The 57,671-nt window shown below is 73.4% G+C and carries 41 protein-coding genes (1 of these 41 only partly in view); 19 read left to right on the top strand and 22 right to left on the bottom strand.

The features are described 5' to 3' along the window. Positions 1–43 precede the first annotated feature (43 nt). The 6 genes from VQH23_RS24720 (at position 44) to VQH23_RS24695 (ending at position 8,809) form a co-directional block, all read left to right on the top strand. Complete coding sequence (locus tag VQH23_RS24720) at positions 44–1,180, top strand: efflux RND transporter periplasmic adaptor subunit (protein WP_338663323.1); 1,137 nt, start codon at positions 44–46, stop codon at positions 1,178–1,180. A 13-nt stretch (positions 1,181–1,193) separates the two neighbouring features. After that, the gene (locus VQH23_RS24715; RefSeq protein ID WP_338663322.1) at positions 1,194–4,379 is read left to right on the top strand and encodes a multidrug efflux RND transporter permease subunit; all 3,186 of its coding nucleotides are present in this window, start codon (positions 1,194–1,196) and stop codon (positions 4,377–4,379) included. 143 nt (positions 4,380–4,522) lie between these two features. Beyond that, positions 4,523–5,521, top strand: a complete 999-nt coding sequence (locus VQH23_RS24710; RefSeq protein ID WP_338663321.1) for a phosphotransferase — start codon at positions 4,523–4,525, stop codon at positions 5,519–5,521. A gap of 3 nt (positions 5,522–5,524) precedes the next feature. Further along, positions 5,525–6,856, top strand: coding sequence for an aspartate aminotransferase family protein (locus tag VQH23_RS24705; protein WP_338663320.1), 1,332 nt, complete (start codon positions 5,525–5,527; stop codon positions 6,854–6,856). Between the two features lie 163 nt (positions 6,857–7,019). Next, positions 7,020–8,603: an FAD-dependent monooxygenase gene (locus tag VQH23_RS24700; protein WP_338663319.1), complete on the top strand. Its 1,584-nt coding sequence runs from the start codon at positions 7,020–7,022 to the stop codon at positions 8,601–8,603. An 11-nt stretch (positions 8,604–8,614) separates the two neighbouring features. Continuing rightward, entirely contained in the window at positions 8,615–8,809 is a 195-nt protein-coding gene (locus tag VQH23_RS24695; RefSeq protein WP_338663318.1) for a hypothetical protein, read from the top strand. Between the two features lie 14 nt (positions 8,810–8,823). On the opposite strand, the gene VQH23_RS24690 is transcribed toward VQH23_RS24695, so the two are convergent. From VQH23_RS24690 to VQH23_RS24630, 13 genes are all read right to left on the bottom strand, one after another. Next, a complete protein-coding gene (locus VQH23_RS24690) occupies positions 8,824–9,279 on the bottom strand; it encodes a MarR family transcriptional regulator (protein WP_338663317.1) in 456 nt (151 codons plus the stop codon). A 90-nt stretch (positions 9,280–9,369) separates the two neighbouring features. Continuing rightward, entirely contained in the window at positions 9,370–10,347 is a 978-nt protein-coding gene (locus VQH23_RS24685; protein ID WP_338663316.1) for a tripartite tricarboxylate transporter substrate binding protein, read from the bottom strand. A 35-nt stretch (positions 10,348–10,382) separates the two neighbouring features. Then, positions 10,383–11,171: an enoyl-CoA hydratase/isomerase family protein gene (locus VQH23_RS24680; RefSeq protein ID WP_338663315.1), complete on the bottom strand. Its 789-nt coding sequence runs from the start codon at positions 11,169–11,171 to the stop codon at positions 10,383–10,385. 11 nt (positions 11,172–11,182) lie between these two features. Continuing rightward, positions 11,183–11,791 carry a carboxymuconolactone decarboxylase family protein gene (locus VQH23_RS24675; protein ID WP_338663314.1) on the bottom strand — a complete coding sequence of 203 codons (609 nt, stop codon included), beginning with the start codon at positions 11,789–11,791 and terminating at the stop codon, positions 11,183–11,185. Positions 11,792–11,803: 12 nt separating this feature from the next. Further along, on the bottom strand, positions 11,804–13,036 hold the full coding sequence (locus VQH23_RS24670; RefSeq protein ID WP_338663313.1) for a CaiB/BaiF CoA-transferase family protein: 1,233 nt from the start codon (positions 13,034–13,036) through the stop codon (positions 11,804–11,806). Then, positions 13,029–13,637, bottom strand: coding sequence for a glutathione S-transferase family protein (locus VQH23_RS24665; protein WP_338663312.1), 609 nt, complete (start codon positions 13,635–13,637; stop codon positions 13,029–13,031). Before VQH23_RS24665 ends, VQH23_RS24670 begins: the two co-directional genes overlap by 8 nt. Positions 13,638–13,747: 110 nt before the next feature. Then, complete coding sequence (locus VQH23_RS24660) at positions 13,748–14,488, bottom strand: GntR family transcriptional regulator (RefSeq protein ID WP_338663311.1); 741 nt, start codon at positions 14,486–14,488, stop codon at positions 13,748–13,750. A 46-nt stretch (positions 14,489–14,534) separates the two neighbouring features. Beyond that, positions 14,535–15,449, bottom strand: coding sequence for an NAD(P)-dependent oxidoreductase (locus tag VQH23_RS24655; protein ID WP_338663310.1), 915 nt, complete (start codon positions 15,447–15,449; stop codon positions 14,535–14,537). Beyond that, positions 15,446–16,084 carry a fumarate hydratase C-terminal domain-containing protein gene (locus tag VQH23_RS24650; protein ID WP_338663309.1) on the bottom strand — a complete coding sequence of 213 codons (639 nt, stop codon included), beginning with the start codon at positions 16,082–16,084 and terminating at the stop codon, positions 15,446–15,448. Before VQH23_RS24650 ends, VQH23_RS24655 begins: the two co-directional genes overlap by 4 nt. Before the next feature lie 10 nt (positions 16,085–16,094). After that, entirely contained in the window at positions 16,095–16,964 is an 870-nt protein-coding gene (locus VQH23_RS24645) for a fumarate hydratase (protein WP_338663308.1), read from the bottom strand. Positions 16,965–16,972: 8 nt separating this feature from the next. Continuing rightward, on the bottom strand, positions 16,973–17,575 hold the full coding sequence (gene pcaG / locus VQH23_RS24640) for a protocatechuate 3,4-dioxygenase subunit alpha (RefSeq protein ID WP_338663307.1): 603 nt from the start codon (positions 17,573–17,575) through the stop codon (positions 16,973–16,975). A 4-nt stretch (positions 17,576–17,579) separates the two neighbouring features. Beyond that, complete coding sequence (locus VQH23_RS24635) at positions 17,580–18,305, bottom strand: protocatechuate 3,4-dioxygenase subunit beta (RefSeq protein ID WP_338663306.1); 726 nt, start codon at positions 18,303–18,305, stop codon at positions 17,580–17,582. A gap of 20 nt (positions 18,306–18,325) precedes the next feature. Next, complete coding sequence (locus tag VQH23_RS24630) at positions 18,326–19,303, bottom strand: tripartite tricarboxylate transporter substrate-binding protein (protein ID WP_338663305.1); 978 nt, start codon at positions 19,301–19,303, stop codon at positions 18,326–18,328. A 192-nt stretch (positions 19,304–19,495) separates the two neighbouring features. Between VQH23_RS24630 and VQH23_RS24625 the strand changes: the two genes are divergently transcribed. Then, the gene (locus VQH23_RS24625) at positions 19,496–20,344 is read left to right on the top strand and encodes an alpha/beta hydrolase (RefSeq protein WP_338663304.1); all 849 of its coding nucleotides are present in this window, start codon (positions 19,496–19,498) and stop codon (positions 20,342–20,344) included. 52 nt (positions 20,345–20,396) lie between these two features. Then, complete coding sequence (locus VQH23_RS24620) at positions 20,397–21,209, top strand: alpha/beta fold hydrolase (protein WP_338663303.1); 813 nt, start codon at positions 20,397–20,399, stop codon at positions 21,207–21,209. On the opposite strand, the gene VQH23_RS24615 is transcribed toward VQH23_RS24620, so the two are convergent. Further along, positions 21,206–22,102: a hypothetical protein gene (locus VQH23_RS24615; protein WP_338663302.1), complete on the bottom strand. Its 897-nt coding sequence runs from the start codon at positions 22,100–22,102 to the stop codon at positions 21,206–21,208. The two genes, VQH23_RS24620 and VQH23_RS24615, sit on opposite strands and share 4 nt — an antisense overlap. Further along, complete coding sequence (locus tag VQH23_RS24610) at positions 22,099–23,493, bottom strand: oligosaccharide flippase family protein (protein WP_338663301.1); 1,395 nt, start codon at positions 23,491–23,493, stop codon at positions 22,099–22,101. Before VQH23_RS24610 ends, VQH23_RS24615 begins: the two co-directional genes overlap by 4 nt. A gap of 282 nt (positions 23,494–23,775) precedes the next feature. On the opposite strand from VQH23_RS24610, the gene VQH23_RS24605 reads away from it, so the two are divergent. From VQH23_RS24605 to VQH23_RS24595, 3 genes are all read left to right on the top strand, one after another. Continuing rightward, entirely contained in the window at positions 23,776–24,936 is a 1,161-nt protein-coding gene (locus VQH23_RS24605) for a glycosyltransferase (protein WP_338663300.1), read from the top strand. Then, the gene (locus VQH23_RS24600; protein ID WP_338663299.1) at positions 24,933–26,222 is read left to right on the top strand and encodes a hypothetical protein; all 1,290 of its coding nucleotides are present in this window, start codon (positions 24,933–24,935) and stop codon (positions 26,220–26,222) included. Before VQH23_RS24605 ends, VQH23_RS24600 begins: the two co-directional genes overlap by 4 nt. 497 nt (positions 26,223–26,719) lie before the next feature. Beyond that, the gene (locus VQH23_RS24595; protein ID WP_338663298.1) at positions 26,720–27,937 is read left to right on the top strand and encodes an outer membrane beta-barrel protein; all 1,218 of its coding nucleotides are present in this window, start codon (positions 26,720–26,722) and stop codon (positions 27,935–27,937) included. 40 nt (positions 27,938–27,977) lie between these two features. On the opposite strand, the gene VQH23_RS24590 is transcribed toward VQH23_RS24595, so the two are convergent. Next, positions 27,978–29,117, bottom strand: coding sequence for an acyltransferase (locus tag VQH23_RS24590; protein WP_338663297.1), 1,140 nt, complete (start codon positions 29,115–29,117; stop codon positions 27,978–27,980). A gap of 681 nt (positions 29,118–29,798) precedes the next feature. Between VQH23_RS24590 and VQH23_RS24585 the strand changes: the two genes are divergently transcribed. Next, positions 29,799–31,247 carry a GumC family protein gene (locus VQH23_RS24585; RefSeq protein WP_338663296.1) on the top strand — a complete coding sequence of 483 codons (1,449 nt, stop codon included), beginning with the start codon at positions 29,799–29,801 and terminating at the stop codon, positions 31,245–31,247. 12 nt (positions 31,248–31,259) lie between these two features. Here the strand turns inward: VQH23_RS24585 and VQH23_RS24580 are convergent, their stop codons facing one another. The 3 genes from VQH23_RS24580 to VQH23_RS24570 form a co-directional block, all read right to left on the bottom strand. Continuing rightward, positions 31,260–32,408 (bottom strand): glycosyltransferase, encoded by a 1,149-nt coding sequence (locus VQH23_RS24580; protein ID WP_338663295.1) that lies wholly within the window; start codon positions 32,406–32,408, stop codon positions 31,260–31,262. A 106-nt stretch (positions 32,409–32,514) separates the two neighbouring features. Continuing rightward, entirely contained in the window at positions 32,515–34,551 is a 2,037-nt protein-coding gene (locus tag VQH23_RS24575) for a family 16 glycosylhydrolase (RefSeq protein ID WP_338663294.1), read from the bottom strand. 122 nt (positions 34,552–34,673) lie between these two features. Then, positions 34,674–35,366: a sugar transferase gene (locus tag VQH23_RS24570; protein ID WP_338663293.1), complete on the bottom strand. Its 693-nt coding sequence runs from the start codon at positions 35,364–35,366 to the stop codon at positions 34,674–34,676. A 338-nt stretch (positions 35,367–35,704) separates the two neighbouring features. Between VQH23_RS24570 and VQH23_RS24565 the strand changes: the two genes are divergently transcribed. Further along, positions 35,705–36,295, top strand: coding sequence for a polysaccharide biosynthesis/export family protein (locus VQH23_RS24565; protein ID WP_338663292.1), 591 nt, complete (start codon positions 35,705–35,707; stop codon positions 36,293–36,295). 160 nt (positions 36,296–36,455) lie between these two features. Here the strand turns inward: VQH23_RS24565 and VQH23_RS24560 are convergent, their stop codons facing one another. Then, positions 36,456–49,496: an SdrD B-like domain-containing protein gene (locus VQH23_RS24560; RefSeq protein ID WP_338663291.1), complete on the bottom strand. Its 13,041-nt coding sequence runs from the start codon at positions 49,494–49,496 to the stop codon at positions 36,456–36,458. Positions 49,497–50,001: 505 nt separating this feature from the next. Continuing rightward, a complete protein-coding gene (locus VQH23_RS24555; protein WP_338663290.1) occupies positions 50,002–51,243 on the bottom strand; it encodes a DUF2254 domain-containing protein in 1,242 nt (413 codons plus the stop codon). A gap of 69 nt (positions 51,244–51,312) precedes the next feature. Between VQH23_RS24555 and VQH23_RS24550 the strand changes: the two genes are divergently transcribed. The 5 genes from VQH23_RS24550 (at position 51,313) to VQH23_RS24530 (ending at position 54,686) form a co-directional block, all read left to right on the top strand. After that, a complete protein-coding gene (locus tag VQH23_RS24550; RefSeq protein ID WP_338663289.1) occupies positions 51,313–51,771 on the top strand; it encodes a GFA family protein in 459 nt (152 codons plus the stop codon). A gap of 99 nt (positions 51,772–51,870) precedes the next feature. Continuing rightward, a complete protein-coding gene (locus VQH23_RS24545; RefSeq protein WP_338663288.1) occupies positions 51,871–52,188 on the top strand; it encodes a DUF1244 domain-containing protein in 318 nt (105 codons plus the stop codon). A 10-nt stretch (positions 52,189–52,198) separates the two neighbouring features. Beyond that, entirely contained in the window at positions 52,199–52,870 is a 672-nt protein-coding gene (locus VQH23_RS24540; protein ID WP_338663287.1) for an EI24 domain-containing protein, read from the top strand. 225 nt (positions 52,871–53,095) lie between these two features. After that, positions 53,096–53,407 carry a DUF2312 domain-containing protein gene (locus VQH23_RS24535; protein WP_338663286.1) on the top strand — a complete coding sequence of 104 codons (312 nt, stop codon included), beginning with the start codon at positions 53,096–53,098 and terminating at the stop codon, positions 53,405–53,407. A 154-nt stretch (positions 53,408–53,561) separates the two neighbouring features. Next, positions 53,562–54,686, top strand: a complete 1,125-nt coding sequence (locus tag VQH23_RS24530; protein WP_338663285.1) for a sulfite oxidase — start codon at positions 53,562–53,564, stop codon at positions 54,684–54,686. 22 nt (positions 54,687–54,708) lie between these two features. Here VQH23_RS24530 and VQH23_RS24525 read toward each other — a convergent pair whose 3' ends face one another. Further along, the gene (locus VQH23_RS24525; protein WP_338663284.1) at positions 54,709–56,454 is read right to left on the bottom strand and encodes an AMP-dependent synthetase/ligase; all 1,746 of its coding nucleotides are present in this window, start codon (positions 56,452–56,454) and stop codon (positions 54,709–54,711) included. Between the two features lie 114 nt (positions 56,455–56,568). On the opposite strand from VQH23_RS24525, the gene VQH23_RS24520 reads away from it, so the two are divergent. Then, positions 56,569–57,671 carry the 5' portion of a M3 family oligoendopeptidase gene (locus tag VQH23_RS24520; RefSeq protein ID WP_338663283.1) on the top strand. It continues 748 nt past the right edge of the window, so 1,103 of the gene's 1,851 nt are visible here — the first part of the coding sequence; the start codon lies at positions 56,569–56,571; the stop codon falls past the right edge of the window.

Here is a 57,671-nt window from a genome sequence, read left to right as displayed (position 1 = left end):
AGGGACGAACCGGTCGGTATCATCCGACCCCCGGAGATTGGCCATGCCGACCCCTCACCGCAAGGGCACCCTTCTCAGCGGCCTGGCCCCGCTGGCCCTCGCCCTTGCCCTTCCCCTGATCCCTCTTCCCGCCCAGTCGCAGCCCGCACCCCCCACCGTCACCGTCTCCGAGCCCGTCCGCCGGAACGTGACGGAGTGGGAGGAGCACATCGCGCGCCTTGAGCCCTCCGCCCGCGTCGAGCTGCGCCCCCGCGTCTCCGGCCAGGTAGAGCGGGTCCACTTCCGCGACGGGCAGGTCGTCCGCGCCGGCGACCTTCTCTTCTCCGTGGATGCCCGCCCCTTCGAGATCGCGATCGAGAGCGCCCGGGCCGAGCTCGCCCGCGCCGAGGCCCGGCTGGAACTGGCGCGCCAGGAGAACGACCGCACCTCCTCCCTCGTGCGGGAGCGCTTCGCCCCCCAGGCCCAGCTCGACACCCGCCGCGCCGCCCAGCGCGACGCCGAGGCCGGCATCGCCGATGCCCGCGCCCGCCTGCGCCAGGCCGAGCTGGAGCGCAGCTGGACCGAGGTGCGCGCCCCGCAATCCGGCCGCGTCTCGGACCGCCGCGTGGATGCCGGCAACCTCGTCCAGGCCGGCACCACCCTGCTGACCACCATCGTCGCGCTGGACCCGGTCTACGCCACCTTCGACCTCAGCGAGGCCGACCTCCTCCGCGTCTCCCGCCGCGGCGGGGCGCAGGAAACCCCGGTGCAGCTGCGCCTCGCGGACGAGACGGAGTTCGCCCGCCAGGGGCGGATGGACTTCCTGGATTCCGCGCTGAACGACCGCTCCGGCACCATCAGGGCGCGCGCCACCCTCCCCAACCCCGACCTCTTCCTCACCCCCGGCACCTTCGCCCGCCTGCGCCTCCGCGCCGGGGAAGGGGAGGTGCTGATGGTGCCGGACGCCGCCATCGCGGCCGACCAAGCCGCGCGGGTGGTGATGACCGTGGCCGCGGACGGCACCGTGGTGGCCAAGCCCGTCACGCTGGGCCCGGTGATCGACGGGCTGCGCGTGGTGCGCGCCGGCCTCTCGCCCTCCGACCAGGTGATCACCGCCGGGCTGCACCTGGCGCGCCCCGGCGGGCGGGTGACGGCGGAGGTGAAGCCCCTCGCCCCCGCCCGCCTGGCCCAGGCGCGCTGAGGGAACCGCCGCCATGCGCTTCGCCCAGTTCTTCATATCCCGGCCGGTCTTCGCCTCCGTCATCTCCATCGCCATCGTCCTGATCGGCGCCATCGCCGGCCTCCGCCTGCCGATCAGCGAGTACCCGGAGATCGCGCCCCCCACCGTCACCATCGCCGCCACCTACCCCGGCGCCTCCGCCTCCGTGATCGCGGAGACGGTGGCCTCCCCCATCGAGCAGGAGATCAACGGCGTGGAGGGGATGCTCTACGTCACCTCCCAGGCCACCGGCGACGGCCGCCTCGCCGTCAACGTCGTCTTCCGCCAGGGCGTGGACGTGGACCAGGCTCAGGTGCTCGTCCAGAACCGCATGGCGGTGGCCGAGGCCCGGCTGCCGGAGGAGGTGCGCCGCCTCGGCATCACTGTCCGCAAGGCCTCGCCGGACATCATGATGGTGGTCCACTTCACCTCGCCGGACGGCTCGCGGGACGAGGGCTACATCTCCAACTACGTCATGCTGAACGTGCGCGACCGCGTGGCGCGGCTGGACGGCATCGGCGACGTGCAGGTCTTCGGTGCGCGCGACTACGCCATGCGGATCTGGCTGGATCCCGCCAAGGTCGCCGCCCGCGGCCTGACCCCCGGCGAGGTGCTGGAAGCGCTGCGCCGCGCCAACGTGCAGGTGGCCGCCGGCGGCCTGAACCACCCGCCCACCGGCGCCTCCAACGGCGCCTTTCAGCTCAATATCCAGGCCCTCGGCCGCCTGCGCGACGTGGAGGAGTTCTCCGACATCGTCGTGGCCACGAACGAGGCTGGCGCCCCGCTGCGCCTGCGCGACGTGGCCCGCGTGGAGCTGGGCGCCCAGGACTATACCCTCAGCGCCTATCTCGATGCCGACCGCGCCGTGGCGATGCCCGTCTTCCAGCGCCCGGGCTCCAACGCCCTGGCCACCGCCGCCGCCCTGCGCGCGACGCTGGAGGAGCTGAAGGGGAACTTTCCGCCCGGCCTCGCCTACCACACGGTCTACGACACAACCCGCTTCATCGAGCAGTCGATGGAGGCGGTGGTGATGACCTTCGTCGAGGCCATCATCCTCGTCGTGCTCGTGGTGATCCTCTTCCTGCAGTCCTGGCGCGCCTCCATCATCCCGCTGGCCGCCATCCCCGTCTCCATCATCGGCACGCTCGCCTTCATGGCGGCGCTCGGCATCTCGCTGAACAACCTCTCCATGTTCGGCCTCATCCTCGCCATCGGCATCGTGGTGGACGACGCCATCGTGGTGGTGGAGAACGTGGAGCGGCACATGGCGGAGGGGATGGACCCCGTCGCCGCCACCCGCCGCACGATGGACGAGGTGGGCTTCGCGCTCCTCGCCATCGCCCTCGTCCTCTGCGCCGTCTTCGTGCCCACCGCCTTCATCGAGGGGCTGTCCGGCGCCTTCTACCGCCAGTTCGCCGTGACCATCGCGGTGGCCACCCTTCTCTCGGCCCTCGTCTCCCTCACCCTCTCCCCCGCGCTGGCGGCCCTGCTGCTCCGCCCGCACGGGCACGGGCACGCCACGGGCTGGCGCGCCTGGATCGCCGCGCCCTTCGGCCTGTTCTTCCGCGGCTTCAACTGGATGTTTGACCGCCTCTCCATCGGCTACGGCGCGCTCACCCGGCGGCTGGTGCGGCTCACCGCCGTGCTGCTGATCCTCTTCGCCGGGCTGCTGGCCCTCACGGGGCAAATGGTGATGAGCACGCCCACCGGCCTGATCCCGCCGCTGGACCGCGGCTACCTCATCGCCGCCTTCCAGCTCCCGCCCGGCGCCTCCCAGGCGCGCACGGACGCGGTGATCCGCCAAGCCACGCGCGACGTGCTGGAGGTGCCCGGCGTCGCCAACTCCATCGCCTTCACCGGCTTCGACGGCGCCACCTTCACCAACGCCCCGAACTCCGGCGTGATCTTCGTCAACCTGAAGTCCTTCGAGGAGCGCGCGGCGCAGCACCTCACCTTCGCCGGGATCACCGGCGCGGTGCAGGCGCGGCTGATGCAGCAGCGCGACGCCCTCGCCCTGGTGATCCCGCCCCCCTCCGTGCCGGGCATCGGCACCGGCGGCGGCTTCAAGTTCTACATCCAGGACCGCGGCGACCGCGGCGCGCGGGCGCTGGAGGAGGTGACGAACCGCGTCGTCGCCGCCGCCAACGGGCGCCCCGAGATCGCCATGGCCTTCACCCTGTTCAACACCAAAACCCCGACGCTGCGGGCGGAGGTGGACCGCAGCAAGGCCGAGATGCTCGGCGTCCCGCTCTCCCGCGTCTCGGAGGCGCTCTCGATCTATCTCGGCTCCGCCTTCGTGAACGACTTCAACATCCTCGGCCGCACCTACCGCGTCACCGCCCAGGCGGAGGAGACGCAACGCCTGACGCCGCGCGACGTGGCCCTGCTGCGCACGCGCAACGCGGACGGCGCCATGGTCCCCATCGGCTCCCTCGCCACGCTGGAGCCGGACACCGCTGCCTACCGCGTGCCGCGCTACAACCTCTACCCCGCGGCCGAGGTCCAGGGCGCGCCGAAGCCCGGCATCTCCACCGGCCAGGCAATCGCGGCCATGGAGGAGCTGCTGCGCCAGGAGCTGCCCCCGGGCTTCGGCTTCGAGTGGACGGAGATCGCGCTGCAGGAGACCACGCAGGGCAACACCGCGCCGATCGCCTTCGGCCTGGCCGTCGTCTTCGTCATCCTCCTGCTCGCCGCTCTCTACGAGAGCTGGCTGCTGCCGCTCGCCGTGGTGCTCATCGCGCCCATGTCCGTGCTGGCGGCGCTTGCCGGCGTGGTCTGGCGCGGGCTGGACAACAACGTCCTCGTCCAGGTCGGGCTGGTGGTGCTGATCGGGCTGGCCGCGAAGAACGCGATCCTGATCGTGGAGTTCGCCCGCCAGGCCGAGACGGAGGGGATGACCCGCTGGCAGGCCGCCGAGGCCGCGGCCCGCACGCGGCTCCGCCCCATCCTGATGACGTCGCTGGCCTTCATCCTCGGTGTCCTCCCGCTCGCCATTGCCACCGGCGCCGGTGCGGAGATGCGGCAGAGCCTCGGCACCGCCGTCTTCGCGGGCATGCTCGGCGTCACCCTCTTCGGGCTCGTCTTCACGCCCGTCTTCTACGTCGTGGCGCGCGCCATGGCGCGAAAGGAGAGGGCGCATGAAGCGGCCCAGGAGGAGACGAAGGCAACCGCTGCGGCATAGGCCCGGCGGGCTGCCTGGATCGGAGGAGGGGCGGGGAGGGGGCGCGTGGCCCCGCACCCCGCCCCTTATCCGTTCGGGCAACTCCTCCCTGGCCCATCGGCGCGGGCTCGTCCGGCAGCGGGCCCGCCGCTAGACTGCCGGGGATGCCGCCGCACCCGATTCACGACCCGCTGATGCTGGCCGCGCCGCCGGTGATCGAGGCGGCGCCCCTGGCGGAGGCGCTGCGCCGGGACTGGGGGCTGGAGGGCGCGCTGCACCCGCTGGGCGGCGAGCGGGACCGGAATTTCCGCCTGGAACGGCACGGTTCCCCGCCGCTCCTGGTGAAGCTCGCCCACCCCGACGAGGATCCAGCGGTCACCGGCTTCCAGACCGCAGCCCTGCTGCACTTGGAGGGAACGGCGCCCGACCTGCCCCTGCCACGGATGCTGCGCGCGCGGGACGGCGCGACGGAGCGCGCCCACCCGGCTGCGGATGCCCGGCCCTGCCTGCTGCGCGTCCTCACCTATCTGCCGGGCCGGCCCATGGCGCCGCCGGAAGCGCCCGCGGAGGCACTGGGGCATCTAACGGCCCGCCTGGACGCGGCCCTCTCCGGCTTCGCCCATCCCGCCGATGGGCGCCGGCTGCTCTGGGACATCCGCGAGGCGCCCTCGTTGCGCGAGTTCCTGCCGGACGTGTCCGATCCCGGCCTGCGCGCCCTGGCCGAGGCCGCGCTGAACCGCTTCGAGAGCGGCCCCTCCGCCGCTCTCGTCGCGCTGCCGACACAGGTGATCCACAACGACCTGAACCCACACAACGTGCTGGCGGACGAGCACGGACGCCTGGCCGGTATCATCGACTTCGGCGACATGGTCCGAGCCCCGAGGCTGCAGGAGGTGGCGACGGCCTGCGCCTACCTCGTGCGGCCGGGCGATGCGCCCCTGGCGGGCCCGGCCGCCTTCCTCTCCGGCTATCGCGCCGTGCTGCCCCTGCCGGAGGAGCAGGCCGCCCTGCTGCCGGCCCTGATCGCGACCCGCATGGCGATGACCGTGCTCATCACCCACTGGCGCGCGCGGCGGCAGCCGGAGAACGCGCCCTACATCCTGCGCAACATGCCCGGCGCGCGGGCAGGGCTGGAAAGCCTGGCGCGGCACTCCGGAGGTTAGGCGATGCCCGACGACAGCCCGCGCAGCACGAGCATGATCAACGCCTTCGACCCCTCCCGCGCCGCAGGCCTGTCGGAGCGGGAGCGGGCGATGGTGGAGCGCCGACAGCGCCTCCTCGGCCCCGCCTACCGCCTCTTTTACGAGCACCCCGTGCACCTCGTGCGCGGGGAGGGAGCCTGGCTCTTCGACGCGGACGGGAACCGCTACCTGGACTGCTACAACAACGTCGCCTCCATGGGCCACGCGCATCCCCGCGTGGTGGAGGCGATCGCGCGTCAGGCCGCGCTGCTGAACACCCACACGCGCTACCTGCACGAGACGGTGCTGGACCTCGCGGAAGCCCTGCTGGTGACCTTTCCCGCCTCCCTCGGCCACGCGATGTTCACCTGCACGGGATCCGAGGCGAACGACCTCGCCCTCCGCATCGCCCGCGCCCACACGGGCGGCGAGGGGATCGTCGTCACCTCGCTCGCCTATCACGGCGTCACCGCCTCCCTCGCGGAGCTCTCCCCCTCGCTCGGTGAGGGCGCGCCGCTCGGCCGCCATGTCGCCACGGTGCCGCCGCCCGACGCCTATCGCGGCGGCCCCGACATGCCCGCGCGCTTCGCCGCCGACATTGCGGCCGCTTTCGCCGGCCTCGCGCGCCACGGCATCCGCCCCTGCGCCCTGCTGGTGGACACGATGTTCACTTCCGACGGCGTCTTCCCCGATCCCGCCGGCTTCCTGGCCGGCGCCGCAGGGGCCGCGCGCGCCGCCGGCGCCCTCCTCATCGCGGACGAGGTGCAGCCGGGCTTCGGGCGCACCGGCACCATGTGGGGCTTCGCGCGCCACGGGGTGGAGCCGGACATCGTGACCATGGGCAAGCCCATGGGGAACGGCCACCCGCTGGCCGGCCTCGTCATCCGGCCGGAGCTGCTGAAGCGCTTCGGGGGGCAGGTGCGCTACTTCAACACCTTCGGCGGCAACCCCGTCTCCGCCGCCGCCGGGCTCGCCGTGCTCCAGGTGCTGCGCGACGAAGGGCTGGCGGAGAACGCCGCCGCCGTGGGCGCCTACCTGGTGGACGGCCTGCGCGCGCTCGCCGCGCGCCACGCCCTCATCGGCGACGTGCGCGGCGCCGGCCTCTCCATCGGCTGCGAGCTGGTGCGGGACCGCGCGACGAAGGAGCCCGCCACCACCGAGACGACCCGCCTCGTGAACGCGCTGCGCGAGCGCCGCATCCTCATCAGCGCCTCCGGCCCCGGCGCCAACATCCTGAAGATCCGCCCGCCCCTCTGCCTGACGCGGGAGCAGGCCGACATCCTCCTCGGGACGATGGACGAACTCCTCGGCGCCTGATCCCCGGGCGCCTCTCGATGGCCGGGCACAGGGCAACCTCTTGCGCCGGGAGACGGGAACGGACTAGAAGGTTGCGCACGCAACCAGTTGGCCCGGATGATCCTGGCCGATGGCGAGACCGAGGGGAGCGAGGCAGGCCATGGACCCGGCAGCGCGACCCCCCTTGCCCGTCGCCATCATCGGCGGCGGTCCCGTCGGCCTGACCCTCGCCGCGCTGCTGGGCCGGCAGGGCGTGCCCGCCACGGTCATCGAGGCCGATGAGGGCTACTGCACCGGCAGCCGCGCCATCTGCATCTCCCGCCGCTCGCTGGAGATCCTCGGCTGGGCCGGGATCGACCGCCCCGTTCTCGAGAAGGGCCTGGGCTGGACCGAGGGGCGCAGTTTCTACGGCACGCGGGAGGTGCTGCGCTTCCGCATGCCGTCCGAACCCGGCGACCGCTTCCCGCCCATGGTCAACATCCAGCAGTACTACGTGGAGAGGCACGCCCACGAGGCGGCCCTGCGCGTCGGCGCGACGGTGGAGTGGTCCACCCGCCTCACCGGCCTGCACCGGCGGGAGGATCACGTCGAGCTGGAACTGCGGGGCGCGGACGGCGAGGGGCGCCGGCTCCGCGCCGCCTGGGTCGTCGCCTGCGACGGCGGCCGCAGCACCGTGCGCGACCTGCTCGGCCTCCGGCTCGAGGGCGTGCAGTACGAGGGCCGCTACGTCATCGTGGACATCGAGCAGGAGACGGAGCGCCCGGTGGAGCGCCTCGCCTGGTTCGATCCCCCGTCCAACCCCGGCTCCACCATCCTCATGCACCGCCAGCCCGACAAGGTCTGGCGCATCGACTACCAGCTGCGCGACGACGAGGACCCGGAGGAGGCGGTGAGGCCGGAGAACGTCCTTCCCCGCGTGCGCAGCCACCTCGAGATGATCGGCGAGACGGCGCCCTGGAAGCCGCTCTGGATCTCCATTTACAACGCCAAGTGCCTGACGCTCGGCGCCTACCGGCACGGCCGCGTGCTCTTCGCCGGGGATGCGGCGCACCTCGTCCCCATCTTCGGCGTGCGGGGCCTCAACTCCGGCCTCGACGATGCCGGCAACCTCGCCTGGAAGCTCGCCCGCGTGCTGCACGGCCATGGCGGGGACGGCCTGCTGGACGGCTACTCGGAGGAGAGGCTGGCCGCGGCGCGCGAGAACATCGCCTACGGCGCGAAGAGCACCGAGTTCATGGCGCCGCCGAGCTTCGCCTTCCGCCTGATGCGCGACGCCGCGCTGCGGCTCTCCCTGGAGGACGAGGCGGTGCGCTCCCTCATTAACCCCCGCCAGTCCGCCCCCGTCCGCTACCCGACCGCCCCGCTCGGCCAGCACGGGGACGGTGCGCTCCTCGGCGCCGCCGCCGCGCCCGGCCTGCCCGCGCCCGACGCGCCGATCCTTTCCAGCGAAGGCCCGCGACACCTCAGCCAGGCCTTCGGTCAGGGCTTTGTGCTGCTGCGCTTCGCCACCGGGGACGCGGCCCCGCTCTCACCCCTGCCCGAGGACGTCACGCCGATGACGCTGCTCCCCCCCGGCGCGTCGCCGCGCCCGGGATGCCCGGTGGACGCCGAAGGGCTGGCGCGGGCGCGCTACGGCGCCGCCGAGGGCGCGGCCTGGCTCATCCGCCCGGATGGCTACGTCCTCGCCCGATGGGCGGAACCCGACCCCGCCGCGATCGCGACCGCGCTGGAGCGCCACGCCCCGCGCCGCCTCCACGAGCCGGCCTGAGAGGCGACGTAATGCACGCCGAAGACCTGGATCGCAGCTACACCGCCCTCTGCAAGGCCCTGGAGCGGGTGGGGGAGGGGAACGCCCAGCTGCTTCTCGCCATGGTCAGCCTCGCGCTGATCGCCCGGCAGGGCTCGGCGGAGGAGGTGCTGACAATCATCCAGGGCGCCGCCGACAACATCGGGGCAGGTCTGGTGCCGAACTAGCCGGCCGGCCCGGATCAGCCCTCCTCGGCGCCGCCCAGCCGGGCCTCGGCCCGCGCGATGGCGCGGTCCAGCAGGCGCCCGAACACCTCCCGCTCCCCGTCGCTCAGCCCCCCGAAGAAGCGGTCGTTCAGCGCGCCGATGGTCGCCATGGTCCTGGCCCAGAGGTCGGTCCCGCCCGGCGTCAGCGTCAGCACCACGCTCCGGCCGTCCTCGGCCGAGGCCCGCTTGTCCACCAGCCCCCGTTCCACCAGCGACTGCGCCGCCCGGCTCGCCTGCGCCTTGTTCAGGTTGGCCCGCCGGGCGAGGTCCTGCACGGAGAGGGGCGCGAAGGCCCCGATGGCCGCGAGGCAACGCCCTTCGCCCAGCGGTATGCCCAGCCTACCCAGATACGCCGCTTCGCTCTCGCGATCCGTCAGCTTGTGCAGCCGGTGCAGCCGGTAGGTCAGGGCCTTCTCGAGCGGGGATGTCATCTCGCGCCTGGGATTCCGTCCGGCCGGCAACGGCGCCGCCCGGGCCCCTCTAGCCCGCGCGCTCCGCCGCTTCCACCCGGGCGATGGCCGTCAATCGACCCTGATGCCGGCCAGCCGGATGATCTCGCCCCACTTCGCGGTCTCGGCACGGACGAAGGCGCCCAGCTCCTCCGGCGTGCCGCCGACAACGAGCCCGCCCTGCTCCGCCAGGCTGCGCCGCGTGTCCTCGTCCCGCAGCGCCGCCGCGACGGCGCCGTGCAGGACGGCGACGCGTTCCGCCGGCGTCCCCGACGGCGCGAAAAGGGCGTACCAGGTCTCCGAAATCACGTCCCTCGCGCCCGCCTCCGCCATGGTGGGCAGGTCGGGCAGGGCGGGCAGCCGCCGCTCCGCTGTGACGGCCAGTCCCGGCAGCGCGCCGCCACGGACATGCGAGAGCACCACCGGCACATCGGCCAGCACCATGTCGATCGTGCCGCCCAGGAGATCCGTGATGGCGGGCGCCGCGCCCCGGTAGGGCGCGTGCACGATGTCGATCCCCATCCTCAATCGGAACAGTTCCCCGGCGAGGTGGAGGGAGCTGCCATTGCCCGCCGACCCGTAGGTGAGACGCCCCGGCCGCCGCTTCGCCAGCGCCACCAGCTCCTCCACCGATTTCAGGCCGAGCTTCGGGCTTACGACGAGGATCTGCGGAACGGAGAGGACGTGGATGACGGGCGCCAGGTCCTTCGCCACGTCATAGGCCATGCGCGGCATAATCTGCGGCAACACGACGATCGCACCGGTGGAGGCGAGCACGGTCGTCAGCCCGTCCGGCCTGCTCCGCGCCGCCGCCTCCACCCCCACCATGCCGCCGGCGCCGGAACGGCTGTCCACCACCACGGGCTGCCGCAGCGCCCGGGTCATGGCCGGGCCGATGATCCGGGCGATGATGTCCGCCGGCCCGCCCGCCGCGAAGGGCACGATCACCCGCACCGGTTGATCAGGAAACCCTCCCTGGGCGAGGGCGGGCGCGCCGCGCAGCGCTGGCGCGGCCGCGAACAGGCCGAGAGCCTGGCGACGTGTGGGCATGGCGCCTCCTCCTGCGGGCTCCGGCCCGCCCTTGTTCACCGCCCCTGGAAGACGGGCCTGCGCTTCTCCGCGAAGGCGCGCTGCGCCTCCCGCGTGTCCTCCGTGCGGGCCAGCGCCACGGTCTGGCTCTGCTCGTAGCGGTAGCCGTCCCGCAGCGGCATCTCCTCCGTCAGGTTGAAGGAGCGCTTGGCGGCCTGCACGGCAAGCGGCGCCTTGGAGGCGATCTGCCGCGCGATCGCCGTCGCCTCCTCCACCAGCCGCTCCTTCGGCACGCAGAGCGAGGCAGCGTTCATCCGGTACAGCTCCGGCCCCGTCATGCGCTTCGCCGTGTAGATCATCAGCCGCGCGTCGGACTGGCCGAAGAAGCGCAGCACGTGCCGCACGCCGCCCGCCAGCCCCACATCCACCTCCGTCATGGAGAGGAAGGCCTCCTCCGCCACGACCAGGATGTCGCAGCACAGCGCCAGCACGCAGCCCGCCCCGATCGCCGCGCCGTTCACGGCCGCCACGATCGGCTTGCCGCACTCCATCACCGCGTCGAAGGAGGCGCGCACCATCCGGTTGTGCCGGGGATAGCCGCCCGGCTCCTCCGCCAGGTTCGGCCGCTCCCGCAGGTCGGCCCCCGCGGAGAAGGCGCGGCCCTCACCCGTCAGCACCACCGCGCGCACATCCGCCGTGTCGTGGATCACGTCGAAGACGCGCACGATCTCCTCGCGAAAGCGCCGGTCCTGCGCGTTCACCGGCGGCGCGGCGATGGTAACGGTCGCCACGTGCTCCTCCAGCTCCACGCGGAAGCGCTCCAGCCCTTCGAGGCCCGGAATCATCGCCATCTCCTCTACTCCGCGGCGCGCGCGGGCTGCCCCGCGGGGGCGAGCGGCGCCAGCCCGGTCTCCGGTGGGGAAAGCACGGGCGCGACGCCGTCCGGCAGGGGGATCTCGTGCGCGTTCAGCGTCATCGAGACCATCGTGTAGTAGCCGACCACCGCCGTCAGCTCGACCACGCCGCGCGCACCCCAGCGCTCCCGCGCCGCATCGTAAGTCGCGGTCGGGACCTGGCCGTCCAGTTGCAGGGCGCGGGCGAACTCATAGACCAGCGCCTCGTCCGCGTCCTCGAAGGCGGGCGGCTCGCCGCGATGGATCGCGTCGATGGCGTGCTGCGCGATCCCGGCCTCCGCCGCCGCGCGCGCATGCACCCACCACTCCACCTGGCTGGACCAGCGCCGCCCCGTGACGACGATCGCCAGCTCGTTCAGCCGCTTCGGCAGGCACGTGCCGAAGCGCAGGAACTCACCCAGCGCCGACCAGCGCGCGGCAAGGTCCGGGCTGTGGATCACCGCGCGCAGCGGGCCGATCACCTGGCCGCGCGGGCCGGCGAGGACGGAATCATAGACCTTGCGCTGCTCCGGGGTCAGCTCCTCAGGGCCGGGGAGCGGGATACGGGCCATGCTCGGCTCCTCTCAGGTAACGCCGCGCGCGGCGAGGCCGGCGATCTCGTCCGCGCCCAGCCCCAGCTCCGCCAGCACCTCCTCGGTGTGCTGGCCCAGCGTGGGCGGGGCGCGGTCGAAGCGCAGGGGGCTCTCGGCGAAGCGCAGCGGGCTCACCACCTGCGGCACGGTGCCGGCCACGGGGTGCGGCAGGTGGCGCAGCATCTCGCGGTGGCCGATCTGCGGGTCCTCGAAGAGCTCGGGGATCGTGTTGATCGGCGCGCAGGGCACGCCGGCGGCGTCCAGCGCCGCCATCAGCTCCGCGCGCGGAAAGTCGCGGAAGCGCGCCGCCAGCAGCGGCGTCAGCTCGGGGTTATTGCGCACGCGCGCGGCGTTGGTGGCGAAGCGCTCGTCATCCGCCCATTCCGCACGCCCGATCGCCTCGCAGAGCTTCCGGAACTGCCCGTCATTGCCCACGGCCAGCACGAGCTGCGCGTCCGCGCAGGGGAACACGTCCTGCGGCTGGATGTTCGGGTGCCGGTTGCCGCCGCGCTTCGGCGCGCGGCCGGAGAGCAGCCAGTTCGTCGCCTGGTTCGCCAGGAACGCCGCCTGCACGTCGAGCATGGCGAGGTCGATCGTCTCGCCCACCCCTGTCTCGTTCCGACGCGCCAGCGCCGCCAGCACCGCGATGCCGGCATACATCCCGGTCATCAGGTCCACGATGGGCACGCCGACCTTCTGCGGGCCGCCGCCGGGCGCGTCGTCGCGCTCGCCCGTCACGCTCATCAGCCCGCCCATGGCCTGGATAGCGAAGTCGTAGGCCGCCTGGTCCGCCCGCGGCCCGTCCTGCCCGAAGCCCGTCACGGAACAGTAGATCAGCCGCGGGTTCACGGCGCGCAGCGATGCGGCGTCCAGCCCGTACTTCGCCAGCGCCCCGGCCTTGAAGTTCTCCAGCACGATGTCCGCGCCCTCGGCCAGCCGCCGGATCACCGCCTGCCCCTCGGGCCTGGCCATATCGATCGTCACGCTGCGCTTCCCGCGGTTCACCGCCAGGAAGTAGCCGGCATCCTTCGTCGGGTTCCCCTCCCGGTCCTTCAGGAAGGGCGGCCCCCAGCCGCGCGTGTCGTCGCCCGCGCCCGGCCGCTCCACCTTGATCACGTCCGCGCCGAGATCGGCGAGGATCTGCGTGGCCCAGGGCGCCGCCATGATCCGGCTGAGATCGAGCACCCGCACATGGGAGAGCGGGCCCTGCCGCGCCTCAGTCATCCACCGCCTCCGTCGCCTGCACGGAAGGCCGCTCAAGGAACGCCGCGTGCCACGCCGCGATGGCCGGGCGCCCCGCTCGCCAGTCCATGTCGCTGAAGCGGAAATCGAGGTAGGAGAGGGCGCAGCCGATCGCGATGTGCCCGACATCGAAGGGCTTCTCGGAAAGGGCAGGGGCCTCCCGCTCCAGCCGGTCCAGCGAGGCGTCGGTCTTCACCGCGAAGCTCTCCAGCCACTCCGCCGTCCTCCGCTCCGCCGGCTTGTCGCGCTCGTTGCGGAACAGGATGAGCAGATCTAGCAGCCCGGTGCCGAGCGCGTGCCGCGTCAGCGCCTCGAACCGCGCGGGCCTTGGCGGGAAGAGGCTGCCGCCCGCGAGATCGTCCAGGTACTCGACAATCGTCAGGCTATCGAACAGCACCTGACCATCATCCAGCACCAGCGTCGGGATCTTGCTCAGCGGATTGTCTGGCAGCAGCGCCTCGTTCGGCTTACCCATGCGGACCACGGTGCGAACCGTGCCGATCCGCTCCGCCAGCCCCAGCTCGTGCGCCGCGATCATCACCTTTCGCACGAAGGGCGAGCGCGGGGACCAGTGCAGCTTCATCGCAGGAAGACCGGACGGGTCATGACGTTCCTCAATGTTCGTTAGGTCAGTCCTATGTCTTTTATGGCCCGTCGCTCGCCGCGTCCAGCCTGATCCGCCAGCAGGGCCGCCTACTTCAGCTTGATGTCGATGCGCACCACGTCCCCGCGGTAGATGCCGTCCGCCACCAGCACCAGCGTGCCCTTCGCGTCCACGGCGGCGCGGTGCACGAAGGCCACCGGCGCGTTCAGCGGCAGCTGCAGCGCGCCCGCGCTCTCCACATCCGCCACGCCGATCGTCAGCGTCTGCCGCGCATCCACCACCTGCACCCCCTTCAGCCCGGAGACGAGGCGCAGCGCCGTCTTGGTCGAGAGGTCCTCCGCGCTGACGAGGGGAGAGAGGCGCGCGTCGAGATAGACATCGGCCAGCAGGAAGGGCTGCCCGTCCCGCCAGTGGCGACGCCGGATGTGCCGGTAGAGCGGCGCGGGCTCGCCGATGCTGTCGGGGATGGTTTCGCCGGGCAGGCCGTCGGCGTCGGACAGGATCTCGATCTCCGCGCCCTCGCGGGAGCGGAGGAGGCCGTTCCAGTCCGCCTCCACGTCGCACCACAGCCGGTTCGCCGGCGTCTTGCGCACGAAGGTCCCCTTGGCGCGGAACCGCTCGATCAGCCCGTCCGCCTCCAGCTCGTCCAGCGCCTGGCGGATGGTGGCGCGCGCCACGCTGCACTCGGCCGCCAGATCGTCCACCGTCGGGATCTGCTGCCCCAGCTTCCAGGTCCCGCCCTCTATCCTCCGGCGGAACAGCGTGGCCAGCTGGATGTAGCGCGGCACGGCGCTGCGGCTGAGGTCGAGCTTGCCGGAAGGGGCGTCCATCCCCCCTTGTCGCACATCTCCGCCCGCGCGCAGAAGCGCCGCGGCCTCAGGCCGCGGCATCGAAGAACGTCCCGCCCGCCCGGAACGCCGCGATGTCCCGCAGCATCCGCGCGATGATCGCCGCCCGTGTCTCATGCGTGAGAGAGGCGTAGTGCGGCGCCAGCGCCGCGTTCTCCAGCGCGAGGAAGCGCGGATCGAGCCCCGGCTCGCTCGCGAAGACATCCAGGCCGGCCGCCGCGATGCCGCCTCCCTCCAGCGCCTCCAGCAGCGCCGCCTCATCAACCACGGACCCGCGCGCGATGTTCACCAGCACGCCCCGCGGCCCGAGCGCGGCCAGGGCGCGGGCATCCACCATGTGCCGCGTCTCCGCCCCGCCCGGCGTCGCCAGGATCAGCACGTCTGCCCACTCGGCCAGGGCCGCGACGTCCGGGTGGTACGGCCAGGGCGCCTCCGGCTTCGGGCGCGGCCCGGTCCAGCCCACCTCCATCCCGATCCCCGCCGCGCGGCGGGCGATGGCCGCCCCGATCCGCCCCAGCCCGACCACCCCCGCGCGCTTGCGGTACAGGCTAGTGCCCGGGCTCATCCGCCCCCGCATCCAGCGCCCCGCGCGCACGAAACGGTCCGCCTCCGCGATGCGGCGGGTGGCGGCGTAGATCAGCCCGATCGCGAAATCCGCGACGTCCTCCGTCAGCTCGTCCGGCGTGTGGCTCACCGCGATGCCGCGCGCCCGGGCGGCACCCAGGTCGATCTTGTCCAGACCGACACCCATGGAGGCGATCAGCCGCAGCCCCGGCCGCGCCGCCATCGCCGCCGCATCGGCCCCCACCATGCCCGTGGTCACGGCGATGCGCGTATCGCTCGCCGCCGCGTCCTCCGCGCCCAGCACGTCGTACTCGGCCGCCAGCGCGTCGCGCAGGTCCTGCGGCAGGGCGGCCAGCGCCAGGATCGTCTCGCGGCTCATGCCGTTCCCCCCGCCGCCGCCCGCGCGCGGGCGAGCTCGGCCATGATCTCCGGCATCCGCGCCGCCGCCGTTTCGCTGAGGCTGCCGTAGAGGCTGTTGCCGTGCGCGTCGATGCCCACGGTCAGCGGCCCCAGTCCTTCCACCTCCAGCGTCACCAGCCGGTAGTGCGAGACCAGATCGTTCCAGTTCACCGCCACCACCGCCCGGATCGCGTCCGACAGCAGCGGCGCCCCGCCGCCGACGAAGGAGAGGTACACCCCGCCCACCTCGCGCAACGCCTCCACGCAGGCCGCGTCCAGCCCGCCCTTGCCGCCCACGGCGCGCAGGCCGAAGTGCCGGATCAGCCCGGGCATCAGCGGGTTGAAGCGCGTGCTCGTTGTGGGGTTCATGTAAAGCACCTCGAACCCGCCCCCATCCGTCTCGCGCGAGTAGCTGCCGAGGTGGAACAGGCTGCCTCTGTGCAGGTCGCGCGGCGCCTCGCGTTGGCCCTCCGCTACTTCCACGATGCGGTGATGCGTGGGCAGCCCGGCGGTGATGGTGATCTCCCCGTCGAGCAGCACCATGTCACCGGCGCGCAGCGACAGCGCGTCCTCCGCCGAGAGCGGCAGCCGCAGCCGCCGGATCTCCTCCTCCATGGCGGCCCCCTTACTCCACCCGCTCCAGCCGCCCGTCCTCGTAGAGGCGGGCGCGGGTGCGCCGGTTGATCCAGCAGTTGAACGCTACGGCCACGGGCGTGAAGCCGTGCCCCGCCGCGTACTCCACATGCACGCCCAGCGCCGTGGTGTCCCCGCCCGTGCCCATCGGCCCGAACCCCGTGGCGTTCACGGCGCGCAGCAGCCGCTCCTCCATTGCTGCCAGGATCGGCTCCGGGTTTACCGTGCCGTAGGGCCGCAGCGTCGCGCGGGCCGCCAGCTTCGCGCAGTAGTCGAAGGTGCCGCCGATCCCCACGCCGATGCTCACCGGCGGGCAGTGCTGGGAACCCGCCTTCAGCACGCACTCCATGACGTAGCGCTCGATCTGCTCCAGCGTCGGGAAGGTGAAAATCTCCATCGCCGCCCAGCGCCCGGAGCCGAGCGCCTTGGGCTGGCACACGATCTCCACATGGTCCGCCCCGTCCGCCAGGTCCCAGGTGACCAGCGGCATCTCCTTCCCGCGATAGCTGCGCTCGTTCGTCAGCGGGTTGGTCACGTGCTTCAGCAGCGGCGGGTTGGTCGTCGCCACCAGTTCGTCGAACCCGTCCGCGACGGCCCGTTTGATGTCCCCCTCCAGCCGCACCCCGGTCCCGATGGAGATGACGTAGTTCGGCACCCCGGAATCGGAGCAGACCAGCCGGTCCTGCGTCTCCGCCATCTCCGCGCTGCGCAGCAGGATGCCCAGCGTCTTCCGTGCCACCTGGTTCGTCTCGCTCTCCCGCGCGCGGCGCAGCGCGTCCAGCGTGTCGTCCGGCACCTTCCGCAACGACCACTCGTAGAGCTGGGCGGTCGCGCGCTTCATCATGTCGTAGGTGATCGGCATCTCGCCTCTCAGTCCTCGAAGAAGGGCGTTTCCTCCTCCACCCCGCCGCGCAGGTGGATGTCGAAACGGAACACGCGCGCTCCGTCCCGCTCACCCTCCGGCACGGCCACGATCTTCGCGCGCCGCGCCTCGGGCACGAGGACCAGCAGCGGATCGGCCGCATTGGCCTCGGTGAAGTCCGGGAAGAACAGCGTCGCCAGCACGCGCCGCATCAGCCCGGCTCCCATGACGGTCAGGTTGACATGCGGCGCCCGCCGCCCCGCCGGGTCGTCGTAGCCGCCGGGCATCAGGGTGCGGAACTCGTAATGCCCCTCCGCATCCGTCCAGGCCCGCCCCCAGCCCAGGAAGTCCGGATCGGCCAGGTGCTGCTCTGGGTCGGCTGGATGCTTGAACCGGCCCTCCGCATCCGCCTGCCAGGCTTCCAGGATCATGTTGATGCAGGGAAGGCCACCCTCCTTCGTCACCCGCCCGCGGATCAGGATCGCCTCTCCGCGCGCCGTGGGCTGCGCCCCCGCGTGCAGCCGCGTCAGGTCGTTGTCGCCCTCCGTGAAGAAGGTCCGCGGGAAGAACGGCCCGATCGTGTGCTGGGAGACTGGCGCAAAGGTGTCCATCGGCTCAGGCCTCCGGCGTCGCGTAGCGGCCGCGCAGGACGATGTCGTGGGTGAAGGCGATCCACCCGTCGCCCACCTCGGCCGGATGCGTCTGCCGCGCCACCAGCCGGTCCCGCGCCGCCGCGTCCGGAATGGATTGCAGGATCCGGTCCCACTCGTTCATCGGGTCGCCCGGGAAGTACATCTGCGTCACCAGCCGCGAGAGCGAGGAGGGCCCGAGCACGGAGAAATGGACGTGCGGCGGCCGCCACCACGTGTCCTTCACCGGCACGGGATAGGCACCGGGCTTGATCGTGAAGAAGGCGTAGCGCCCCTCCTCATCCGTCCGCACGCGGCCATTGCCCACGAAGTTCGGGTCCAGCGGTGCGTCGCGCTGGTCGATCGGGTGGTAGTAGCGCCCGGCCGCGTTCGCCTGCCAGAGCTCCACCACCGCCCCGCGCACCGGCCGCCCCGCCTCGTCCAGGATGCGGCCGGACATGTGCATCAGCTGCCCCTGCGCCATCCGCCCCGGCCCGAGCACGGCCAGGTTGCTCTCGTCGCAGGGCAGCTTGCGCCACAGCTCCAGCGGCCCCGTCGCCTCGGTGCGCGTCACCGGGCGGCGGATCAGGGGCTGGGCGGGGGTGTGCGTCCAGGTGTTGGGGTAGCCCTCGATCGGCACCGCCGGCTCGATCCCCTCCGGGAAGGGCTCGAAGCGATCGGGGAAGGGCGGCGGGGGGAAGTTGGTGTCCATGGCGGCCCGCTCCTCTTCCCTCACTCGTCCGGCCTGAAACCGGACGCGGCGACGATCGGGCCCCAGGCGGCCGTCTCGCGCGCGATGCGCTCGCGGAAGGCGCCGGGCTCCATCGTCGCCGGCGCGATGTCGATCCGCGTCAGCGCGTCCCGGATCTCCGCCGTGCCCGCCGCGGCCACGATCGCCTCGTGCAGGGCGGAGACCGTGGCGGGCGAAGCCCCGGCCGGCAGCATCGCGCCGTACCACTCCTCGTGCACCAGGTCGGGGAAGCCGGATTCCGCGAAGGTCGGCACTTCCTGCAGCCGCGGCAGGCGCTGCGGCGAGGAGATGGCGAGGAGCCGCACCTCACCCGCCCGATGGAAGGCCGTCAGCTCGCCCAGCGGCAGGATCACCGCCGCCAGCGTGCCGCCCAGCAGGTCCGCCGCCGCCGGGGCGGAGCCGCGATAGGGGATGTGACTCATCGTCAGCCCGGCCATGCGCGCCATCTCCGTGCCGATGAAGTGCGGCATGGAGCCCGGAACGGGCGAGGCCCAGTCCACGGAGGGGCGGCCCTTCCCCCAGGCCACGAACTCCTGCAGCGTCCGCGCCGGGTGCTTCGAGGAGACCGCGAGCCCGAAGGGAAACAGGCAGACCGGCGAGACCGGCGTGAAGTCCTTCAGCGGGTCGTAGCGCAGCGTCCGCGAGTAGAGATGCGGGTAGATCGTCATCATGGAGGCGGGCGTGATGACGAAGGCCGTGCCGTCCGGCGCCAACGGCTTCAGGGCCTCGAGCGCCAGGCGCCCGCCGGCGCCGGGCCGGTTGTCCACCACCATCCCCATCCCGCCGGCGCGCAGCCGCTCGACATAGAGACGGGTGACGCTGTCCGCCGTGCCGCCGGGCGGGAATCCGACGATGGCGCGGCCTGTGCGCGCGCCCTGGCCGAGGGCCGGGCCCGCCGCGGCCGCCGCCGCGCCCAGGGTTCCGAGAAGGGCCGCGCGGCGGCCAATCGGCATGCTCATTCCTGTTCCAACCTTCCGGACGTTCCGCGCGGGCCGTTCCGGCCCTGCGCTGCGGATCGAAGCTTGAGCCCGATCCCCTGGACGGGGGCAAGCCTGCCGGAAACGCCTCCCTTATGTCAATCGACTGACCTTTTGACATTCAGCACCGCCGCTGGCACCGTTCCCGGCCAGAGGGCAGGGGGAGGGAAGGGGATGCGGCGTCGCTCGGCGGCCACGGCCCTCGCGCTGCTGACGATCGGATTGCCGGGGATGCCTGCCGCGATGGTGGAACACGACACGCTGGACATCCCCGCCGGGCGGCTGACCCTGATGCGGGAGGGAAGCGGGCCCCTCATCCTCCTCCTGCCCTCCCTCGGAAGGGGACAGGAGGATTTCGACGACCTCGCCCCGCGTCTCGCCGCCGCCGGATTCCGCGTGCTGCGGCCGGAGCCGCGCGGCATCGGCGGCTCCACCCCGCTCCACCCCGGCGCCACGCTGCACGACATGGCGGCCGACGTGGCGCTCGCGATCGAGGCGGAGCGCGCCGGCCCCGCCATCGTCGCGGGCCATGCGGCGGGGAACTGGGTGGCGCGCGTGCTCTCGCACGACCGGCCGGACCTTGTGCGCGCTGTCGCGCTCCTTGCCGCCGTGACCGGCACGGAGGTGGACCCGGAGATCCGCCGCTCCATCACCGCCAGCTTCACCCTCACCCTGTCGGACGAGGAGCGCCTGTCGCACCTCCGCCGCGCCTACTTCGCGCCCGGCAACGACGCGACGGTGTGGTTGCCGGGCTGGCACCCCGAGGTCTCCATCGCCCAGCGCGCCGCGGCCGCCGCCACCGCCGACAAGGCCTGGCTCCGCGCGGCGGAGCGCCACCCGCTGCTCTACGTCGCCGCCGCCGAGGACGCGATCGCGGCACCCCCCTCGCTCGAGGAATTGCGCGCCAGCCTCGGCCCGCAGGTGACCCGGGTGGTGGTGGAGCGGGCCGGCCACGCCCTGGTGCCGGAACAGCCCGCCGCCGTGGCGGAAGCCCTCATCGCCTTCGCGCGGAACCTCCCCTGATCCGCCGTCCCGCCGGGGACCGGCACCACCCACGCCTGAGCGGAGAGAAGCCTTGAGAGACGGGACGCAATCGGTGCGCGCGAACGGCCTCCTCTTCCACTGCCGCCTCGATGGGCCGGAGGGTGCGCCCCCGATGGTGTTCAGCAACTCCCTCGTGACGAACCTCTCCGTCTGGAACGAGCAGGTCGCCGTCCTCGCCGGCCGCCACCGCATCCTCCGCTACGACCAGCGCGGCCACGGCGGCACGGAAGTCCCGCCCGACCCCGCGAGCCTGGACGTCCTGGCGGAGGACGCCGCCGCGCTGATGGACGTGTTCGGCATCCGCAGCGCGGTCGTCGTTGGCGTCTCCATGGGTGCCGCCACCGCGCTCCTCCTCGCCGCGCGCCGTCCGGACCTCGTCTCCGCCGTCATCGCCTCGGACGGGCAGGCCGCCACCGCGCCGGGCGGGGCACAGGCCTGGCAGGACCGCATGGACCTCGCACGCCAGAAGGGCATGGAGGCCTTCGCCGCGGTCACGGTGGCCCGCTGGTTCTCCCCCGCCTCCACCGCGGCGGGGCACCCGGCCATCCCCCGCGTGCGGGACATGATCGCGACGACGCCCGAACCCGGCTTCGTCGCCTGCGCCCGCGCCCTGCAATCCTACGACATCCGCGCGGAGCTCCCCGGCCTGCGCCAGCCCGTCCTGCTGGTCGCCGGGGCCGCCGACGGCGCCATGCCCACCACCATGCGCGCCATGACCGGATCCATCTCCAACGCCCGCTTCGTCGAGATCCCCGATGCCGGCCATCTTCCCTGCATCGAGGCGCCCGGCCCCTTCAACGCGGCCGTGGAATCCTTCCTTGCGGAGGTGCTGCGCCCGGCCTAGCCGCCCGGCGGCCGCGCGCCCCAGGTCAGCATCGCCTGGAAGGTCCCGCCGCCTGTCCGCCGGACCTCGTAGCTCTCCTTCTTCGCAGGCCCTGCCAGGTGCAGCGCCCCCAGCACCGTGTAGGGCGCGCGCGGCTCGCAGAAGGCCCCCTCCGCGTCGTTCCACATCGGCGGCCCGCGGTCGCAGATCCAGTTGTAGCGCGGCGGCAGGATCGCCGCCGGCAGCCGCCCGCGCCCCAGCAGGCGCCCCGCCGTCAGCAGGTTCAGCGCGTACTGGTCGTGCGGCGCGACGGTGCCGGACCGCCTGTAGGCGCCCTCGTAGTTGGCCGCCCAGGCATCCCAGTGCGGCGCCGTGTCCGTCATGCAGAAGATCCCGGCATTGACGGGCGTCGCCACCATCAGCCAGGCCGCGTCCAGCACCCCGAAGCCGAGATAGGTGTGCTTCGCCATCCAGGCCATCAGCCAGGCCTGGAACCGGTAGTCCGGGGATCGCTCATGCGCGATCGACAGCCCCTTCGCCGCCGCGCCCTCCAGGTAGGCGTCCACGCAGTCCCGCCGCTGCAGCCAGGCGTCGCCGTCCACGTAAAGGTACCGGCCATAGCCCGGGAAATAGTCCCGGAAATAGGGGCGCGAGATGTAGCCGAGGTGGTGCGCCGGCACGGACCCCGCCGTCACGCCGAAATGCCCGCGCGGCGTCGCGAACTCCGCCCCGCGCTCCGCCAGCCAGGCCCGGTCCTCCCCGGTCAGCCCGAGGTCCATCACCCGCAGCGGCACCTCCTCCATCCCCGGCAGCGCGCGCAGGGACGAAACCATCCCCCGCATGAAGCCCATGAAGTTCGTGTCCCCCGCCGTCACCACGACCAGGTCGCGCGGCACCATTCCCGCCATGCTCATCCTCTTCCCACCAGCCGTGTCACCACCCGCACCAGCCGCCGCAGCAGCACGCGCCGGGCCAGCCCCAGCAGCACGAACCACAGCACCGCCCCCGCCGCCACCTGCACCGCCAGCACGATCGCGGGCGGCCATCCCGCCAATCCCGCCCCGAGAAGGTGAACGGCCACCCCCATCACCCCCGCGAGCAGCGCGAGGGCGGGCAGCCCCCGTGCCTGCCGCAGGGCGGAAAGCCCCGCCGCGCCGCGCAGCGCCCACACCTCCACCGGCAGCGCGAGGAGCGCGCGCCAGGCATAGACCGCCGTGGCGCCGACCAGCCCGGGCCCGAGCAGCGGGATCGCCAGCAGCGCCGGCACCTCCGCCAGCCGCACCCCCAGCACCGCGCGCGGCCGCCCGAGCGCCGTCAGCGCCGGCACCGCGTAGAGCCGCGCGAAGGTCAGCATCGCCGCCACCGAGAGCACGGCCACCAGCGGCGCCGCCGGCGCCCAGCCCGGCCCGAACACCGCCGCCACCATCGCCGGCGCCACCGCCGCCAGCCCCGCGAAAAGGGGAAAGGTGATCGCGCAGGTCAGCTCCGTCGCGCCGGACCACAGCGCCCGCAGCGCCCGGTGCCGCTCCTGCAGGCGCGCCATCAGCGGCAGCGCCGGCTGCACCAGCGCGCCCGCCACCGTCGCGCGCAGCATGTCCACGACGCGGGAGGCGAGGGAGAACTGCCCCGCCGCCTCCAGCCCCAGCGCCGCGCCGATCTGCAGCGTCAGCAGCCGGTGCACCGCCCATTCCACGATCAGCGCGCCCGTCGCCGTGCCGCCGAACCCCGCCAGCTCCCGCGTCTCCGCCGGCGCCACCCGCAGCCGCGGCCGGTCCGGCGCCCCGAGCCAGAGCACCACGGCCGAGAGCCAGACCTGCAGCAGGTGCTGCGCCACCATCGCCCAGACCCCCGCGTCCGCGAAGGCCAGGGCGATCCCCGCGAGGAAGGAGACCGCCCGCGCGATGAGGGAGCGCGCGGCGAGCGAGCGGAACCGGAACTCCCGCCGGCTGCGCGCGACGAGCGCGGAGGCGAGCCCGGAGGCGGGGAGGGAGAGCGACATCCAGGCCAGGACGAGAGGAAGGCTCCCGTCCACCACCCCGCCCAGCAGCGGCTCGGCCGCCCAGCACAGCCCGGCCATCAGCAGCCCCATCCCGGCCGATGCGGTGAAGGCCGCGTCGAAGTGCCGGTCCTCCACCGAGCGGCGCTGCACCAGCGCGTCGTGGAACAGCATCTCCACCGGCAGGTTCAGCAGCTGCACGACGCCGAGCGCGAGCGCCGCCAGCCCCACCTCCGCCGGCGTCAGCAGCCGCGCGAAGACGACGAGCGCGACGAGGGAGAGGACCGTGAGGCTGCCGCCCTCCACCACCGACCAGAGCAGCGCGCGCCCCCGGCCCGATCCGAGATTCGAGACGTGCGGCTGCGGCCCGCTGGGCGGCGCCTGTGAAGGCGCCCGAGGGGGCGGATAAGGCGGAGCGGGCGAGGGAGAGCCTCCTGGCAGGCGCGCCACGGGGCCCGGAGGCGTGGAAGAGGCGCTTTACGAACGCTAGCACGGAACCACCCGGGCGTGTAGGGATGCCGCCTGTGTCGCAACCGGGGCGCCGGAGCCGGGGGGGCCGGAGCCGGGGGGCCACCGGCCGAGGGGGCTCTCTTGCGCGTCGCGCTCGTCGATCCGTCGCTGTTCACGCTGCCCTACGACGCGGCCCTGGCGCGCGCCCTAGCGGCTGCGGGGCACCACGTCGTGCTGCACGCCCGCGCCCCGCGCGCCGAGGACGGCGACGCCGCGGGCCTGGAGGTCGCGCCCGACTTCTACCCCGTCACCGAGCCCGCCGCCGGCCGCCGTCCCCTGCCGGGCCCGCTCCGCCTTCTCGCCAAGGGGCTGGACCACGGCGCCTCCATGCTCCGCCTCCTCGCCCGCCTGCGGCGGGAGCGCCCGGACGTCATCCACTTCCAGTGGCTCCCCCTGCCGGCGCTGGACCGCGCCGTCCTGCCCGCACTCCGCCGCATCGCCCCGCTGGTGCTGACCGTGCACGACACGGAACCCTCCAACGGCGACGCCTCCGCGCTGCGCCGCGCCGGCTTCCTGGCCTGCCTGCGCGGGATGGATCGGCTGGTGGTCCACACCGCCCAGGGCGAATCGCGCCTGCGCGCCCTCGGCCTGGACCCGGCCCGGATCGCGCGCATGCCGCACCCGCCGCTGCTCCCCGTCGCCGCCGGCACCGCGCCGGACGCGGAGGACGCCCCGCCCGCTGTCCTGCTGCTCGGCAAGATCCAGCCCTACAAGGGCGCCGACCTGCTCGTGGAGGCCTTCGCCCGCCTCCCCGAAGCCCTGCGCGCCGCCGTCCCCCTGCGGATCGTCGGCAAGCCGATGATGGACCTCGCCCCGCTCCGTGCCCTGGCGGAAGCGCGCGGCGTCGCCCTGGACCTGCGCCCGGGCTTCGTGCCGGACGAGGCCTTCGCGGCCCTCCTCTCCCCCGGCACGATCGCCGCCTTCCCCTATCGCGAGATCGAGGCCAGCGGCGTGCTCGGCATCGCGCTGGCGCGCGGCCGCCCCGTGGTCGCCTCCCGCCTCGGCACCTTCGCCGAGGTGCTGGACGCGCCGGACCCGCCCGGCATCGCCGTGCCGCCCGGCGACGCCGCCGCCCTGGCCGCCGCGCTGGAGCGCGTCCTCACGGATCGCGCCCTGGCCGCCCGCATGTCCGCCCGCGCGCTCGACATCGCGCGCGACACGGCAGGCTGGGCCGAATCCGCCGCTGCCCACGCGGCGCTCTACGAAGCGGCCCGTTCCACGGCCGCCCGACCTCCGCAATGACGGAACGGCAGAGGGCCGAGGACGTCGCCGCCACCTTCACCGCGATCCTGATGCTCTCGGCGATCCTGCTGCAGCGCTTCGCCATCCCGGTGGGGGATCAGTTCATCTCCCTCGTCGGCCCGCTCGGCCTCGCGGCGGCGGGCTGGGCGATGCTGGCGGGCGGCCTCGTGCTCGATCCCCGCCGCTTCGCGATCTTCCTCCTCCTCGTCTTCGTCGCGGCCGTCAGCACCGCCTTCGCCGTCGCCGCCTCGCCGCCGATGCTGCCGCCGGTCTCCTGGACCTCCGTCGCACACTTCCTCGGCCTTACCGCCTTCGCCACCCTCGGCTTCGCGCGGGCGCTGCCGGAGCGGCGCTTCTTCGGCATCATCCAGTCCGCGCTCACCCTCTGCGCCGGGCTCGGCCTCGCGCAGTTCGCGGCGCAGTTCGTGCTGGGGCAGGGCATGCCCGGCCTCTTCACCTTCGCGGGCGTCCTGCCGGACGCGATCCTCGTCCCCGGCTACAACACCGTCATCCCCGCCAGCGATGGCGGCGCCCTCCTCAAATCCAACGGCCTCACCCTCGTGGAGCCCTCGGTCTTCGCCCAGTACATGGCCCTCGGCCTCATCATTGAGATCGCGGTCTTCCGCCGCCTCTCCCACCTGCTGCTCTTCCCCGTCGCCCTCGTCGCCTCCGTCTCCGGCACGGGCTGGATCGTGCTCGGCGTCTTCCTCCTCCGCGTCGCCCTCGGGCAACGCAACGGGCTCCTCCTCGCCGGGGCCACCGCCCTTGTCCTCGGCCTCGCCCTCGGCATTCTCGCCTTCGCCCTGCCGGACGTGTTCGCCGCCTTCGCGGAGCGCGCGGACGAGTTCCGGCGCATCGGCACCTCCGGCCACGCCCGCTTCGTCACGCCCTACTGGCTGCTGGACTTCGCGATGGAGCGGACGAGCTGGGCGCCCTTCCTCGGCCTCGGCGCCAGCACCGCCGAGCGCCTGCCCGTGACCTACGAGAACACCGCCAACGTCCCGGTGAAACTGGCGATCGAGTACGGCTTCCCCGCCGTCGCCATCTACCTCGCCCTCTATCTCGTGGCGGAGCGCACGCCGCGCCAGTCGCTCCTCCTGCCCGCGCTGCTCTTCCTCGTCCTCTTCGCCGGCGGATACCAGCAGTTCCCGCCCGTGCTCTTCCCCGTCCTCCTCATCGCCGCCGTTGCGCGCCTGCGGCCGGCGGAAAAGGGGGCCGTTGAGATGGAGGGGGAGGGGACGAACCCGGGGGAGGCGATCCCGGCGGCCGCGGAACCCGCGCGGTGAAGCCCCGGCCCGCGCCGCCCGGCAAAGGCCCGCCGCCCGCGGTCGAGGCCCCGTTCCCGCAGTTCGGCCGCGCCCGCCACCGGGCCGCACCACCCGGCTGCATCGCCGAGGCGGGCCAAGCGCCCCCGCGCGCGGTTCACCCCCCAACGCGCGGTGGCGCGCCTGCCGTCCCGACAGGGCAGCCCGCACCCGTCCTTCCTCCGTCCATTTCCTTGGCGCCCATTTCCTTGGCGCCCATGTCCTTGGCGCCCGTCACCCAACCGCCCGTGCCTCGATCGGCCGGCCCTGCAGCGCCTGCTCGTGCCGCCCTGCCGCCCGGGCCTGCCCCGATCCGAGATCCCATATCTCCACCCACCGGCGCCTCCTCGAAGCCCCGCACCGGCCCGCCCCCCGCGGCCGACACACCCTTCCCCTGCTTCGGCCGCCGTACCGCCGCTCGCCCGCGCACGATCCCCGCCCCGCCGCCGCGCTCCGCCCGCTCCGTCGCCGCGGTCGCCGTGGCCCTCCTCGTCGCCATCGGCCTGCCGCGCCTCGCCCGCTCCGTCCTGCCGGACCCGCTGCCGCCGCTGCCCCCCGCCACGATCCAGCCGCGCGGCAAGGACGGGCCGCAGGGCATGCGCGTCGGCACCGCCACCCTCAACGCCACGGCGGAGGCCGGTGCTGGCTACGACAGCAACCTCTTCGCGCAGGGCCGCCGCAACGCCGTCGGCGACGCCTTCCGCACGGAGGCCCTGCGCGCGCGCCTGGATACGGACTGGCGCCGCGACGCGCTCTCGCTGGAGGCAACGGTCACCGACATCGGCTACGCCAGCCGCCACGCCAACAACACCACGGATTACAGCGTCGCCGCCGCCGGCCGCTGGGACGCGACGCGCGAGCTGGCCTTCGCCGGCTCCTACCGCCACCTGCGCGGCCACCTCTCCGTCAGCGACCCCTCCGCCCAGGCCCTCGGCGTCCTCCTGCCCGTGCCCTTCGACACGGACGAGGCCCGCGCCTCCGCCACCTGGACCGTGGGCGGCCTCACCGTGAAGGGCGAGGCCGCCGCCGCCTCCCTCCGCTTCGGCTCGGCCGGCGGCACCTCCCTGGCCTCGAGCAACCGCGACCAGGCCGGGATCGGCGTCGCCGCCGCCTACGCCTTCACGCCGGGCAACGCCGTCACCCTCGCCGCCTCCACCGACGCCATCCGGCAGGAGAGCCGGGCCTCGCGCGTCTATGACGGCCAGGCCTGGCAGGTCGTCGCCGGCGGCTCCTGGACCTCGGACGCCGTGTGGCGCGCCCGCGCCTCCCTCGGCTACCTCTACCGCAGCTTCGAGGGGGGCGGCATCAAGCCGCTCCAGGGCCTCGCCGCCGAGGCCCTCCTCACCTGGATCCCCACCCGCACCACCGCCGTCACCCTCTCCGCCCGCCGCGGCCTCGACGACCTGGTGCGCGCCGACCCCATCCCCAACATCCGCAACCTCGTCTCCCTGCTTCTCCAGCACGAGGCGACGCGGGAGCTCACCCTCACCGGGGAACTGCGGCTGGAGCGGCTGGAGCTGAGCCAGCCGCGCCGGAGGATTGAGGACGCGGCCGCGGCCATCGGCCTGGAGTGGCGCTTCGGCCGCCACCTCGCCCTTCTCGCCTCCTACGAGCGCTCCACCCGCCTCGGCGGCTATCCCGGCCTGCCGGACTTCGACCGGGACTTCCTCTCCCTGCGGCTCCGCGGCGGCCTCTGAACGCCTTCAGCCCCGCCCAGCGCCCCACTCAGCGCCCCACTCAGCGCCCTGTTTCTGGCCGGACGGCGAGCCCCCCCGGCGCGGCCGCCTTCGCCCCCTCCCGCGGCGCGCGCCGCCGCTCCGCGCGCAGCAGGTCGCGCGCGGGAAGCTCCACCAGCCGGTGCAGCAGCGCCGCCGCGACGAGGCACAGCGCGACCGCCGGCAGCACGGAGAGCGGATGCGCCGCGTCCACCCCCGGCGCCAGGACTCGCATGGCGTTCTTGTACGCGGACCAGACCACTGCGTGGACCATGTAGAGGGCGAAGCTGATCTCGCCGAGATAGACCACGGCCGGCCTCGCCATCGCCCGGCCCAGGAGGTCCCGCGGGTTGCACAGCGCGAGGACGAAAAGGGCGAAGGCGGCGACGAAGGGCAGCAGCGAATCGTCGGGCAGCAGCCAGCACCCGGCGAGAACCGCCGCGGCCACCGCCGCCCCCGCCCGGCGGTCCAGCCGGCGCGACAGGTTCCACCGCCCCTCCGCCTCGCGCAGCACGAGGCCGAGCGTGAAGCCGCAGGCGATCCGCCCGATCGGGTGCCCGACAAGGGCCGTGCCCGTGCCCAGCAGCGCCAGCAGCCCGAGAAGAACCCAGCCCGGCGTGGGAAGCCGCAGCAGCAGGCGGCAGAGGAGGGGATAGGCGATGTAGGCCGTCCACTCCGCCGAGATCGACCAGGCCGGCACGTTGGGCGAGGCGTAGCCGAACCAGGTCTGCACCATCAGCGCGCTCAGCAGCACGCCCGTGGGCGTGTAGGCCGCGGCGTTCGCCGGGTCGGCGGGCACGCGGCCGAACACCAGCGCGGCAACCGCGAAGAGCAGCAGTGCCCCGAGCATCGTCACCATGTGCAGCGGCCAGATGCGGGCGAAGCGGTAGAGCAGGAAGCGCCCCGCATCGCGCCACCGCAGCCCCGCCGCGAAGGCGTCGCGGTAGACGTGGTGGATGATGAAGCCGCTGAGGATGAAGAAGAAGTCCACGCCGAGGCTGCCGCGCCCGAACAGCACCTCCAGCCCGAACCAGGAGGCGTAGGGCTCGGCGGTGTGGTCCAGCGACAGGTGGTAGGCCACCACGGCCAGGGCCGCGGGACCGCGCGCGCCCGTGAGCGCCGGGATGTCCTGCCGCGGCGCCAGCGCCGTTCCGTTCATCATCGACCTCGCCTCGTCCGGGGCAGGTTGCCCGACCTGCCGGCCGGGCCCAAGCCACCCTGCGGCAGGGCAGGGAAGGGCGGCGCCCGGCGATCCGGTCCAGCAAGCACGTTTCCCGGAGTCATGGCGGAACCCGGATAACCCGGGCCTAACGCGCTCCGACTTCGGCGGATGCGGCGCCGATCAGGGCTCGAGGAGCGACAGCACGCCGATCCCGATCCCGACCCAGAGGGCGGACGAGATCAGGACCCCGATCATCAAACCCCGGACAGCGATCATGGAACGGCGTTCCTTGTCGGTCAGACCTCTGCGGCACGGCGCATGCCACAACCAATGGTTTAGTCTCGCCAGGGCCAGATGACAACCACAGGTTACATTCCGGCCGCCCTGGCGGGGTTCATCTGGGCCACCACACCCTTCTGGCCATGTTGTTACAACTTCAACCCGCGAATCTCTATAGGATGTTGGTAGGGACGGCGCCCGATCCACTGCCGTGCCCGGCGCGCCCATCGGTGCGCGCGGATATCAGTCGGCGCTACAAGCAGTCAGCGCGGCAACCAGGCAGGACGGACAGACAGGGTGAATTCCATGCCGCGGTTCCGGCAACCCCCCACCGGATCCGGTGCGGGGGGCGAGCCCTCCCTCCCGGCCTCCATCCTGCCCGGCCTACTGCGGGGATGGTGGATGATCGTGCTCGGCGCCCTGGCCGGCGGCGCCGTCGTCTTCCTCGTGGTCGGCAGCCTCCCGCGCAGCTGGACGGCGGAGGCTCTCCTTGCCCTCGACACCCAGCGCGTCGCCATTCCCGAGCTGCAGGGCGTCCTCGGCGGGGAGAGCCCGGGCGACCCCATGCCCGTCGTCCGCAGCGAGGTGCAGGCGCTGCGCGCCCCCAGCCTCCTCCGCCAGGCCGCCGGCGATTCGGGCGTCGCCAACCTGCCCGCCATCGCGGAGGCGGCGCGCACCGCCGGCCTGCCGGACGCGCTCGGGGAACGCCTCTCGGTCTTCAACGACAACCGCAGCCTCGTCATCTCCGTCGCCTTCACCGCGCCGGACCCGGCCGCGGCGTCCCGCTTCGTCAACGCGCTCGTGGACCGCTACCTCGCCGACAAGTCCGCCCTCCGGTCGGAGGCGAACCGCGCCGGCTACGCCGCCCTCGTCGCCCGCGCCAACGAGCTGCGGGCGGAAGTGACGGCGCTGGAGGGCCAGGTGGCCCAGGCCCGCGCCGAGCAGGACGTGGTCGTCACCCGCGCCGGCTCCGTGCAGCAGCAGCAGCTGGAGGACCTCTCCGCCGCCCTGGCGCGCGTGACCGCGGAGCGGGCCGAGGCGGTCGCGGCTTGGGAGCGCGCGCGGACCGCCGGCTCCGCCGCCGACCTCTCGGACGTGGTGAACAGCGAGACCATCGCCCGCCTGCGGGAGCGGGAAGCGGAGGCCGGCCGTATCGCCGCCGAGGCCGCCCGCCGCTACGGCCCGAACCACCCGGACCGCCGCGCCGCGGTTGCAGAGCTGGCGGCGGTGCGCGGCGCCACGGGCGGCGAGATCTCGCGGATCGTCGCCTCGCTCCGGGCCCGGGCCGATTCCGCCCGCGCCCGGGAGCGCGCCCTGGCCGACCGCCTGACCCAGGTGACCACGAATGCCGCCGGGATCGCCGCGCGCCAGACCGACCTGCAGCGGCTGGAGCGCGAGGTGGAGGCCCGGCGCGAGCTGCTGCGCAACCTCAACGCCCGCGTGGAGCAGACCGGGGTGGAGGCGCGGGCCACGCTGCCCTCCGGCGTGCGCGTCCTGTCCCGGGCGGAGACGCCCGTCCGCCCCTCCGGCCCGAAGCGGGGCCTCGCCACCGGCTTCGGCCTGCTGGCGGGAGCTGCCCTCGGCGCCCTCCTCGCCCTTCTCGTCGGGCTGCGCCGCCGCGCCGCGCCGGCGCGCACGGCCCAGGCCGGCCGGTCGCTGCGGGGCGCCCCGGCCGAGCCGATGACCCCACACCTGACCGCCCCTGCGGCGCCGCCGGAGCCCGAGCTGGAGGCGCCGCGCGCGCCGCCCCGCCGCGCGGAGCCGCCCCCGCCCCGCGTCCCGCCGCCGCGGAGCGACAGCCTGCCCCGCTTCGGCCAGCGGCGCCCCGCGGCTCGCTCCCCCGCGGAGTAGCGTCGCCGCGCCCTACCCCCGCGCGGAGGCGGGCGGCGCCCAGGTCTGGTAGCGCCGCCCGGCGAGGGACTCGACCAGCCCCAGCCCCGTCGCCAGGAAGGCCGCGCCCGCCGCGACGAGCTTCCCCGCCGGCCCCGACGGCCAGGCCCAGCCCAGCACCCCGGTGGCGGCCGCCAGCCCCACCAGCGCCGCCGCCAGACCGGTCCACCCGGCCAGGGCCAGCCCCAGCGGCGTCAGCACCATCGCCGCCACCAGCAGCCAGCCCGACCACCAGCGCAGCCACTTGTGGGACAGGTACTTGTACCGCTCCAGCGGCGGCAGGCGGCGCAGCCGCGGTGCCAGGGCGCGGTGCACGTTATAGGCCTGGCAGGCGATCCGCCGCTTGCGCCGGAACTCCTCCCGCACCCCCGTCACCGGCGGCTCCAGCGCCACCGCATCCGCCGCGCGCGCGATCCGCGAACCCTCCAGCAGGACGGAGAGGGAGACGTACATGTCGTCGATCAGGTCGTCCGGCGGCGGCCGGTGCAGGGCGCGGCGGAAGGCGAAGATGCTGCCATCCGCCGTCACCCCGCCGCCCGTCGCCTCCTCCAGCGCCTTCACCCGCTCCTCGATCCGCCAGAACAGGTTCCCCGTCTCGCCCATCGCGGTCTCGCCCGCATCCGCATAGACGAGATGCCCGCAGACCAGCCCCACGGAAGGGTCTGCGAAGGGCGCCAGCAGCCGCGGCAGCGCCTCGTCCTCGAACATCACGTTGGCGTCGGTGCAGACCACCACCTCCGCCTCCGTCGCGGCCACCAGCCGGTTCATCCCGTGCGTCTTGCCGCGCCGCCGCTCCGCCTCGAGGACCCGGATGCCCTCGAAGCCCCGCAGGATCTCCGCCGTCCCGTCGCTCGCCCGATCCACCCAGGCCAGGATCTCCAGCCCCGGCACCGCCCGCCGCATGCGCAGCATGTTCGCTGCCTTCGCCGCGATCACCGGCGCCTCGTTGTAGGCGCAGACAAGCAGCGCGACGCGGGTGGGCACCGGCACCGTCCGCGCCGGCGGGGAAGGGGGCCTCAGCCGCGCGAGGACCGCGAGCGAGAGCGGGTAGGTGACGAAGGGGTGCAGCGCCAGCGCCGCCGAGGCCACCCCCGCCCCCGCCAGGGCCCAGCCGAGAACCATGCGCGTCCGCTCCTCTCGCCGCGGGACCACGTGATCCGCGCCCGGCCGGAAGAAATAGTGAAGCCCGCCGGACCGATGGCAGGAATCCCGACAGGGGGGAACCCGCTCAGCGCCGCTCCAGGGCCTCGCGCCAGCGCCCGGCCTCCAGGCCGATGACGGTGACGGCGGCCCCGCCCGCAGCCGCATCGGGCAGCGTCAGCCGCACCCCGCCCGGCACCGCGGCGGCCACCACCCCGGCCGGGTCGATCCCCTCCAGCCGCAGCCGGTCGCGGCCGGGCTCGAAATCTTCCACACGGTCCCGCCCGGCCTCGCCGCGCCGGAACACGAAGGTGTCCGCCCCGCCGCCGCCGCGCAGCACGTCGTCCCCCGGCCCGCCCGTGATCACGTCGTCGTCGCCGGATCCGGTGATGCGGTCGCCTCCCGGCCCGCCCTCCACCACCATTCCCAGCCCGGCCGGCTCCGGCCACCCCTCCACCGTGTCGTCTCCCGCACCGGTCGAGACGCGAATCCGGCTGCCCGGCGCCGCCTCCCAGCCCCGCGCCTCCGGCAGCCGCACCACGTCGTCCCCCGGCCCCGTCTCCACCGTGCCGGAACGCGCGCGCGCCACCGTTACCTCGGACCGCCCGCCCAGCCGCAGCGCGACCTCCGCGAGGTCGGAGAGGTGGAAGCTCCCGCCATCCTCGTCCTCCACGGAAACCGAGCGCACATCGCCCCAGCCGTTCCGCAGCGCCGCCTCGTAGCGGTCCGCCGCCCGGTCGTTCGTCACCTCCAGCCGCAGGAAGTCCGGCCCGGCGATGCCAAGATCCTCCATGGTGAAGCTCAGCCGCCCGGTGAGCCCGGCCGTGTAGCCGAACCGCCCGGAAAACCCGCCCGGCCCCGGCGCGCCGGCGAAGGTCACGCGCGGCGCCGCCGCGGAGGGGCGGGCAGGGGGGTGCCGGGGATGCGCGCGCACCCGGACATGGTCAACCTGCAGCACCCCCTCCGCGCTGCCGCGCCCACCCGGCCCGGCCACCGGGTCGTGCGCCCACTTGCCGCCGATCGCGAGGTTCAGCAGCAGGTACATCGGCCGCGGCGCCGCCCGCAGCAGCTCGGCGCGGAAGGGCGGGCGCTGCACCGCCGTCATCCGCCCGTCCACGTACCAGGCCACCCGCTCCGGCGACCACTCCATGGCGTAGGTGTGGAAGCCGTCCGAGGAGTCCACGAGGCCCTTCACCGTGACCCCCATCTGGAACACCTCGTCCGGCGCGCGCCCCAGCACCTCCGCCACGTCCAGCTCCGGCGGCCAGGCGTGGTCGGTCGGCAGCAGCCAGAAGGCGGGGAAGGTGCCCACCCCCGCCGGCATCCGCATCCGCGCCTCGAACCAGCCATAGGTCTGCGCGAAGCTGGCCTCCGTCGTCACCACGCCCGAGAGGTAGTCCCGCCCGCCCGTCACCCCCGCGAATTCCGGCCGCCTCGTGGCGGCGATGCCCAGCACCCCGGCGCGCACGCTGAAGGGGTCGATCCCCCGGCCACCCCAGGAGGGATCCACATAGGTCTGCCTGTCCTCCTCCGCGTTGCGGCGGCCATCCCCGTGGTACATCCGCGTGCGCCAGGTGCCCGCGCCGCGCGCGTCGAAGCGCGAGAGGCGGTCGAACCGGTCCTCGAAGGTCACGGGCCAAGCCGAGGGGTCCAGCGGCAGCTCGAAGGCCTCGTCCGGCAGTTCCGCCGCGCGCAGCCCCGCGAAGGTCAGGCTGGAATCCCCGACCGAGAGCCGCGCCCCCGCCGGCGTGTCGCGCAGCCCCGCCCGCAGCGAAGCCGCGTCCCGCGGCCCGGTCGCGATCCAGACCCGGTCCTCGCCCGGCCGGAACCCCTCCACCACGTCGTGGCCGCTGCCAGGGCCGAAGACCACGGCGTCGCGCCCGGGCCCTGGCCGCAGCACGTCATCCCCGCCCCGCCCATCCAGCACGTCGTCGCCCGGTCCACCCTCCAGCCGGTTCGGGCCCGCATTCCCCGCCAGGGCCCCGTCCTCCGGCCCCTCCAGCCGCGCATCGGCCGCGCCCGGCGGCAGGGCGAAGGGCGCGCGGTGATGGAGGCGCACGGCCCGTGCGCCCGGCGGCACCGGGATGGCCGGATCGCGCGCGTCGAAGACCCCGCCCTGCGGCAATGTCCCCCGCGCAGCCTCCTGAGCAACCCCGTGGCTAGTACCTTGGACGAGAGCGGCAACGGGAAGGAGGGCGAGGATCGCGGCGCGCAGAATCGGCCGACGGCGGATCAGCAGACGGCGGATCAGCAGGCGCCCCGGCCCTTCAGCACCGCGCCGACCGTCCGGCCCAGCAGCGCCAGGTCTCGCCGCACAGAGGGGTTCCGCACGTAGTCCACGTCCAACCGCACACGCTCCGCGTAGCCCGTGGCGGAGCGGCCGGAGACCTGCCACGGCCCCGTCAGCCCCGGGCGCACCTGCACGTACCAGCGCGCATCCGCCCCGTAGAAGGTGGACAGCTCGTCCTTCGTCACCGGGCGCGGCCCGACGAGGCTCATCTCTCCGCGCAGCACGTTGAAGAGCTGCGGCAGCTCGTCGAGCGAGGAGACGCGGAGGAACCGCCCGAGCGCCGTCACCCGCGGATCCCGCCGCAGCTTGCGGGTGGCCTCCCACTCCGCGCGCGCCCCCGGGTCCGTCCGCAGAAGCTCCGCCAGGGCCGCGTCCGCGTCCGGCCGCATGGAGCGGAACTTGAGGCAGCGAAAGACCCGGCCGCCGCGGCCGACGCGCGGGTGGCCGAACAGCGCCGCCCCGCCATCCAGCCGCACGGCCACAAAAAGCAGCAGAAGGAGCGGCGCGAGGACCGCCAGGAGAAGGAGGGCCGTCCCGAGGTCGAGACCGCGCTTCACCCCCTCAGGCCGTGCTGCCGCCCGCTCCGCCCGGAAATCAGGTGCCCCACTGCCGGAGATATCGTCACGGAAAAGAGCGAGCCCGTCCGGCATCGACAAGTTCCATCCACCGCGTGTTAATGTCTCGTTCACTTACAACAAAGCGGAGAGAGTGAAAGTTTTTTAGACACTCTTCACGGTTTCGTTAATCCGGGAACCTTGTTCCCCGGTGCGGCGCGCGGAAGCGATCTACTCTGCCGCAAGTACCTGAGCCGCCGCCGCGAGTGCTTGAAGTTACCGTCTCGTTACTGTGGGCGTCTTTCCATTGCGGCGGCCGGCGTTCTCATCCGGAGCACACGCTCAACGGTCCCGCTTGCCCACGCCCACTTGATCGTGGGCGAATCGTCCCGGTAAGTGGCCGCATGATTCCCGACTCCCCCGGAGCGAGACCGATGGCGGCGGAGCGCGCCTCGGGCCGCCGGGGAAGGCGCTCCGTCCTGGCCCTTGTCCTCGCGGCCGGCGCGCTCCCGGCCTGCGACCCGGCCCGCGGTTTCCTCCCCCTTCCGCCCGCCGCCACGGGCCCCTACCGCCTCGCCGCCGGCGACGAGGTGCGGGTCACCGTCTTCGAGGAGGCGCGCCTCTCCGGCACCTTCCGGGTCGGGGATGCCGGCGCCATCTCCATCCCGCTGCTCGGCCCCGTGCCCGCCACCGGCCTCACCGTCTCCGCCCTGCGCGAGGAGATCGACCGGGAGATCAAGCGCCGCGGCTTCCTCGACGAGCCGCGGACGGCGGTGGAGGTGGTGGCCTACCGCTCCGTTTTCGTGCTGGGCGAGGTGGAGCGCGGCGGCGCCTTCGCCTGGCAGCCCGGCCTCACCGCCCTCGCGGCCGTCGCCCTGGCGGGTGGCTTCTCGCCCCGCGCGGTGCGCGACCGGCTGGTGATCCAGCGGGCCGCGGAGGGCGAGGCGCGGCGCGAGTACCTCGCGGGCCGCGACGCCGTGCTCGAGCCGGGCGACGTCCTGACGGTCCTCGAGCGGCGCTTCTGAGGCGTCGGGCGGCGCGCCGGCGCCGCCCCTCCACCGTTCCAGGCCGCGCTTGGCCCCCCCTGCGCGGGACGGCCACGCCCGTCCCCCCGGAAAGGAGAGGGGGGCCGGACATTCCGTCCGGCCCCCCTCCGTTCTTCCATCTGCCGCTCGGGCGGGATCGTCAGGTGAAGGTGATCCCGTGATGGTCCGGGGCGGTCAGCAGCACCAGCGGGGCCGGCGGGCCTTCCGCTTCCACGAAGCCCTGCGAGACCGGCACCTCCGCCGCACCGGTGAAGCGCGCGAACCAGTTCTGCGCCAGCACCGGCACCACCGCGTCCCCGCTGACGATCGAGCCCGGCGCATCCGCGGTGGAGGCGACGAAGCGGACGCCCGGCAGCACGTCGTTGGCGGTGGATCCCTGGAACACCCCGTTGTTCAGGATGAAGCCGGAGTTGTCGTCCAGGTAGAGCGCCATCTGCCCCTGCTCCGTGCGCTCCACCACCTGGAACCGCGTGAAGCCGTAGATGGTCAGCGTGTCGCCCTCGTTCGGGTTGAAGTCCAGCATGAAGTCCACGCCGTCCCCGGCCTGCCAGACGAAGGCGTCCGCCCCGCCATTGCCCTCGATCACGTCGCCGAAGACGATGCCGGTCACGCGGCCCGCAGCGTTCAGGCTCATCCGCCCGTCATCCTGGCCGCCGATGACGATGTCGGTGCCCTCGGCGCCCTGCAGCGAGTCGTTGCCGGTGCCGCCGACCACGATGTCGTCGCCCGTGTTGCCCGTCAGGATGTCGTTGCCGCTGCCGCCGAACAGGGTGTCGTTGTCTCCCTCTCCCTGCATGTTGTCGTTCCCGGCGCCGGATTGCAGCAGGTCGTTCCCGGCCCCGCCCTCGCCGATGTCGTCGCCGGCACCGCCGAAGATGGTGTCGTTCCCCTCCTGGCCCTGGACGTTGTCGTTCCCGTTGCCACCGCTCAGGAAGTCGTCGCCCGCCAGGCCATTCAGCGAGTCCTCGCCCTCCTCGCCGTAGAGGGCGTCGTTGCTGCCCAGCCCGTTGATCGAGTCGTTGCCCGCCCCGCCGAAGATGTGGTCGGAGTCAGGGGTGCCGGGGAACCCGTCCGGACCGTCCGTGAGGTTGGTGGGCGGCACCAGCCCGGTCAGCGGATCGAGCGCGAGCACCAGCCCCACCGTGCTGCGGAGGTCGGAGGTGTTGGCCCCGAGCGTGACCACCAGGCTGGACACCCCGTTCACCGGGGATGCGTCGCTGTCCAGGAACTCGGTCCCGCCCGCGTCCTGCAGGGTGAAGGCCGTCCCGATCAGCGGCGCGAACTGCACCCGGTAGCTCCCGGCGGCGAGGCCGGTGAAGTAGTAGTTCCCGCCCTCATCCGTCGTCGTCACCGGCCCGAGCACCGCGCCGTTGGCGTCGAGCAGTCGCACCTCCACCCCGGCCAGCCCGGCCTCCCCCGCATCGCGGAGGCCGTTGCCGTTGGCGTCGATGTAGGCGTTGCCGCCCACCTGCGCGGTGATCTGGAACAGCCCCGCCGCCAGGTCGTCCAGGTTCGAGCCCGGCGCCAGCGTGAGAAGCGGCGTGCGGCCGTCCCTCGGGGTCACGTCGCTGTCGATGGTGTCGTCGGTGCCGACGTTCCGCGGGCTGAAGCCGTAGCCCGTGGGCGCGACGAACCCCACTTGGTAGCGGCCGGCGGCAACCTCCCCGAAGCTGTAGGTGCCGTCCGCCCCCGTGGTGGTGGTGGCCGCCACCGTGCCGTCCGGGTTCAGCAGCTGGACGGTGATCCCCGCCAGCCCGTCCTCCCCGAGGTCGCGGATGCCGTTGCGGTTGCTGTCCAGGAAGGCAAAGTCGTTCGCCCCCCCGATCGTGGCCGGCACGAAGAGGCCTGCCGCGACGTTGTTCACCACCCCGCCCGGCCCGACCGTGACCAGCTCCGTGCGCCCGGTGCCCGGGGCCGCGTCGCTGTCCACCGCGTCGTTCGCGCCGACATCCGCCGGGCTGAAGACCGCGCCCGTGGGGGCCACGAACTCCACCTGGTACTGCCCCGGCGCCACCCCCGCGAAGGTGTAGGTCCCGTTTGCCGCCGTCGTGGTGGTGGCCAGCACCGACCCGTCCGGGTTCAGCAGGCGGACGGTGACGCCCGCCAGCCCCGCCTCGCCGGCGTCGCGGATGCCGTTCCGGTTGTTGTCCGCGAAGACCACGTCGCCCGACCCCCCGAAGCTGCCGGGCACGAAGAGCCCCGCCGCCAGGTTGTCGATCGTCGTGCCGGGGTTGAGGGTGAGGAATGGGCTGGTCCCGTCCCTCGGCGTCACGTCGCTGTCGATCGTGTCGTCCGGCCCGATGTTGCGGGGGCTGAAGGTGGCGCCGTTCGGGGCCACGAACTGCACCTGGTACTGCCCCGCGGCCAGGCCGGTGAAGCTGTAGTTCCCGTTCGCCCCCGTGGTCGTGGTGGCGGCCACGGTGCCGTCCGTGTTCAGCAGCCGCACCGTGATCCCGGCCAGCCCCGTCTCGCCGGCATCGCGGATGCCGTTCCGGTTGTTGTCCGCGAAGACGAAGTCGTTCGCCCCGGTGATGGAGGCCGGCACGAAGAGGCCTGCCGCCAGGTCGTTGATGTTGCTCCCCGGCGCGAGGGTGAGCAGCGGCGTGCGCCCGTCCCTCGGCGAGACGTCGCTGTCGATGGTGTCGTCCGGCCCGACGTTGCGGGGGCTGAAGGTGGCGCCGTCGGGCCCCACGAACTGCACCTGGTACTGCCCCGGCGCGACCCCCGTGAAGGAGTAGGCGCCGGTCCGGGTGGTGGTGGTGGTCGCCGCCACCGTCCCGTCGGGATTGAGCAGCTGGACGGTGATCCCGGCCAGCCCCGCCTCCCCGGCGTCACGGATGCCGTTCCGGTTGTTGTCCGCGAAGACGAAGTTGTTGCCCCCGCTGATCGAGGCCGGCACGAAGAGCCCGGCGGCCACGTTGCTGACGACGCCGCCCGGCCCGACCGTAATCAGCTCCGTGCGCCCGGTGCCCGGGGCCGCGTCGCTGTCCACCGTGTCGTCCGCGCCGACATCGGCCGGGCTGAAGGTGGCACCGTTGGGTGCAACGAACTGAACCTGGTACTGCCCCGGCGCCACCCCCGCGAAGTTGTAGCTCCCGTCCGCCCCCGTGGTGGTGGTGGCCGCCACGCTGCCGTCGGCGTTCAGCAGTTGCACCGTGAGGCCGGCCAGCCCGCCCTCGCCGGCGTCGCGCACGCCGTTCCGGTTGTTGTCCGCGAAGGCCAGGTTGCCCGTGCCTCCGAAGCCGCCGGGCACGAAGAGCCCCGCCGCCAGATTGTCGATCGTCCCGCCCGGAGAGACCGTGACCAGCCCCGTGCGCCCGGTGCCCGGGGCCGCGTCGCTGTCCACCGTGTCGTCGCCCGCATCGGCAGGGCTGAAGGTGGCACCGTTCGGGGCCACGAACTGCACCTGGTACTGCCCCGGCGCGACCCCGGCGAAGGAGTAGGTCCCGTCCGCCCGCGTCGCCGTGGTGGCCGCCACCGTTCCGTCCGGGTTCAGCAGCTGGACGGTGATGCCCGCCAGCCCGCCTTCCCCGGCGTCACGGATGCCGTTCCGGTTGTTGTCCGCGAAGACGATGTCGCCCGCCCCGGTGATCCCGCCCGGCACGAAGAGGCCCGCGGCCAGGTCGTTGATCGCGCTCCCCGGTGCGAGGGTGAGCAGCGGCGTGCGGCCATCCCTCGGCGACACGTCGCTGTCGATCGTGTCGTCCGGCCCCACATTGCGCGGGCTGAAGGTGGCGCCGTTCGGCGCCACGAACTGCACCTGGTACTGCCCGGGGGTCACGCCCGCGAAGGAGTAGGTCCCGTCCGCCCCCGTGCTGGTGGTGGCCGCCACGGTGCCGTCCGGGTTCAGCAGCTGGACGGTGATGCCCGCCAACCCGCCTTCCCCGGCGTCGCGCACGCCGTTCCGGTTGTTGTCCGCGAAGACAAAGTCGTTCGCCCCGCTGATGGAGGCCGGCAGGAAGATGCCGGCGGCCACGTTGTTCACCACCCCACCCGGCCCGACCGTGATCAGGTCCGTGCGCCCGGTGCCCGGGGCCGCGTCGCTGTCCACCGCGTCGTCCGTGCCGGCATTCGCAGGGCTGAAGGTGGCGCCGTTGGGCGCCACGAACTGCACCTGATACTGCCCCGGCGCGACCCCGGCGAAGGAGTAGGTCCCGTTCGCCGCCGTCGTTGTGGTGGCCGCCACCGTCCCGTCCGGGTTCAGCAGCTGCACCGTGAGCCCGGCCAGCCCGCCCTCGCCGGCATCGCGGATGCCGTTCCGGTTGTTGTCGGCGAAGGCCAGGTTGCCGCGGCCGGTGAAGGCCGCGGGCACGAAGAGGCCCGCCGCCAGGTTGTCCAGCGTCCCCCCGGGGCCGATCTCGACGAGGGAAGACAGCCCGGTGCCCGGTGCGGCATCGCTGTCCACCGTGTCGTCGGTCCCGACATCGGCCGGGCTGAAGGTGGCCCCGTTCGGCGCCACGAACTGCACCTGGTACTGCCCGGGCGTCACGCCCGCGAAGCCGTAGGTGCCGTCCGCCCGAGTGGTGGTGGTGGCCGCCACGGTGCCGTCCGGGTTCAGCAGCCGCACCGTGATCCCGGCCAGCCCGCCTTCCCCGGCATCACGGATGCCGTTGTTGTTGTTGTCCGCGAAGACGATGTCGCCTGCTCCGCCCACGCTCGCCGGCACGAAGAGGCCGGCGGCGACGTTGCTGACCACCCCGCCCGTCCCGACCGTGATCAGCCCCGTGCGCCCGGTGCCCGGGGCCGCGTCGCTGTCCACCGTGTCGTCAGTCCCGACATCGGCCGGGCTGAAGGTGGCGCCGTTCGGGGCCACGAACTGCACCTGGTACTGCCCCGGTGCCACCCCGGCGAAGGAATAGGTCCCGTCCGCCCCCGTGGTGGTGGTGGCGGCCACGCTGCCATCGGCGTTCAGAAGCTGCACGGTCAGCCCGGCCAGCCCGCCCTCGCCGGCGTCGCGCACGCCGTTCCGGTTGTTGTCGGCGAAGGCCAGGTTGCCCGGTCCGCCGAAGTTGCCGGGCACGAAGAGCCCCGCCGCCAGGTTGTCGATCGTCCCGCCCGGGCTGAGGGTGATGAGCGGGGTGGTCCCATCCCTCGGCGCCACGTCGCTGTCGATCGTGTCGTCATCTCCCGCGTTGCGCGGGCTGAAGGTGGCCCCATCGGGCGCCACGAACTGCACCTGGTACTGCCCGGGCGCGACCCCGGCGAAGGAGTAGGTGCCGTCCGCCCGCGTGGCCGTGGTGGCCGCCACGGTCCCGTCCGGGTTCAGCAGCCGCACGGTCACCCCGGCCAGCCCGCCTTCCCCGGCGTCGCGGATGCCGTTGTTGTTGTTGTCCGCGAAGACGAAGTCATTCGCCCCGGTGATGGAGGCCGGCACGAAGAGCCCCGCCGCGAAGTCGTTCAGCGTGGCGCCGGAGTTGAGGGTGAGGAGCGGGGAGCGCCCGTCCCTCGGCGAGACGTCGCTGTCGATCGTGTCGTCCGGCCCGACGTTGCGCGGGCTGAAGGTGGCGCCATTGGGCGCCACGAACTGCAGCTGGTACTGCCCGGGCGTCACGTTCGCGAAGCCGTAGGTCCCGTCCGCCCGCGTGGTGGTGGTGGCCGCCACGCTGCCGTCGGCGTTCAGCAGCTGGACGGTGATGCCCGCCAACCCGCCTTCCCCGGCATCGCGCACGCCGTTCCGGTTGTTGTCCGCGAAGACGAAGTCGTTCGCCCCGCCGATGGTGACCGGCACGAAGGCGCCGGCCGAGACATTGGCCGCGCTGCCCCCGGAGGCGAGGTTGAAGGCCGCCGTCCGCCCGCCCGCGCCCGCGTCGCTGTCCACCGCGTCGTCGCCGCCCCGGTCCTGACCGGTGAACACCGCGCCGGCCGGCCCGGTGAACTGCACCTGGTAGGTGCCGGGCGCGACCCCGGCGAAGGAGTAGGCGCCGCCCGCGCCCGTGGTGGTGGTGGCCACCACGGCCCCGGCCTCGTTAAGCAGCTGCACGGTCTGGTCGGCGATCCCGGCCTCGTTCGCGCCGCGGATCCCGTCGCCGTTGGTGTCGGTGAAGAAGCTGCCGGAGACGGTGACGGGCGTGAAGATGCCCGCGGAGACGTTCGGGATGCTTCCGCCGGAGGCAAGGGTGAAGGTACCGCTGCGCCCGCCCGTGTCCGCATCGCTGTCCACCGCGTCGTCGCCGCCCCGGTCCTGGGCGGTGAAGACGGTGCCGGCCGGACCGACGAACTGCACCTGGTAGGTGTCCGGCCCGACGCCGCCGAAGCTGTAGCCGCCATCCGCGCCCGTGGTGGTGGTGGCCACCACGGCGCCCGCGCTGTTGAGGAGCTGGACGGTGGTGCCGGCGACGCCGGCCTCGCCCGCGCCGCGGATGCCGTCGCCGTTGGTGTCGGTGAAGACGTTGCCGGAGACGGTGACGGGGGTGAAGCTGCCCGCCGAGACATTGGCCGCGCTACCGCCGGAGGCGAGGGTGATCGGGGCCGACCGCCCGTTGGCGCCGACGTCGCTGTCCACCGCATCGTCCGTGCCCTGGTCGCGGGCGGTGAAGACGGTGCCGGTGGCGGCGGCGAACTGCACCTGGTAGGTGCCGGGCGCGAGGTTGGCGAAGGAGTAGGCGCCGCCCGCGCCGGTCGTGGTGGTGGCCACCACGTTCCCGGCCGCGCTCAGCAGCTGCACGGTCTGGCCGGCCACGCCCGCCTCGCCGGTGCCCTGGATGCCGTCGCCGTTGGTGTCGGTGAAGGAGGTGCCGGAGATGGAGGTCGGGGCGAAGAAGCCGGCCGAGACGTTCGCCACCGCCTGGCCGGAGCCGACGACGACGGAGCCGGTGCGGCCAGTCGCGCCGACATCGCTGTCGATTGCGTCGTTCCCGCCCTGGTCCTGGCCGGTGAACACGGTGCCGGCCGGCCCGGTGAACTGCACCTGGTAGGTGCCGGGCGCGACGCCGGTGAAGAGGTAGGCGCCGGTATCGGAGGTGGTGGTGGTGGCCACCACCGTGCCGTCGGCCGCGAGGAGCTGCACGGCAACCCCCGCCGCGCCCGCCTCGCCGCCGCTCAGCACGCCATCCCCGTTCGCGTCCACGAAGGCGCTGCCGCTCACCGTCGTCGGCGTGAACACGCCCGCCGAGACGTTCGCCGCGCTCCCGCCGGAAGCCAGGGTAAAGCTGGACGTCACGCCGCCGGCGCCGACGTCGCTGTCCACGGTGTCGTCGGTGCCCACGTCCCGGGTGGTGAACACCGTCCCGGCCGGCCCGTTGAACCGCACCTGGTAGGTGCCGGGCGTCACGTTCGCGAAGGCGTAGGCCCCCGCGCCGGAGGTGGTGGTGGTCGCGACCACGGCGCCCGCGCTGTTGAGGAGCTGGACGGTGGTGCCGGCGACGCCGGCCTCGCCCGCGCCGCGGATGCCGTCGCCGTTGGTGTCGGTGAAGACGTTGCCGGAGACGGTGACGGGGGTGAAGCTGCCCGCCGAGACATTGGCCGCGCTACCGCCGGAGGCGAGGGTGATCGGGGCCGACCGCCCGTTGGCGCCGACGTCGCTGTCCACCGCATCGTCCGTGCCCTGGTCGCGGGCGGTGAAGACGGTGCCGGTGGCGGCGGCGAACTGCACCTGGTAGGTGCCGGGCGCGAGGTTGGCGAAGGAGTAGGCGCCGCCCGCGCCGGTCGTGGTGGTGGCCACCACGTTCCCGGCCGCGCTCAGCAGCTGCACGGTCTGGCCGGCCACGCCCGCCTCGCCGGTGCCCTGGATGCCGTCGCCGTTGGTGTCGGTGAAGGAGGTGCCGGAGATGGAGGTCGGGGCGAAGAAGCCGGCCGAGACGTTCGCCACCGCCTGGCCGGAGCCGACGACGACGGAGCCGGTGCGGCCAGTCGCGCCGACATCGCTGTCGATTGCGTCGTTCCCGCCCTGGTCCTGGCCGGTGAACACGGTGCCGGCCGGCCCGGTGAACTGCACCTGGTAGGTGCCGGGCGCGACGCCGGTGAAGAGGTAGGCGCCGGTATCGGAGGTGGTGGTGGTGGCCACCACCGTGCCGTCGGCCGCGAGGAGCTGCACGGCAACCCCCGCCGCGCCCGCCTCGCCGCCGCTCAGCACGCCATCCCCGTTCGCGTCCACGAAGGCGCTGCCGCTCACCGTCGTCGGCGTGAACACGCCCGCCGAGACGTTCGCCGCGCTTCCGCCGGAAGCCAGGGTGATCGCCGCCGTCCGCCCGTTCGCCGGGCTGGCGTCGCTGTCCACCGCATCATTGCCGCCCTGATCCTGGGCCGAGAACACGGTGCCGGCCGGCGTGACGAAGCCGACCTGATAGGTGCCGGGCGTCACGCCGGTGAAGGAGTAGGTGCCGTTGGCGGAGGTGGTGGTGGTGGCCACCACCGCGCCCGCCGCGTTCAGTAGCTGCACGGTCTGGCCGGCCACGCCCGCCTCGCCGGTGCCCTGGATGCCGTCGCCGTTGGTGTCGGCGAAGACGGTGCCGCCGAGGCTCACCGTCGTGAAGCTGCCCGCCGAGATGTTCGTCGCGGCCTGGCCTGAGGCGAGGGTGATCGGCGCCGTGCGGCCGGTCGTCGGCGCCACGTCGCTGTCCACCGCGTCGTTGCCGCCCTGATCCTGGGCGGTGAACACCGCCCCGGCCGGTGCCGCGAACTGCACCTGGTAGGTGCCGGGCGGCAGGCCGGTGAAGGAGTAGGCGCCGCCCGCCCCGGTGGTGGTGGTGGCCACCACGTTCCCCGCCGTGTTCAGCAGCTGCACGGCCTGGCCGGAGGTCCCCGTCTCCCCTGCGCCCTGCACGCCGTCGGCGTTCGCGTCCGTAAAGGCGGTGCCGCTGAGGCTGACCGGGACGTAGGTGCCGGCCGAGATGTTGGCCGCGGACCCGCCGGAGGTGAGGGTGAGGAGCCCGGTCCGCCCGGTGGCCGGGTTCGCGTCGCTGTCCACCGCCGAGTTGGTGCCCTGGTCCTGCGCGGTGAACAGGCTGCCGGCAGGGGCGGAGAACTGCACCTGGTACTGCCCGGGCGGCAGGCCGTTGAAGGCGTAGGCGCCGCCCGCGCCGGTGGTGGTGGTGGCCACCAGGTTGCCCGCCGCGTTCAGCAGCTGCACCGTCTGGCCGGTGACCCCGGCGTCGTTCCCGCCCTGGATGCCGTCCCCGTTGGAGTCGACGAAGACGCGCCCGCTGACGCTCACCGGCACGAAGATGCCGGCCCCGATATTGGAGATGGTGCCGCCCTGGGCGACGGTGATGCTGCCGCTGCGCCCGGCGGCGTTCACGTCGCTGTCGATCGCTTCGTTGCCGCCCGCGTCCTGGGCGGTGAACACCGTGCCCCCCGGCGCGACGAACTGCACCTGGTAAGTGCCGGGCGCCACCCCCGTGAAGGCGTAGGTGCCGTTCGCGTCCGTGGTGCTCGTCGCCACCACCGTGCCCGCGCCGTTCACCAGCTGCACCCGCGCGTTGGCCACCCCGGCCTCGCCCGCGTCGCGCACGCCGTTCCCGTTGGCGTCCACGAAGAAGATGTTCCCCGTGCCCGTCGCCGCCGGGGTGTAGACGCCGGCGCCGATGTTCACGACCGTCCGCCCGGAGACAAGCGAGATGACCGCGGTCGTCCCCGTGGTCTGGTTCGCGTCGCTGTCGAAGTTGTCGTTCGTGCCCTGGTCCTGGGCGGTGAACACCGTGCCGTTCGGGGCCACGAACTGCACCTGGTACTGCCCCGGCGCCAGCCCGCTGAAGGAGTAGGCGCCGCCCGTGCCCGTGGTGGTGGTCGCCACCACCGCCCCGCTCTCCGCCAGCAGCCGCACCGTGGCGCCGGTCACGCCGGCCTCGCCCGGCTCGCGGACGCCGCTGGCATCCGCGTCGTTGAACACCACGCCCGAGATCGAGACGGGAACGAAGGTGCCCGCCGACACGTTGGCCACGGCCTGGCCGGAGGCCACGGTGATGTTCCCCGTGCGCCCGGTCGCGGCGCTCACGTCGCTGTCCGCCGCGTCGTTGGTGCCCTGGTCCTGGGCGGTGAAGGCGCTGCCGGCCGGCGCGACGAAGCCCACCTGGTACGTGCCGGGCGCCACGTTGGCGAAGGAGTAGGCGCCGTTGGCCCCGGTCGTCGTGCTGGCGACCACGACCCCGGCGGCGTTCAGCAGCTGCACGGTCTGCCCGGCAACGCCCGCCTCGCCCCCGCCCTGGATACCGTCCCCGTTGTTGTCGAGGAAGCCCACGCCGCTGATCGTCGCCGGGACATAGGCACCGGCCGAGATGTTCGGCGCCGACTGGCCGGAGGTGAGGGTGATGAGCTCCGTGCGGCCGTTCGCGTTGGCGTCGCTGTCCACCGCCGCGTTGCCGCCCTGGTTCCGGGCCGTGAACACCGCGCCGGCCGGCGCGGCGAACTGCACCTGGTAGGTGCCCGGGGCGATGTTGGTGAAGGCGTAGGCGCCGCTCGCGGCGGTGGTGGTGGTGGCCACCACGCCGCCCGCCGCGTTCAGCAGCTGGACCGTCCGCCCGGCGATGCCCGGCTCGCCGGCGCCGAGGATGCCGTCCCCGTTCACGTCCGTGAAGAAGCTGCCGGCGATGGAAACCGGGGTGAACACGCCCGCCGAGGTGGTGATGTTGCTGCCGCCGGAGAGGATGACGATGTTGCCCGTCCGCCCGGTCGCGGGATCGGCGTCGCTGTCCAGCGCCAGGTCCAGGCCCTGGTTCTGCGGGCTGAACACCGTGCCGTTCGGCGCCACGAACTGGACCTGGTAGGTCCCCGGCGCCACGTTGGTGAAGCTGTAGTTGCCGAGCGACGAGGTCGTCGTCGTCGCGACAACCGCGCCCGAGCCGTTGATCAGCTGCACCGTCGCCCCCGCGACCACCGGCGCGAGGGGGTTGCGGAGGCCATTGCCGTTCACGTCGTTGAACACGCTGCCGGCGATCGTGCCCGGCACGAAGCTGCCGGCCGAGAGGTTGGACACGGTGCCGCCGGAGATGAGGGTGATCGCGGCGCTGCGGCCGTCGGCCGCCACATCGCTGTCCACCGCGTCGTTCGTGCCCTGGTCCTGCCCGGTGAAGGTGCTGCCGAGCGGGGCGAGGAACCGCACCTGGTAGGTGCCGGGGGTGACGCCGAGGAAGGAGTAGGCGCCGCCGAGGCCGGTGAGGGTGGTGGCCACCACGTTGCCCGCGGGGTTCAGCAGCTGCACGGTCTGGCCGACGATCCCCAGCTCGCCCGCGCCCTGCACGCCGTCCCCGTTCACGTCCACGAAGCCCACGCCGCTGACCGTCGCCGGCACGTAGGACCCGGCCGAGACGTTGGTGGCGGTCCCGCCGGAGGCCAGGGTGAGGTTGGCGCTGCGGCCCAGCGCGTTCACGTCGCTGTCCACGGCATCGTTGCCGCCCTGGTCCTGCGGGCTGAAGGTCGAGCCGGTCAGCACGGGGAACTGCACCGCGTAGGTCCCGGGCTGCAGGCCGGTGAAGGAGTAGGCCCCGTTCGCCCCGGTGGTGGTGGTCGCGACCGGCAGGCCGAGCGCGTTCACCAGCGTCACGGTCTGGCCGGCGATTCCCGCCTCGCCCGTGCCCTGGATGCCGTCCGCGTTCGCGTCCACGAAGGCGGTGCCAGAGACGGAGACGGGCGTGAACACGCCGGCCGAGAGGTTGGTGGTGCTGCCGCCGGCGACGAGGACGAAGCTGCCCGTGCGCCCGTTGGCGCCGGCATCGCTGTCCACCGCCGCGTTCAGCCCCTGGTTCTGCAGCGTGAACACCGTGCCGCTGGGCGCGACGAACTGCACCTGGTAGGTGCCGGGCGCGACCCCGGTGAAGGAGTAGGCGCCGGTGGCGCTGCTCGTGGTGGTCGCCACCACCGCGCCGGAGGTGTTCACCAGCTGCACGGTGGCGCCCGCCACCGCCGTGTCCCCGGTGCCGCGGATGCCGTCGCCGTTGCTGTCCGTGAAGACGGCGCCGGAGACGGTGGCCGGCACGAAGCTGCCCGCGGCGACGTTGGTCACGCTGCCGCCGGAGTTGAGCACGATGGGCGCGGTGCGGCCGTTGGCCCCCACGTCGCTGTCCACCGCGTCGTTCGTGCCCTGGTCCTGCGCCGTGAACACCGTGCCGGTGGGGGAGGAGAACTGCACCGTGTAGGTGCCGGGCGTCACGTTGTTGAAGCTGTAGGCGCCGAGGAGGGAGGTGGTCGTCGTCGCCACCACCGTGCCCGCGCTGTTCAGCAGCTGCACGGTCTGGCCGGCGAGGGCCGGCTCGAGCAGGTCCTGCGTGCCGCTGCCGTTCGTGTCGTTGAAGGCGAAGCCGCTGATCGACCCGGGCGTGAAGATCCCGGCGTTGACGGATCCGGTGCTGCCCGCCGCCAGCGTGACCGTGCCGCTGCCCGTGCTGTTCACCCCGCTGCCGGAGGCGCCGGAGGCGGTGGGGGAGAAGCTGTTGCCGCTCGGCGCCGTGAAGCGCACGCTGTAGGTGCCCGCCGGCACGTTATTGAAGTCGTAGCGGCCGTTCGCGTCCGTCACGTCCGTGCTGACGAGGACGTTGCTCGCGTTGAACAGACGCACGGTCACGCCGGACACGCCGCCATCCGCCGTCCCCCGGGTGCCGTCCGCGTTCGCGTCCAGGAACACCGTGCCGGAGAGATTCGCCGGCGCCGTGTCGAAGCCGACGATCCGGTTCGTCTCCGTGTCCGTCGCCGTGACGACCACGGGCGACTCCTGCTGCCCCGCCGTCAGCGGGATGTTCACAGGGGAGGAGGCAATGTTGCCGAACTCGAAGGCCGGGCTCGGCGTCGTCATCACCACCCGGTTGTAGCCGAGCGTGGGCGAGGTGAAGTTGATGTTGACGAAGAGGGTGCCGTCCGCGCCCTGGGAGCCGCTCGCGCCGGACGCCACTTGGGCGCCGGTGATCTGATAGACGAGGGTGGTGCCGTTGTAGAAGCTAATGGTGTTGCCGGCATCCACCGAGCCCCACTCGAGGCCGAAGTAGCGCTGCACGCTGGCGTAGTTGACGGTGGCGCCCTGGGTCGATCCCACGGCGAAGTAGTTTCCGGCCTCGCCGTAGGGCGTGGCCGCCGTGCCGCTCTGCGTGCCGTGGTACACGCCGGAGGTGCCGGCAAAGGTGATGGTGTTGCCGGATCCGAAGCGGAGGATGCTGTCCGTCACCTCCCCCGTGATCGTCGATGTCCCGAGCGTGAGTAGCGTGACGTTGCTGTTGCCGGGAATGGCGCCGAGGGTCGTGTTGACGGTGACGGCCATGTTTTTCACAGCTCCGGATCGAGGGTGGCGTTTCTGCTGGGCTGCCGCCGGGCGGGGAGGGGAGCTGGCCCGGGGCGGAAAGGGGGCGCGGCCCATCGGGCCGCGCGTCTCAGGCCCGGGCGGCGTCCGCGCGCCGGGCCGGGGCCGGTTTCAGGGGCGACACGCGCGGCCCTGTCGCGCCCGCGCGGCCGTCTCGCCGGGCGGATCGGTGACAGGGCGGTGAGATTCCGGGTAGGACATGAGAGTTCGTCGCCTAAACGGTGGTCACGGACCGGGTTTCGCAACTCATGGTTGCTTAACGCAAAGCGAAGCCGTTTTGCAGTTGATGATGCTTCAAACGTCTCAACTGTTCGTGACGTTAACCTTTCCGACACACTTATGTGTCCCGGCCGCACACAGGGGACCCCGCCGCGCGTTCGCGGCCGGCTTACCGGGTTGGGGTCTAGGGTCGACGGCGGCTCCGGAAGTTCGGTGAGCGAAAGCGCGCAGCTTCGGCGCGCTGGCTTCAGCCCGGGGCCAGCCGCCGCAGCGCCTCCAGCTCCTCGGGCAGCGCGATCGCCGCCTCCGCCAGGGCCAGGGCGCGGCGGGCCTCCGCCTCAGCGGGGCCGCGCAGCCCTTCCCCACCCAGCTCCGGCAGGGCGGCGAGGGACTTCAGCAGCCGCGCCATCACGTCGGGGTTGCCCGCGCCGTCCCGCGCCAGGGGGCGGAAGAAGTCCGCCACCAGTTCCGCCGGGTCCAGGGCGGGAATGGCCAGATGCGGGTAGCGCGCAGCTTCCCCGCGCGCCTCCCCCGGATTCGCCCAGGCATCGAAGGCGCGCAGCCCGCCGGCCAGGACGCGGATGGCGGTGCCCGCGTCGTTGATGCCGTCCGAGAGCGCCCGGGAGCCGATCTCGGCGAGCACCAGCAGCCCGAAGCGGGGATCCTGCCCGAAGCTGCGGTCCCGCCCGAGAAGGACGGCGTCGCGCACCGCCGCTTCCGCCGCCCCGTCCGGCACCTCGCGGCTCCAGGCCAGCACCGCGCCGCGATGGACGAGCTTGCCCGGCACCAGCCGGAGCTGCAGCCCGCCCAGCCGCTCCCCGGCCCGCTCCAGCGCCTCCAGGTCCAGATGGACGATGTAGCCGTTCCCCGCCGCCCGGATCGGGTGCGCCCCGGGCGGCGGCCCCGGCGGCGCGGGGGCGGCGCCGAAGCTCGGCGCAAGGGCGGCCTCGCGCAGCGCCGCGATCGCGGCCTCCTCCACGCGCTCCATCGTCTCGGCCACGCGGCCCATCCGCGGCAGCCGGTCGATCCAGCGCAGCAGCGTCAGCACCACGACCGCCACGACGGCGAGGGTCGCCAGGAAGAGCAGGCTCCGCCCCTCCTCCCCGTAGAGCCCGGTGCTGAGGGCGATGAGCCCCACCAGGCTGAACAGGAAGGCCCCGATGAAGGTGCCCAGCGCGTTCTGCGCCGTGCTGTCCTCCATCAGCAGCGTCGTCGCCCTCGGCGTCGCGTTCGCGGTCGCCGAGGAATAGGCCGAGACGAGGGTGGAGAGGGAGAAGGTCGCCACCGTCAGCATGGAGGAGGCGAGGATCCGCAGGATGTCCCCCACCGCGTCCGCCCCGATCCGGCGGGAGGCGCCGGCGGGCAGCAACGGCCCGAGGAACACCGCCGCCAGCGCCACCGCGACCCCCGCGAGGGAGAAGAGCGAGCCGCGGAACCAGAGCCGCCCCCAGAGCCGCCCGGCCAGCCACCCCCACCGCGTCGTCGCCATGCCCGTCCCCTCCCGCCGCGGAGGGGGGACGCGCGGCGGGCCGGGGGGGTTTCCCGCCCTGCCGGCCGGATGCCATCCTCCCCCCGCACGGAGGAGGCGGCGATGGCGGCGGAGGGAGGTCTGGAGGAAGGTCTCCCGGGCGGCTGCCACTGCGGCGCGGTGCGCTACGAGGCGCGCGGCGAGCCCTTCCACGCCACGATCTGCCACTGCGCGGATTGCCGCCGCGTCGCCGGCGCCCCCGTCGTCGCCTGGTTCACCGTGCGGCGCGCGGATTTCCACGTGATGCGCGGCACGATGCGCCGCTACGCCTCCTCCGCCCGGGCGGAGCGCGGCTTCTGCGGGGATTGCGGCACCCCCATCACCTTCCAGGCTCACGACCTGCCGGACGAGATCGACGTGGCGACGGCGACGCTGGACGATCCCTCGGCCGTCCCCCCGCAGGACCATACCCGCGTCGCCTCCGGCGTCCCCTGGGCCGCGCCCTGCGACGGCCTGCCCAGCCACCGCGGCGCCCGCCCCGAGGGTTGAGGTCCGGGACGAGGGCGGGGGACAGCGCCGGGACGCGGCGCCGAGGGATGGCGCCGCCGCCGCCGCCACCCCATCTCGGCGGCCGAGAGAGGGGATCCCATGACCGAGCCCGGAACAGAGATGGACGACGCCACCCGTACGGAGCTGGAGGCTGCCGCCTTCCGCCGCCTCGTGAGCCACTTGCGCGAGCGGACGGACGTGCAGAACATCGACCTGATGAACCTCGCCGGCTTCTGCCGGAACTGCCTCTCCCGCTGGTACCGCGAGGAGGCGGAGGGCAGGGGCATCCCGCTGCCCGACCCGGAGGCGCGGGAGATCGTCTACGGCATGCCCTACAAGGAGTGGCAGGCGAAGCACCAGAGGGAGGCGAGCGCGGAGCAGAAGGCCGCCTTCGTGAAATCCAGCCCGGGCCACTGAGTTGGGCGCGGTGATCGCCAGCCTCGTCATGCCCCTGAGCCAGGTGCTGGACCGCGGCTTCCGCGGCCCGCTCCTGAAGGGCATGGCAGGCGCCGTGCTGGCCCTCGGCGCCCTCGTCTGGGCCACCGGCTGGGCGATGGACACGTTGGCCGGCGGCACCGGCTGGCTCGCCGCCGCGGCCGGCGTGCTCGGCGGCCTCGCCGGCCTCTTCGCCGCCTTCTGGCTCTTTGTCCCCTTCGCCCTCGCCATCGCCGGCCTCTTCCTGGACGAGACGGCGGAGGCGGTGGAGCGCCGCCACTACCCGCTGCTGCCCCCGCCGCACCGCGGCGCCTCGCTCGCCGCCCAGGGCGTGTTTAACGTCGCCCTCGCCCTGAAGGTCCTGGCCCTGAACCTCGTCCTGCTGCCGGTGGCGCTGCTGCTGCCCCTACTGGGCGGCGCGCTGCTCTGGGTGGTCGCGGCCGTCTCCCTCGGCCACGGCCTCTTCGAGGGGGTGGCGCAGCGCCGCATGCCCGTGGCGGAGGCGCGAAGGCTGCGCCGGCGACGGGAGTTCTCCGTCGTCACGGTCGGGGCGGCCATGGCCACCCTCGCCCTGCTGCCGGTCGCCAACCTGCTGGTCCCCGTCCTCGGCACGGCCGCCATGACCCACCTCCTGCACCGCGGCGCGGATGGCCCCGTCGCCTGAGCGAAGGCGTACGGATCGGCATGGAAGGGTGACACGGGCGCCACGCCGTTCGCGGAAGGTTCCCCATCGCGAATCCAGGCATTGAGGCGGAAGGGCCAGCGGGGGTAAGACCCGCGCCTTCGCCCGAGGGGGGCTGAGGGGCTGCCAGGGGAGGGGGCGGGCGCCGCGCGCGCCCGCCGCCATCGGCCGCCCGAGCGGAGCACGACCGGAGCAAAGGGGGCTGCCATGTCCGACGCACCTTTCGACATCGACGACGAGGCCGCCGCGAGCCGCGCGAGGCAGGCCGCCGACCCGGACCCGGATGTCGGCGGCATCGCCGTGGACCGGCTCCGCTCCATCATCGAGCGGGTGGAGCGGCTGGAGGAGGAGCGCAAGGCGCTCGCCGACGACATCAAGGACATCTTCGCCGAGGCGAAGAGCGCCGGCTTCGACGTGAAGGTGGTCCGCCAGATCATCCGCCAGCGGAAGCAGGAGCCCGCCGAGGTGGAGGAGATGGAGACCCTTCTCGAGCTGTACCGCCGCGCGCTCGGCATGTGATCCGGCGAGCCCCGGCCCCCGCCCCGGAAGCGGGCGGCCGGGGGATTTCCGGAGCCGCAGGGATTGCCGGAGCCTCGGGGATTTCCGGAGCCTCGGGGATTGCCGGGGCCGCAGGGATTGCCGGAGCCTCGGGGGGGCGCATAGGCTCCGCCGCATGGACGCAGCCCCGGACGCCTCGGCGCGGAACGAGACCCTCCTCCGCCCGGGCAAGAAGGGCCTCACCGTCCTCCCGGACGGGGCGCTGAACGCGGAGACGCCGCTGGCGCTGCTGGACGCCCCGCTCACGCCCGTCGAGCGCTTCTTCGTCCGCAACAACGGCGCGCTGCCCCGGCCGGAGCCGCGCGCGGAGGACTGGGCGCTGACCGTGGACGGCGCCGTGGAACGCCCGCTTTCCCTCGGCCTGGAGGCGCTGCGGGCCCGCTTCGAGACCGTGAGCGTGACGGCCGTGCTGGAATGCGCCGGCAACTCCCGCCACCGCTTCACGGAGCCCGTGGACGGCCTGCCCTGGGGCGAGGGCGCGGTGGGCTGCGCCCGCTGGACCGGCGTGCGCCTGCGCGACGTGCTCCACGCCGCCGGGCTCCGCCCGGAAGCCGTCTACACCGCGCATTTCAGCCCGGACCGCGCCCTGGACGGGGCGGGCGATGCCCTCTCCCGCGGCCTGCCGCTCTGGAAGGCCTTGGCGTCGGAAACGCTGCTCGCCTTCGCCATGAACGACGCCCCGCTGACCTTCCTCCACGGCGCGCCGCTGCGGATCGTGGCGCCCGGCTTCCCCGGCTCCGCCTGGCAGAAGTGGCTGTCCCGCATCACCCTGCGCGACCGGGAGCACGACGGCGCCAAGATGACGGGCTACGACTATCGCCTCCCCGCCCGCCCCGTCGCGCCCGGCGAATGGCCGCCGCCGGAGGAGATGGCGGTCATCGAGGACATGCCCGTCAAGTCCCACATCCTCTCCCCGGCAGAGGGGGAGGCGCTGCGCGCGGGGCACTCCACCACGGTCCGCGGCCACGCCTGGTCCGGCCACGTCCCGCTCGCGTCGGTGGAGGTCTCCACCGACGGTGGCGCCACCTGGAAGCCCGCTGTACTCGGCCCGCAGGAGGGCGACTTCGGCTGGGCCCCCTTCGCGCTGGACTGGGTGCCGGAACGGGCAGGGGGCCGCCGCATCCTCGCCCGCGCGCGGAACGCGCGGGGCCGGGCGCAGCCGCTGGACGCGCCCTGGAACCCGAAAGGCTACGCCAACAACGCCTGCCACGCGGTGGACGTGGCGGTGGAGCCCGCCTGATCCCGGCTCACCTGACCGCCTCTCAGTAGAGCTCCTCCACCGTCCCCGCGTGCCGCTCCAGCACGGCCTTGCGCTTCACCTTCATGGTGGGGGTGAGAAGCCCGTTCTCGAGCGTGAAGGCGTCCACCGCCTTCCACTTGCGCACCCGCTCCAGCGAGGAGAGCTTGCCGTTGATCCGCTGCACCGCCTTGTCCGGCGATGCGCCCTCCGCCGGCACAATCAGCGCCACGATCCCCGGCCGGCCCTCGCCCGCCACCACGGCCTGGGCGATCTCCGGCTCCGCCATCAGCAGCGTCTCGATCCGCGCCGGGCTCACCATGTCGCCGCCGAGCGTCTTGATGAAGTCCTTCTTGCGGTCGGTGATGGTCAGCCGCCCATCCCCGTCGATCGCGCCCACGTCGCCCGTGTGCAGCCAGGGCCGCTCCTCGCCCTGCTCTTCACCGGGCGGCACGGAGAGGGCGCGGCCCGTCGCCTCGGCGTCGCCCCAGTAGCCGTCCATCACCAGCTTCCCGCGGATCAGCAGCTCCCCATCCTCGGCGATCCGTGTCTCCACCCCCTCCACGGGCCGCCCCACCGTGCGGCGGTGATTGTCCCAGGGCAGGTTCACGGCCACCACCGGCCCCGCCTCCGTCTGCCCATAGCCCTGCAGCACCGTCACCCCGAGCGCGAGGAAGAAGCCCGACAGGTCCGGATCCAGCCGCGCCCCGCCGGAGACCAGCGCGCAGAGCCGCCCCCCGAACCGCGCCCGGATGGGATTCCGCACCAGCCGGTCCAGCACCGCGTCCTCAACCCGCGCCAGAAGCCCCAGCGGCGGCCCGTCCAGCCGCCGCAGCCCCAGCGCCAGCGCGCGCTCGAAGAGCCGCCGCTTCCAGGGCTTCTCCTTCTCCAGCCCCGCCAGGATGCGCCCCCGTAGCACCTCGAAGAGCCTCGGCACGGCCGTGACGAGCGCCGGCTCGATCTCCCGGAACTCGTTCGCCAGCCGGTCCGCCCCGCGCGAGAACACGATCTCCAGCCCGCAGGAGGGCAGCAGGAACCCCCCCACCGTGTGCTCGTAGGCATGGGAGAGCGGCAGGAAGGAGAGGTAGCACTCCCCCTTCCAGTAGATCCCGAGCCGCCGGATGAAGGGCGCCACCCCCTCCCGGTTCGCCAGCATCGCGCGGTGCGGCAGCATCACCCCGCGCGGCTTCCCGCCCGTGCCGGAGGTGTAGATGAGGCAGGCGAGCCGCCCCTCCGGGATCTGCTCCGCCTCCGCCACCAGCATCGCCAGGTCGCCCGGCGCCGCCGCCAGCTCCGCCCAGGCCACGGCTCCCTCCGCCGCCTCCAGGCACACCAGCAGGTCCAGCCCGGCGCCGCCATGCTCCGCCCCCGCCGCCTCGCGCAGCAGCCCGGCCAGCCGCGCACGCCCGGCGATGGCCGCGCGCGCCCCGCTGTCCCGCAGCACATGGGCGTGATCCGCCACGGTGTTCGTCACGTAGGTCGGCACCATCACCGCGCCGATCGCCATCACCGCCGTGTCCGCGATCAGGAACTCCGGCCGGCTCTCCATCGCCAGCAGCACGCGGTCCCCCGGCGAGACGCCCCGCGCCCGCAGCCCCGCCGCGACATTGGCCACCGCGAGCGCGAAGTCCCGCCAGAGCGTCCGCTTCCAGCCGCCCCCCTCCCAGTGGCGGATCATCGGAGCGTCGGGGTTGCGCGCGGCCAGACCCAGCATCATCCCGGGCAGGCTCGTCCAGCGCTCGCCCACCGGGTGGTCCGTGACCTGATCCATTCCGTTCCCCATCCCTGTTCTGCCCCGCGCATCGGCCCCGGGCGCCCTTGGCTCGCCTCTGTGCGGGCTTATATCGGGAGGAGGAATCCCGATACCACAAGGCGTCCCGACCGCATGAATGCCAGATCTCCCGCGCCACTCCAGGACCTCGCCCGCGACACCGAGGCCCGGATCGGCGCCATCCCGGCCGGGGAGCGCCTGCCGGAATGGGATCTGCGGGACCTCTACGCCCGCCCCGACGACCCCGCCCTGCTGGCCGACCTGGACGCCGCGGAGCGCGCCGCCCAAGTCTTCGAGGCAGCCCATGCCGGCCGCCTCGCCTCCCTCTCCGGCGACGCGCTGGCCGCCGCGCTCCGCGAGTACGAGCGGATCGAGGAGATCATCGGCCGCGTGATGTCCTACGCGCAGCTCCTCTTCAGCGGCGACGCCCAGAACGCGGAGAACGGCCGCTTCTACCAGACCATGCAGGAGCGGGTGACCGGCATCGGCAGCCACCTCCTCTTCCTCACGCTCGAGCTGAACCGGCTGGACGATTCGCTGCTGGAGGGCCGCATCGCCGGCTCCGCGGCCCTCGCCCGCTGGCGCCCCTGGCTGCGCGACCTTCGCGTCTTCCGTCCGCACCAGCTCTCCGACGAGGTGGAGAAGCTGCTGCACGAGAAGGAGGTCACCGGCCGCTCCGCCTGGAACCGCCTCTTCGACGAGACGGTGGCCCATATGCGCGTGCCCGTGACACGGGATGGCCGGACCGAGGAGCTGACCGTCTCGGCGGCGCTGAACCTCCTCTCCGACGGCAACCGCGCCGTGCGGGAAGCAGCGGCCACCGGTGTCTCGAAGGCCTTCGGCGACAACATCCGGCTCTTCTCCCTCATCACCAACACCCTGGCGAAGGACAAGGAGATCATCGACGGCTGGCGCAGCTACCCGCGCCCCGGCACCTCCCGCAACCGCGCCAACATGGTGGAGGACGAGGTGGTGGACGCCCTCGTCTCCGCCGTGGTGGAGAGCTACCCGCGCCTGTCGCACCGCTACTACGCGATGAAGGCCCGCTGGCTCGGGCTGGACAAGCTGAAGCACTGGGACCGCAACGCGCCGCTGCCCGGCGACGTGGACCGCAGCATCTCCTGGGAGGCGGCGCAGGAGCAGGTCCTCACCGCCTACGCCGCCTTCAGCCCGGAGCTCTCGGCGCTCGGCCGCGACTTCTTCGACAAGCCCTGGAT

Origin of the sequence: Pararoseomonas sp. SCSIO 73927 (assembly GCF_037040815.1) — a bacterium.
In the GTDB taxonomy this organism is placed as follows: Bacteria; Pseudomonadota; Alphaproteobacteria; order Acetobacterales; family Acetobacteraceae; genus Roseomonas.
The sequence above is the reverse complement of the archived record's forward strand: the minus strand, read 5'-3'. Positions and strand labels throughout refer to the sequence as shown.

Bases quoted from the DNA above. Each gene is read 5' to 3' on its own strand.
- VQH23_RS24630 (WP_338663305.1), bottom strand. From the start codon at position 19,303: ATGAGCATGCCGATTGGCCGCCGCGCGGCCCTTCTCGGAACCCTGGGC.
- VQH23_RS24685 (WP_338663316.1), bottom strand. From the start codon at position 10,347: ATGCCCACACGTCGCCAGGCTCTCGGCCTGTTCGCGGCCGCGCCAGCG.
- VQH23_RS24655 (WP_338663310.1), bottom strand. From the start codon at position 15,449: ATGAGCCGCGAGACGATCCTGGCGCTGGCCGCCCTGCCGCAGGACCTG.
- VQH23_RS24555 (WP_338663290.1), bottom strand. From the start codon at position 51,243: ATGGCGACGACGCGGTGGGGGTGGCTGGCCGGGCGGCTCTGGGGGCGG.
- VQH23_RS24710 (WP_338663321.1), top strand. From the start codon at position 4,523: ATGCCGCCGCACCCGATTCACGACCCGCTGATGCTGGCCGCGCCGCCG.
- VQH23_RS24720 (WP_338663323.1), top strand. From the start codon at position 44: ATGCCGACCCCTCACCGCAAGGGCACCCTTCTCAGCGGCCTGGCCCCG.
- pcaG (WP_338663307.1), bottom strand. From the start codon at position 17,575: ATGGACACCTTTGCGCCAGTCTCCCAGCACACGATCGGGCCGTTCTTC.
- VQH23_RS24565 (WP_338663292.1), top strand. From the start codon at position 35,705: ATGGCGGCGGAGCGCGCCTCGGGCCGCCGGGGAAGGCGCTCCGTCCTG.
- VQH23_RS24670 (WP_338663313.1), bottom strand. From the start codon at position 13,036: ATGACTGAGGCGCGGCAGGGCCCGCTCTCCCATGTGCGGGTGCTCGAT.
- VQH23_RS24705 (WP_338663320.1), top strand. From the start codon at position 5,525: ATGCCCGACGACAGCCCGCGCAGCACGAGCATGATCAACGCCTTCGAC.
- VQH23_RS24715 (WP_338663322.1), top strand. From the start codon at position 1,194: ATGCGCTTCGCCCAGTTCTTCATATCCCGGCCGGTCTTCGCCTCCGTC.
- VQH23_RS24695 (WP_338663318.1), top strand. From the start codon at position 8,615: ATGCACGCCGAAGACCTGGATCGCAGCTACACCGCCCTCTGCAAGGCC.
- VQH23_RS24690 (WP_338663317.1), bottom strand. From the start codon at position 9,279: ATGACATCCCCGCTCGAGAAGGCCCTGACCTACCGGCTGCACCGGCTG.
- VQH23_RS24535 (WP_338663286.1), top strand. From the start codon at position 53,096: ATGTCCGACGCACCTTTCGACATCGACGACGAGGCCGCCGCGAGCCGC.
- VQH23_RS24635 (WP_338663306.1), bottom strand. From the start codon at position 18,305: ATGGACACCAACTTCCCCCCGCCGCCCTTCCCCGATCGCTTCGAGCCC.
- VQH23_RS24570 (WP_338663293.1), bottom strand. From the start codon at position 35,366: ATGCCGGACGGGCTCGCTCTTTTCCGTGACGATATCTCCGGCAGTGGG.
- VQH23_RS24545 (WP_338663288.1), top strand. From the start codon at position 51,871: ATGACCGAGCCCGGAACAGAGATGGACGACGCCACCCGTACGGAGCTG.
- VQH23_RS24585 (WP_338663296.1), top strand. From the start codon at position 29,799: ATGATCGTGCTCGGCGCCCTGGCCGGCGGCGCCGTCGTCTTCCTCGTG.
- VQH23_RS24645 (WP_338663308.1), bottom strand. From the start codon at position 16,964: ATGCCGATCACCTACGACATGATGAAGCGCGCGACCGCCCAGCTCTAC.
- VQH23_RS24660 (WP_338663311.1), bottom strand. From the start codon at position 14,488: ATGGACGCCCCTTCCGGCAAGCTCGACCTCAGCCGCAGCGCCGTGCCG.
- VQH23_RS24560 (WP_338663291.1), bottom strand. From the start codon at position 49,496: ATGGCCGTCACCGTCAACACGACCCTCGGCGCCATTCCCGGCAACAGC.
- VQH23_RS24680 (WP_338663315.1), bottom strand. From the start codon at position 11,171: ATGATTCCGGGCCTCGAAGGGCTGGAGCGCTTCCGCGTGGAGCTGGAG.
- VQH23_RS24615 (WP_338663302.1), bottom strand. From the start codon at position 22,102: ATGAGCATGGCGGGAATGGTGCCGCGCGACCTGGTCGTGGTGACGGCG.
- VQH23_RS24675 (WP_338663314.1), bottom strand. From the start codon at position 11,791: ATGGCCCGTATCCCGCTCCCCGGCCCTGAGGAGCTGACCCCGGAGCAG.
- VQH23_RS24580 (WP_338663295.1), bottom strand. From the start codon at position 32,408: ATGGTTCTCGGCTGGGCCCTGGCGGGGGCGGGGGTGGCCTCGGCGGCG.
- VQH23_RS24525 (WP_338663284.1), bottom strand. From the start codon at position 56,454: ATGGATCAGGTCACGGACCACCCGGTGGGCGAGCGCTGGACGAGCCTG.
- VQH23_RS24590 (WP_338663297.1), bottom strand. From the start codon at position 29,117: ATGATGAACGGAACGGCGCTGGCGCCGCGGCAGGACATCCCGGCGCTC.
- VQH23_RS24550 (WP_338663289.1), top strand. From the start codon at position 51,313: ATGCCATCCTCCCCCCGCACGGAGGAGGCGGCGATGGCGGCGGAGGGA.
- VQH23_RS24665 (WP_338663312.1), bottom strand. From the start codon at position 13,637: ATGAAGCTGCACTGGTCCCCGCGCTCGCCCTTCGTGCGAAAGGTGATG.
- VQH23_RS24650 (WP_338663309.1), bottom strand. From the start codon at position 16,084: ATGGAGGAGGAGATCCGGCGGCTGCGGCTGCCGCTCTCGGCGGAGGAC.
- VQH23_RS24600 (WP_338663299.1), top strand. From the start codon at position 24,933: ATGACGGAACGGCAGAGGGCCGAGGACGTCGCCGCCACCTTCACCGCG.
- VQH23_RS24530 (WP_338663285.1), top strand. From the start codon at position 53,562: ATGGACGCAGCCCCGGACGCCTCGGCGCGGAACGAGACCCTCCTCCGC.
- VQH23_RS24625 (WP_338663304.1), top strand. From the start codon at position 19,496: ATGCGGCGTCGCTCGGCGGCCACGGCCCTCGCGCTGCTGACGATCGGA.